This window comes from Uniformispora flossi (assembly GCF_049534875.1).
GTDB classification, from domain to species: Bacteria; Actinomycetota; Actinomycetes; order Streptomycetales; family Streptomycetaceae; genus Yinghuangia; species Yinghuangia aomiensis.
In genome coordinates, this window is sequence record NZ_JBMULZ010000033.1 from 1 (window position 1) to 57306 (window position 57306).

Annotated in this window: 49 protein-coding genes (1 of these 49 only partly in view); 23 read left to right on the top strand and 26 right to left on the bottom strand. The window is 73.2% G+C overall.

The genetic code is table 11. The features are described from left to right. Positions 1-107 precede the first annotated feature (107 nt). Entirely contained in the window at positions 108-836 is a 729-nt protein-coding gene (locus tag ACPA54_RS37625) for an NlpC/P60 family protein (protein ID WP_423536857.1), read from the top strand. A gap of 141 nt (positions 837-977) precedes the next feature. On the opposite strand, the gene ACPA54_RS37630 is transcribed toward ACPA54_RS37625, so the two are convergent. Both ACPA54_RS37630 and ACPA54_RS37635 read right to left on the bottom strand, forming a co-directional pair. Continuing rightward, positions 978-3125, bottom strand: a complete 2148-nt coding sequence (locus ACPA54_RS37630; RefSeq protein ID WP_423536859.1) for a hypothetical protein — start codon at positions 3123-3125, stop codon at positions 978-980. 90 nt (positions 3126-3215) lie between these two features. Beyond that, a complete protein-coding gene (locus ACPA54_RS37635; protein WP_423536861.1) occupies positions 3216-3605 on the bottom strand; it encodes a hypothetical protein in 390 nt (129 codons plus the stop codon). 320 nt (positions 3606-3925) lie between these two features. Between ACPA54_RS37635 and ACPA54_RS37640 the strand changes: the two genes are divergently transcribed. Then, the gene (locus tag ACPA54_RS37640) at positions 3926-4702 is read left to right on the top strand and encodes a VOC family protein (RefSeq protein WP_423536862.1); all 777 of its coding nucleotides are present in this window, start codon (positions 3926-3928) and stop codon (positions 4700-4702) included. Positions 4703-4729: 27 nt separating this feature from the next. Here the strand turns inward: ACPA54_RS37640 and ACPA54_RS37645 are convergent, their stop codons facing one another. Together ACPA54_RS37645 and ACPA54_RS37650 are read right to left on the bottom strand one after the other, a co-directional pair. After that, positions 4730-5257 carry a VOC family protein gene (locus ACPA54_RS37645; protein WP_423536864.1) on the bottom strand — a complete coding sequence of 176 codons (528 nt, stop codon included), beginning with the start codon at positions 5255-5257 and terminating at the stop codon, positions 4730-4732. Between the two features lie 57 nt (positions 5258-5314). Beyond that, the gene (locus ACPA54_RS37650; RefSeq protein ID WP_423536865.1) at positions 5315-5845 is read right to left on the bottom strand and encodes an inorganic diphosphatase; all 531 of its coding nucleotides are present in this window, start codon (positions 5843-5845) and stop codon (positions 5315-5317) included. Between the two features lie 239 nt (positions 5846-6084). Here ACPA54_RS37650 and ACPA54_RS37655 point away from each other — a divergent pair, with 239 nt between their 5' ends. Continuing rightward, the gene (locus ACPA54_RS37655; protein ID WP_423536867.1) at positions 6085-6876 is read left to right on the top strand and encodes an enoyl-CoA hydratase/isomerase family protein; all 792 of its coding nucleotides are present in this window, start codon (positions 6085-6087) and stop codon (positions 6874-6876) included. Positions 6877-6935: 59 nt separating this feature from the next. On the opposite strand, the gene ACPA54_RS37660 is transcribed toward ACPA54_RS37655, so the two are convergent. Continuing rightward, entirely contained in the window at positions 6936-7952 is a 1017-nt protein-coding gene (locus ACPA54_RS37660; protein WP_423536868.1) for a GlxA family transcriptional regulator, read from the bottom strand. 113 nt (positions 7953-8065) lie between these two features. Between ACPA54_RS37660 and ACPA54_RS37665 the strand changes: the two genes are divergently transcribed. After that, positions 8066-9004 carry an NADP-dependent oxidoreductase gene (locus tag ACPA54_RS37665; RefSeq protein WP_423536934.1) on the top strand — a complete coding sequence of 313 codons (939 nt, stop codon included), beginning with the start codon at positions 8066-8068 and terminating at the stop codon, positions 9002-9004. A 27-nt stretch (positions 9005-9031) separates the two neighbouring features. On the opposite strand, the gene ACPA54_RS37670 is transcribed toward ACPA54_RS37665, so the two are convergent. From ACPA54_RS37670 to ACPA54_RS37680, 3 genes are all read right to left on the bottom strand, one after another. Further along, positions 9032-10528: a hypothetical protein gene (locus tag ACPA54_RS37670; protein ID WP_423536870.1), complete on the bottom strand. Its 1497-nt coding sequence runs from the start codon at positions 10526-10528 to the stop codon at positions 9032-9034. A 134-nt stretch (positions 10529-10662) separates the two neighbouring features. After that, the gene (locus tag ACPA54_RS37675; protein WP_423536871.1) at positions 10663-10989 is read right to left on the bottom strand and encodes a hypothetical protein; all 327 of its coding nucleotides are present in this window, start codon (positions 10987-10989) and stop codon (positions 10663-10665) included. 20 nt (positions 10990-11009) lie between these two features. Then, positions 11010-11846: an SDR family NAD(P)-dependent oxidoreductase gene (locus ACPA54_RS37680; protein WP_423536873.1), complete on the bottom strand. Its 837-nt coding sequence runs from the start codon at positions 11844-11846 to the stop codon at positions 11010-11012. A 148-nt stretch (positions 11847-11994) separates the two neighbouring features. Between ACPA54_RS37680 and ACPA54_RS37685 the strand changes: the two genes are divergently transcribed. Next, a complete protein-coding gene (locus ACPA54_RS37685; RefSeq protein ID WP_423536875.1) occupies positions 11995-12879 on the top strand; it encodes a LysR family transcriptional regulator in 885 nt (294 codons plus the stop codon). A 38-nt stretch (positions 12880-12917) separates the two neighbouring features. On the opposite strand, the gene ACPA54_RS37690 is transcribed toward ACPA54_RS37685, so the two are convergent. The 5 genes from ACPA54_RS37690 to idi all read right to left on the bottom strand — a co-directional run bounded on the left by ACPA54_RS37690 (position 12918) and on the right by idi (position 19066). Further along, a complete protein-coding gene (locus tag ACPA54_RS37690; RefSeq protein ID WP_423536877.1) occupies positions 12918-14456 on the bottom strand; it encodes an AMP-binding protein in 1539 nt (512 codons plus the stop codon). 87 nt (positions 14457-14543) lie between these two features. Next, positions 14544-15713, bottom strand: coding sequence for an acyl-CoA dehydrogenase family protein (locus ACPA54_RS37695; protein ID WP_423536878.1), 1170 nt, complete (start codon positions 15711-15713; stop codon positions 14544-14546). Between the two features lie 139 nt (positions 15714-15852). After that, complete coding sequence (locus ACPA54_RS37700) at positions 15853-16830, bottom strand: hypothetical protein (RefSeq protein ID WP_423536880.1); 978 nt, start codon at positions 16828-16830, stop codon at positions 15853-15855. A 540-nt stretch (positions 16831-17370) separates the two neighbouring features. Further along, on the bottom strand, positions 17371-18300 hold the full coding sequence (locus tag ACPA54_RS37705; protein WP_423536882.1) for a M56 family metallopeptidase: 930 nt from the start codon (positions 18298-18300) through the stop codon (positions 17371-17373). Between the two features lie 199 nt (positions 18301-18499). Further along, on the bottom strand, positions 18500-19066 hold the full coding sequence (idi, locus tag ACPA54_RS37710) for an isopentenyl-diphosphate Delta-isomerase (RefSeq protein WP_423536884.1): 567 nt from the start codon (positions 19064-19066) through the stop codon (positions 18500-18502). Positions 19067-19296: 230 nt separating this feature from the next. Between idi and ACPA54_RS37715 the strand changes: the two genes are divergently transcribed. After that, complete coding sequence (locus tag ACPA54_RS37715; RefSeq protein WP_423536885.1) at positions 19297-21009, top strand: N-acyl-D-amino-acid deacylase family protein; 1713 nt, start codon at positions 19297-19299, stop codon at positions 21007-21009. Positions 21010-21187: 178 nt separating this feature from the next. Here the strand turns inward: ACPA54_RS37715 and ACPA54_RS37720 are convergent, their stop codons facing one another. Both ACPA54_RS37720 and ACPA54_RS37725 read right to left on the bottom strand, forming a co-directional pair. Continuing rightward, positions 21188-21718 (bottom strand): chaplin, encoded by a 531-nt coding sequence (locus tag ACPA54_RS37720; protein WP_423536887.1) that lies wholly within the window; start codon positions 21716-21718, stop codon positions 21188-21190. Positions 21719-21936: 218 nt separating this feature from the next. After that, the gene (locus tag ACPA54_RS37725) at positions 21937-22290 is read right to left on the bottom strand and encodes a chorismate mutase (protein ID WP_423536888.1); all 354 of its coding nucleotides are present in this window, start codon (positions 22288-22290) and stop codon (positions 21937-21939) included. A gap of 154 nt (positions 22291-22444) precedes the next feature. Here ACPA54_RS37725 and ACPA54_RS37730 point away from each other — a divergent pair, with 154 nt between their 5' ends. Next, complete coding sequence (locus tag ACPA54_RS37730; protein ID WP_423536890.1) at positions 22445-22852, top strand: hypothetical protein; 408 nt, start codon at positions 22445-22447, stop codon at positions 22850-22852. A gap of 44 nt (positions 22853-22896) precedes the next feature. Here the strand turns inward: ACPA54_RS37730 and ACPA54_RS37735 are convergent, their stop codons facing one another. Further along, complete coding sequence (locus ACPA54_RS37735) at positions 22897-23178, bottom strand: MrpF/PhaF family protein (protein WP_345680032.1); 282 nt, start codon at positions 23176-23178, stop codon at positions 22897-22899. A gap of 426 nt (positions 23179-23604) precedes the next feature. Continuing rightward, positions 23605-24522: an IclR family transcriptional regulator gene (locus tag ACPA54_RS37740; RefSeq protein ID WP_423536892.1), complete on the bottom strand. Its 918-nt coding sequence runs from the start codon at positions 24520-24522 to the stop codon at positions 23605-23607. 238 nt (positions 24523-24760) lie between these two features. Between ACPA54_RS37740 and ACPA54_RS37745 the strand changes: the two genes are divergently transcribed. Further along, complete coding sequence (locus ACPA54_RS37745; RefSeq protein WP_423536894.1) at positions 24761-25456, top strand: DUF4396 domain-containing protein; 696 nt, start codon at positions 24761-24763, stop codon at positions 25454-25456. Between the two features lie 84 nt (positions 25457-25540). Here the strand turns inward: ACPA54_RS37745 and ACPA54_RS37750 are convergent, their stop codons facing one another. From ACPA54_RS37750 to ACPA54_RS37765, 4 genes are all read right to left on the bottom strand, one after another. Further along, complete coding sequence (locus ACPA54_RS37750; protein ID WP_423536895.1) at positions 25541-27883, bottom strand: CaiB/BaiF CoA-transferase family protein; 2343 nt, start codon at positions 27881-27883, stop codon at positions 25541-25543. A 5-nt stretch (positions 27884-27888) separates the two neighbouring features. Next, on the bottom strand, positions 27889-28326 hold the full coding sequence (locus ACPA54_RS37755; RefSeq protein ID WP_423536897.1) for a Zn-ribbon domain-containing OB-fold protein: 438 nt from the start codon (positions 28324-28326) through the stop codon (positions 27889-27891). A gap of 2 nt (positions 28327-28328) precedes the next feature. Beyond that, positions 28329-29504: a thiolase family protein gene (locus ACPA54_RS37760; RefSeq protein ID WP_423536899.1), complete on the bottom strand. Its 1176-nt coding sequence runs from the start codon at positions 29502-29504 to the stop codon at positions 28329-28331. 187 nt (positions 29505-29691) lie between these two features. Further along, entirely contained in the window at positions 29692-31299 is a 1608-nt protein-coding gene (locus ACPA54_RS37765) for an ABC transporter substrate-binding protein (RefSeq protein WP_423536900.1), read from the bottom strand. A 178-nt stretch (positions 31300-31477) separates the two neighbouring features. Here ACPA54_RS37765 and ACPA54_RS37770 point away from each other — a divergent pair, with 178 nt between their 5' ends. After that, complete coding sequence (locus tag ACPA54_RS37770; RefSeq protein ID WP_423536902.1) at positions 31478-32413, top strand: IclR family transcriptional regulator; 936 nt, start codon at positions 31478-31480, stop codon at positions 32411-32413. Here the strand turns inward: ACPA54_RS37770 and ACPA54_RS37775 are convergent. Beyond that, positions 32397-33152: a P-loop nucleotide/nucleoside kinase family protein gene (locus tag ACPA54_RS37775; RefSeq protein ID WP_423536903.1), complete on the bottom strand. Its 756-nt coding sequence runs from the start codon at positions 33150-33152 to the stop codon at positions 32397-32399. The two genes, ACPA54_RS37770 and ACPA54_RS37775, sit on opposite strands and share 17 nt — an antisense overlap. Before the next feature lie 468 nt (positions 33153-33620). Between ACPA54_RS37775 and ACPA54_RS37780 the strand changes: the two genes are divergently transcribed. Together ACPA54_RS37780 and ACPA54_RS37785 are read left to right on the top strand one after the other, a co-directional pair. Continuing rightward, positions 33621-34229: a phosphatase PAP2 family protein gene (locus tag ACPA54_RS37780; protein ID WP_423536905.1), complete on the top strand. Its 609-nt coding sequence runs from the start codon at positions 33621-33623 to the stop codon at positions 34227-34229. 55 nt (positions 34230-34284) lie between these two features. Further along, positions 34285-35652, top strand: coding sequence for a sensor histidine kinase (locus tag ACPA54_RS37785; RefSeq protein ID WP_423536907.1), 1368 nt, complete (start codon positions 34285-34287; stop codon positions 35650-35652). Positions 35653-35669: 17 nt separating this feature from the next. On the opposite strand, the gene ACPA54_RS37790 is transcribed toward ACPA54_RS37785, so the two are convergent. Continuing rightward, a complete protein-coding gene (locus ACPA54_RS37790; protein WP_423536909.1) occupies positions 35670-36341 on the bottom strand; it encodes a response regulator transcription factor in 672 nt (223 codons plus the stop codon). A gap of 397 nt (positions 36342-36738) precedes the next feature. Between ACPA54_RS37790 and ACPA54_RS37795 the strand changes: the two genes are divergently transcribed. Continuing rightward, complete coding sequence (locus ACPA54_RS37795) at positions 36739-39717, top strand: ATP-binding protein (protein WP_423536911.1); 2979 nt, start codon at positions 36739-36741, stop codon at positions 39715-39717. Then, entirely contained in the window at positions 39714-42659 is a 2946-nt protein-coding gene (locus ACPA54_RS37800; RefSeq protein ID WP_423536913.1) for an ATP-binding protein, read from the top strand. The genes ACPA54_RS37795 and ACPA54_RS37800 overlap by 4 nt, the downstream gene beginning before the upstream one ends. On the opposite strand, the gene ACPA54_RS37805 is transcribed toward ACPA54_RS37800, so the two are convergent. Next, on the bottom strand, positions 42604-43062 hold the full coding sequence (locus ACPA54_RS37805) for a hypothetical protein (protein ID WP_423536915.1): 459 nt from the start codon (positions 43060-43062) through the stop codon (positions 42604-42606). The two genes, ACPA54_RS37800 and ACPA54_RS37805, sit on opposite strands and share 56 nt — an antisense overlap. Before the next feature lie 411 nt (positions 43063-43473). Here ACPA54_RS37805 and dapD point away from each other — a divergent pair, with 411 nt between their 5' ends. Both dapD and ACPA54_RS37815 read left to right on the top strand, forming a co-directional pair. Continuing rightward, entirely contained in the window at positions 43474-44463 is a 990-nt protein-coding gene (dapD, locus tag ACPA54_RS37810; RefSeq protein ID WP_423536916.1) for a 2,3,4,5-tetrahydropyridine-2,6-dicarboxylate N-succinyltransferase, read from the top strand. A gap of 142 nt (positions 44464-44605) precedes the next feature. Continuing rightward, entirely contained in the window at positions 44606-44833 is a 228-nt protein-coding gene (locus tag ACPA54_RS37815) for a hypothetical protein (RefSeq protein ID WP_423536918.1), read from the top strand. Between the two features lie 117 nt (positions 44834-44950). On the opposite strand, the gene casG is transcribed toward ACPA54_RS37815, so the two are convergent. Beyond that, a complete protein-coding gene (gene casG / locus ACPA54_RS37820; RefSeq protein WP_423536919.1) occupies positions 44951-46621 on the bottom strand; it encodes a steroid-24-oyl-CoA synthetase in 1671 nt (556 codons plus the stop codon). A gap of 230 nt (positions 46622-46851) precedes the next feature. On the opposite strand from casG, the gene ACPA54_RS37825 reads away from it, so the two are divergent. Both ACPA54_RS37825 and ACPA54_RS37830 read left to right on the top strand, forming a co-directional pair. Further along, positions 46852-47316: a hypothetical protein gene (locus ACPA54_RS37825; RefSeq protein WP_423536921.1), complete on the top strand. Its 465-nt coding sequence runs from the start codon at positions 46852-46854 to the stop codon at positions 47314-47316. Between the two features lie 117 nt (positions 47317-47433). After that, positions 47434-48171 carry a DUF305 domain-containing protein gene (locus tag ACPA54_RS37830; protein WP_423536922.1) on the top strand — a complete coding sequence of 246 codons (738 nt, stop codon included), beginning with the start codon at positions 47434-47436 and terminating at the stop codon, positions 48169-48171. 58 nt (positions 48172-48229) lie between these two features. Here ACPA54_RS37830 and ACPA54_RS37835 read toward each other — a convergent pair whose 3' ends face one another. Continuing rightward, entirely contained in the window at positions 48230-48910 is a 681-nt protein-coding gene (locus ACPA54_RS37835; protein WP_423536923.1) for a TetR/AcrR family transcriptional regulator, read from the bottom strand. A 139-nt stretch (positions 48911-49049) separates the two neighbouring features. On the opposite strand from ACPA54_RS37835, the gene ACPA54_RS37840 reads away from it, so the two are divergent. The 6 genes from ACPA54_RS37840 to ACPA54_RS37865 all read left to right on the top strand — a co-directional run. Continuing rightward, positions 49050-50555 carry an MFS transporter gene (locus ACPA54_RS37840; protein ID WP_423536924.1) on the top strand — a complete coding sequence of 502 codons (1506 nt, stop codon included), beginning with the start codon at positions 49050-49052 and terminating at the stop codon, positions 50553-50555. A gap of 362 nt (positions 50556-50917) precedes the next feature. Then, positions 50918-53470 carry an outer membrane protein assembly factor BamB family protein gene (locus tag ACPA54_RS37845; RefSeq protein WP_423536925.1) on the top strand — a complete coding sequence of 851 codons (2553 nt, stop codon included), beginning with the start codon at positions 50918-50920 and terminating at the stop codon, positions 53468-53470. Between the two features lie 273 nt (positions 53471-53743). Continuing rightward, the gene (locus tag ACPA54_RS37850; RefSeq protein ID WP_345680008.1) at positions 53744-54724 is read left to right on the top strand and encodes an ABC transporter permease; all 981 of its coding nucleotides are present in this window, start codon (positions 53744-53746) and stop codon (positions 54722-54724) included. Continuing rightward, positions 54721-55689 (top strand): ABC transporter permease, encoded by a 969-nt coding sequence (locus tag ACPA54_RS37855; RefSeq protein ID WP_423536927.1) that lies wholly within the window; start codon positions 54721-54723, stop codon positions 55687-55689. The genes ACPA54_RS37850 and ACPA54_RS37855 overlap by 4 nt, the downstream gene beginning before the upstream one ends. Beyond that, positions 55686-56756, top strand: a complete 1071-nt coding sequence (locus ACPA54_RS37860) for an ABC transporter ATP-binding protein (RefSeq protein ID WP_423536928.1) — start codon at positions 55686-55688, stop codon at positions 56754-56756. The genes ACPA54_RS37855 and ACPA54_RS37860 overlap by 4 nt, the downstream gene beginning before the upstream one ends. After that, positions 56746-57306, top strand: the beginning of a protein-coding gene (locus tag ACPA54_RS37865; RefSeq protein ID WP_423536930.1) for an ABC transporter ATP-binding protein. Its footprint extends 684 nt past the window's final position; the window shows 561 of its 1245 coding nt (coding positions 1-561); it begins with the start codon at positions 56746-56748; its stop codon lies off the right edge, out of view. The genes ACPA54_RS37860 and ACPA54_RS37865 overlap by 11 nt, the downstream gene beginning before the upstream one ends.

A 57306-nucleotide genomic window follows, 5' to 3' on the forward strand; every position in this document is an offset into this window, starting at 1 on the left:
GGCCGCCCCCCCCCCGCCCCCGCGGCCGGGCCCGCCGGGCGGGGGGGGGGGGCCCCCCCCCGCCCGGGGCCGCCGCCCCGACGGCCGACACCACCGCCACGTACACCGTGGTCGGCGGCGACACGCTGTCCCAGATCGCCTTCGCGCACCGCATCGACGGTGGCTGGCCGGCCCTCTACGAGCTGAACCGCGACCAGCTCGCCAAGGGCGCGGACTGGATCGACATCGGCCAGGTCCTCAAGCTCGCCGGCTCCGCCGCCGCGCCGACCAAGGCCCCGGCCGCCCCGCTCACCGAGGACGCGGCTCCGGCCACACCGAAGACCACCACCCAGAAGAGCACCGCGAAGTCGGATGCGACCGCGCAGACCAAGACGCTGTCGGCCAAGCCGCAGAGCAGCTCCGCGAAGGCGTCGACGCTGACCGAGGACACCTCGTCCTCGTCCTCGTCCTCGTCCTCGTCCTCGTCCTCGTCGTCTTCGTCGACGTCGAGCAAGGCCGCGACCGCCATCGCGTTCGCCAAGGCGCAGCTCGGCAAGCCGTACGTGTACGGCGCCGAGGGCCCGGACGCGTACGACTGCTCGGGTCTCGTCCAGGCCGCGTACAAGGCCGCGGGCGTCTCGCTGCCGCGCATCACCAACGACCAGTTCGCGGCGGGCCGCAAGGTCTCGACGTCGGACCTGCAGCCGGGCGACCTGGTGTTCTACTACTCGGGCATCAGCCACGTCGGCATCTACATCGGCAACGGCCAGATCATCCACGCGCCGAACTCGCGCACCGTGGTCAAGATCGCCTCGGTCGACTCCATGCCGATCGCCGGGGCGACCCGCCCCGCATGATCTGAGGGTTCTCCCACCGACCGCCCCGCGCGGGGTCCGACGGCTCGCACTTACTCAGCGGGCGAGCCGTCGTCCCGCGCGGGGCTTCGGCGGTTCTCGCGGTGGCGGAGCGGGGAACCGCACGCGGGCGAGGCGGTGCCGCTACCCGGCCTTCCCGCGGACCGCCTCGCCCTCCGGCGCCTTGGCGGTCAGCTCCACCACCCCGGGTGCGCCGCCTGCGGGCAGGGGCGTGGCGAGCACCGTGCCGTCCGCGGCGGCCTTGAGTGCGCCCGTCGCGTCGATGTGCGTGATCCCGCGGCTTGCCGCGGCCAGGAAATAGCGCCGGCCGGACGGGGCCTGCCACCGCCGCCCGGCCACGATGCGCTGGCCGAAGCGGCTGCACAGGGCCGTGTCGTCGGCGCGGCTCAGCGGTTCCGGCTCGGCCTCGCCCGGGCCGCGGAAGACCACGGCGGCGGAGCCGGGGCCCCGCCACGTGTCGGCGCGGACGCACTCCCACGTCGCGCGGCCCGCCGCCTCGGGGAGGGTCTGCTCGGCGAAGTCCCAGAGGTCGACCGCGCGGATCCCCCGTCCGCGCATCTCCCCCAGCCCGCACGCGTTCGCCGCCCAGCTCGTCAGCGCGGCCGGGCTCAGCGCCTCGCGGGGCGCGCGGGCCGGATTGTCGGGGCCCGGCAGCGGGTTGTACGTCAGGTGCACCGGGCTCGGATCGCCCAGGTCGCCGACCAGGAACGCGTGCCGTTCGGCGATGCGGTCCGACGAGCGGAGCTGCAGCACCGGCCAGGACCGGCACGCGGTCTGCGCGTCGGGCAGGCCTGGCGCGCCCGTGGTCGGCACGGGGACGGGTTCGGTCGCGCCGTCCGCGGCGACCCGCAGCGGCCGCGGTTCGCCGTCCGGGCGCAGCAGGTCGCGGAGTCCCGCGGAAGCGACCCAGGGCGCGAGCAGGTAGCGGACCCGGTCGGCCGACCGGGTGAGCACGAGAGCCGCGGCGGTGGTGACGTCGGCGTCGTCCACGAGGGCGAACTGCAGGGATGCGACACGGTCCGCCGTTTCGGCGTAGCGCACGACGCGTTGGCCGTCGAACAGCATCACGACGGCCTCGATGCCGGCACCGCTGTCCACGTCTCCCGCGTACAGCAGCCGCGGGTCGGCGGGAGGCAGCGCCGCGGTGGTGCCGGGCGTCAGCGCGGGGCGCGGTCCGTTCCGGGTCCCCGGGGCCGCCGCCGCGCGCCAGGCGTCGAGGGCGCGGGCGAGCAGCGGCCGATCGGCGATCCGGGTGCCGCGGGCGGACCATGCCGTGAAGTCGACCCGGGAGGTGTCGGCCCAGGCCTCGGGCGCGGCCCGGATCAGCCGCTCGGGGACCAGGTAATCGACCACCGATCCCCGGACCGCCGCGGGCGCAACGGGGTCCTCGCCGCCGCTGCCGCCTCCCCCGTCGGCCAGACCCACCGTCAGTGCCGCGATGCACGCGGCCGCGGCGGCGAGGGCGGTCACCCGCACCCGGCGCCTGCGCCGCAGCAAGTCGGTCGGATAGGCGCGCACTTGGCAGGGGTCGAACTCCGGTGAGGCGAGCAGCACTTCGGTGCCGACGTCGAAATCCGCCGCGATCCGCTCCGCCGCGGCCAGTGCCGCCGCGGTGTCGTCCGCGCCCGCGTCGTCGAGCACGTCCGCGGCGCCGTCGGCGTCCAGCCCGTCGAGGCAGCACAGCGCGAACGCCGCGCGAGTCGCGGGGTCCGCGTCGGACAGGGCGTTGAGCAACGGCAGTTCGTCTTCGTCCGCCAGTCCCGGAGTGAGCCGCAGCCCCCACACCCCGGGCAGCCCGGGGCGGCGCGGCCCCCGGCCGGGGAACGGCCGCGGCCACCACTCCGACCGCCGCGACTCGGCCAGCGCCGCGGCCACCACCCGTGCACGGACCCATCCGAACGCGAACCCGTCGGCGGGGTCCGCGGTGGCCGCCGCGCCGCCTGCTTCCCCCCGCGCGGTGCTCACCCGCCGGACGTCCCCCGCCCCGTCGCGCCGATCAGGCTGCCCCGGCCCCCGCTCCGGCAGACTTCCCGGCACTCCCCGCCCGTCCCGCACGCGAGCCCACCACGCCGCCAACCCACCGCCCGGCAAGGCCCGCTGGACAAGCCGGTGCGCGGCGACCACCCGCCCGTGCCGGCCGAGCGCGGGCGGCAGGATGACGTAGGCCAGGCGCACCAGTTGCGGATACCGGGCTATCAGGACGGCTTCGGCGTCCCGCAGATCGGCGGTCGGCCGGAGGGCCAGGACGGGCGGCGGTTTGCGGATGGGCATAGGCAGGTCGACCCCCACGGCGGACGGCGTATGCCCGGCAAACGAGTGAAACCCACCCCGGTCACTGCCCCACCGACACCGCCCGCGACGTCAGCCGACACCAACCATTTGCCGCCACCGCAACGACAGCACGCAGAGCCCCGCCACCACCGCACCGGCCGCGGCAAACACCGGGAACAGGAACGCCGACCCCACCGAGACCTGCAACAGCAGCGCCAGCGACGCCAGCAGCACGTTCATCGCGGCCGCCGCCCGCACACCCGCGGACGGCCGCGCGCCGGCACGCCGCCGGCGCAGCAGCGCCGCACAGGCCCAGAGGCAGACGCCGATTGCGACGGCCGCGGCGGCGAGCCGCACCGCGTACCAGAAATCGCTCCCGCCGGCCCCTTCCTGGAAGATGCCGTCCCGCAGCAGCGGCGCCACGAAGTAGGCGTAGGCGGCGAACAGCGCCGCCTCTGCGCCGAGCGCGACGACGGTCAACGTGCGGATGGCGCGGCTTCCCCAAGCACGCACTGCGGCCTCCCCCGATGCCGGCGCGGGGCGTGGCATCTCGCACGCAGCCCCGCACCGCGGACGCTTGACGGGTCCAGCTTACGCAGGTCGTCATCTTCGGACACCAGTTCGATATGATCCTCCAACACCCCCGCATTCGAACGAAAGTTCGTGGGCAATAAGCGACACTTCGCCCGCGATCATCCGCCTTGTCGGTTCGTGGTGCGAAACTGTGCGCGTTCAGGGCCTCACTCCGTGCCCGCACTCCGCAGGCCCGGATCGGCCCGCCGCTGCGAAGGAGTACCGCCATGCTCGGCACCGCATTCGTCAAAGGCTCGCCCTGCTGGATCGACCTCGGGAGTCCGAACATCCGCGCCGCCGCCTCGTTCTACGGGGAGGTCTTCGGCTGGACGTTCGAGGACTTCGGCCCCGAGGCCGGCGGCTACGGCTTCCTCAAGAACCACGACCGGTCCATCGGCGCGATCGGCGGCCTGGACGAGGGCGCGATGTCCGCATGGACCGCCTACTTCGCCGCACCCGACGTCGACGCCGTCACCAAGGACGTGCAGTCGCACGGCGGTTCGGTGCGCGCCGAGCCGTTCGACGTGATGGACGCCGGCCGCATGTCCCAGGTCACCGACCCGCAAGGCGCCGGGTTCGCCCTCTGGCAGGCGGGCAGCCACGCCGGGTTCGACAGCGCGAGCCAGGTCGGGGAGCTGCTCTGGGTGGAGCTGCACACGCCGGACCCCGACGCCGCGTTCGGGTTCTACCGCGACCTCTTCGGCTGGCGCTCGCAGAAGATGGACGCCCCGGGCATGACGTACACGGTCGTGTCGACCTCGCAGGGCGACATCGAGGACGCGTCGTTCGGCGGCATCGCGCCGGACGACCAGCAGGGCCCCCGCTGGGTGCCCTACTTCCATGTCGCGGACCCGGACGCCACCGCGGCCCGCGTCCAGACCTCCGGCGGCACGGTGCTGATGCCCGCCGCCGACGTGCCGGACGTGGGCCGCATCGCCTGGTTCGCGGACCCCGCGGGCGCGGTGTTCGCCGTCCTCAAGCCCGACCCGCGCCAGGGTTCCTGAGCGGTATCCGGCGCGTCGGGCGCGGCCTCACTCCCCGGCCGCGGCCGGCACCGACACCCCGATGCCGCCCCGGGTCTGCCCGCCGTAGCGCTCCTTCTCGGCGGGCAGGTCCAGCGGCCGCACCGGCGCCACGCGGGCCGCGGTCAGCACGTCCTCGGTGATCAGGTCGAGCGGCAGCAGCCAGCAGATCTCCATCTCCAGGCCGTCCGGGTCCTGCGCGTACAGCGACTTGGTGGTGCCGTGGTTGCTCGCGCCCACCAGCGCGCCCGCGTCCGCGAGGACGCGGGCGAGCCGCTCCAGCTCGTCCAGCGTGTCGACCTCCCACGCCAGGTGGTACATCCCGACGGTGCCCTGGCCCGCGCCGGACGGCCGGGCCTGGTCGCCGATCTGGAACAGCCCCAGATCGTGGTCGTTGGTGCTCCCGGGCGCCTGGAGGAACGCCGCGCCCGGGAACGCCATCACGGTGCGGAATCCGAGCAGCTCGGAGTAGAACGCGACACTGCGGTCCACGTCGCGGACGTACAGCACCGCATGATTGAGACGAGTGACCGGCATGACGTGCTCCTCGGACTCCGGCGAACCGGATGCTTTCCCGGTTCCTCTCCTCCGACCCTACGCGCCGCGCACGGTCCGGCCGCGCCCCTCGTAGGGCAGCAGCCACTCCGCGTGCTCGGCGCGCTCCAGGGCCGCGGTGACCTCCTTCTCGGCGTCGTCCCGCGCGGCCCAGTGCGAGCCGTCGACGGACTTGCCGGGCTCCAGGTCCTTGTAGACCTCGAAGAAGTGCGCGATTTCGTTGAGTTGGTACGCGGGCACGTCCGCGATGCCGCGCTTCCCCCCATGCCTGGGGTCGCCCGCGGGCACGCACAGGATCTTCTCGTCCGGCCCCTTCTCGTCCCGCATGACGTACATGCCGAGTGCCCTGCACCGCACTCGGCAGCCCGGGAACGTCGGTTCGTCCAGCATCACGAGGGCGTCGAGCGGGTCGCCGTCGCCGCCGAGCGAATCGGCGATGAAGCCGTAGTCGGTCGGATAGGCGGTGGAGGTGAACAGCATGCGGTCGAGCCTGATGCGGCCGGTGTGCGGGTCCATCTCGTACTTGTTCCGACTGCCTGCCGGAATCTCCACGACGACGTCGAACTCCACGACAGCTCCTCCCTCATACGACCGTGCGCTACAGACGGCATTACAGAGGTGCGAATCGGCGCAGTCCGGGACCTTCCCCAGTGACCACCTCGTTACGCACGTGTGAACCACCCGAATGGAGCCGGAAACGGCCCCGCACAGCCCCCTCCACGGATCACTTGACTCGGTCAAGAAAGAAAGGTTTCCTGTCCACCGACAGCCGAACGGCACGATCCCCCGACACGTGAAGAGGGCCGCGCATGATCCGCATCGAGGACACCGACCGCGTCCGCGTCCTGACCCTGGACCGACCCGACGCCCTCAACGCGTTCAACGAGGCGCTCTACGACGCCACCTGCGAAGCGCTGACCGACGCCGCCGCGGACCCGGCCGTCGCGGTCGTGGTGATCACCGGCGCGGGGCGCGCGTTCTCCGCGGGGACCGACCTGATCGAGATGGCGCAGCGCAATTCCGGCGGGTTCACCGCCGGAAAGCACGGTTTCCCCGGCATGGTCGACCAGCTGGCGGCGTTCCCGAAGCCGCTGTTCCTCGCGGTCAACGGGCTCGGGCTGGGCATCGGCGCGACGATGCTCGGGTTCGCCGACCTGGTGTTCATGTCCACCGAGGCGCGGATCAAGTGCCCGTTCACCTCGCTGGGCGTGGCCCCCGAGGCGGCGAGCAGCGTGACGTTCCCGGCGCTGCTGGGCCGTCAGCAGGCCGCGTGGGTGCTGCTCAGCTCGGAGTGGATCGGTGCCGCCGAGTGCGTCGACATGGGTCTGGCGTTCAAGGCGGTGGCGCCGGACGCGCTGCTCGACGAGACGCTCCGGCACGCGAAGGTGCTCGCGTCGAAGTCGATCGCCTCGCTCGTCGAGTCGAAGAAGGTCCTCCTGGCCGGCCTCGGCGACCGCCTCGCCCAGGCGCGGACGCGCGAGGACGAGGCGTTCCGGCTGCTGCTCGGCGGCCCCGCCAACCGCGAGGCCCTGGCGGCGTTCGCGGAGCGCCGCGACCCGGATTTCGCGGCGGTCGACGCGCGGGCGGCGGAGGGGGGCTGAGGCCGGCCGAGGCGGCGGGCCCCCGAGGGCGGCGGGCCCGGTCGGGGCCGGGTGCCCGCTCAGGCGCGGAAGGTCCGCCGGTACGCCCCCGGCGAGACGCCGACCGCGGCGTGCAGATGCTGCCGCAGTGACACGTCCGTGCCGAATCCCGCACGTTCCGCGATCCGGGCCACGGACAGGTCGCTGCTCTCCAGCAGCTCCCGTGCCAGATCGACTCGTTGACGGGCGATCCACTGGCCGGGGCTCTGCCCGACCTCGGCTCGGAACCGGCGGGTGAACGTGCGGCGGCTCATGCCCGCGTGCCGGGCGAGGTCTTCGAGCCGGAGGGGTTCGTGGAGCCGGTCCAGCGCCCACGCCCGGGTCGCGGCAGTGCCCGCGTCGGTGGCGGGCGGGACAGGGCGGTCGACGTACTGTGCCTGCCCGCCCTCGCGCTGCGGCGGCACGACGCAGCGGCGTGCCACGAGGTTGGCGACGGCGCTGCCGTGGTCGACCCGGATCAGGTGCATGATCAGGTCGATCCCGGACGCCGCGCCCGCCGACGTCAGCACCTCGCCCGCGTCCACGTACAGCACGTCCGGGGTCACGGTGACCTGCGGGAACAGCTGCCCGAGGCGTTCCGCGTGCCGCCAGTGCGTGGTGGCGGGGCGGCCGTCGAGCAGTCCGGCGGCGGCCAGCACGTAGGTGGCGATGCAGATGGACACGATGCGCGTCCCGGCCGGGATGTGCTCCAGCGCGCGGGCCAGGGGCGCGGACAGGGCGGCGCCGTCGACGATCTCCGCGAACTCCTCGGATGCCGGGATGACCACGGTGCCCGCGGTCGCGAGCACGCGCGCGTCGTGCGGGACGGTGATCGCGAAGTCGGCCGCGGTGCGCACCGGCCCCCCGTCGAGCGAACACGTCACGACGTCGTAGAGCGGCCGGTCCGCGGCGTCCGTGGCGGCGCCGAAGAGCCGCGACGCGAGGCTCAGCTCGAACGGGATCACGCCGTCGACGGCGAGGACGGCGACCCGGTGCGGAACCGGTGCGGCATCCGCGGCCGCCGGTTCCGGAACGTGCGGAGCAGTGACGAGAGCCATGGCCCGATCCTTGCACATGGTGACCTTCGGGCCACTGTTTCCCCTGGTCGCTTCCCGGACATGCTGGGCCCGTGAACGACACGACCACGACCGAGAACCAGCCGGAGGCCACCATGAAGGCGATCAGCCAGGACGCGTACGGCGGTCCGGAGGTCCTCCGCGAGACCGACCTGCCCCGTCCGGTGCCCGGCCCGTCCGAGGTCCTCGTGCGGGTGCGCGCCGCGGGCATGAACCCGACGGACTGGAAGCACCGGCAGTTCCCAGGCTTCCTCGGGCGGCTCCCGCTGGTGCTCGGCTGGGACGTGTCGGGGGTCGTCGAGGAGGTCGGCGTCGGGGTGACGCTGCACGAGCCGGGCGACGAGGTGTTCGGCATGCTGCCGTACCCGTTCGGCGTCGGCGCGTTCGCCGAGTACGTCGTCGCCCCCGCACGTGCCCTGGCCGCAAAGCCGAAGAGCCTCGACCACACGCACGCGGCGGCCGTGCCGCTGGCCGCGCTGACCGCGTGGCAGGCGCTCGTCGACACCGCCGGCATCGGCCCGGGCGACCGGGTGCTGGTGCACGCCGCCGCGGGCGGGGTCGGGCACTTCGCGGTGCAGATCGCGAAGGCACGCGGCGCGTACGTCATCGGCACCGCGAGTGCGCCGAAGCACGACGTGGTCCGCGCGCTCGGCGCGGACGAGATGATCGACTACCGCACCGACGACTTCACCGCGATCGAACCCGTCGACGTCGTGCTCGACGCACTCGGCGGCGACACCGCCGCCCGGTCCCTGCGCGTGCTCAAGCCCGGCGGGCAGCTCGTGTCGATCGCCTTGCGCCAGCTGCCGGACGACCTGGCCGAGCATGTCGCCCGGGCGGCGCCGGGCGTCCGGGTGCGGCCGATCCTCGTCGAGGCCGACCAGGAAGGCATGCGCACGCTCGGCGAGATGGTCGACGCCGGCACCCTGCGTCCGCTGGTGGAGGCCGTGTTCCCGCTCGCCGAGGCGGCCAAGGGGCACGCGCTCGGCGACACGGGCCGGGTGACCGGAAAGGTCGTCCTGACCGTCGGCTAGGGCATATCCGGCGCATGCCGCGGGGGATCACGGGTTCCGGTATTCGCGAAGCCGGGGCCGGATCCCCCGCCACGTCGCCAGGGCCAGCGCCACCGCGGCTGCCGAGGCGAGCCAACTCCAGGCGCCCAGGTCGCGTTCGCCGGTGTCCGAGGCGGCGGTCATGTGGGTGCGGTTGATGGCGACGACGGCGTCGAGGTCGCTCTGCAGCCGCTCGTAGGCCCAGTTCGAATTGCCCGCGCGGTGGCTGGTGTTGAAGTCGACGGCGCCGCGGAAGTCGGCGGACGCCATGCCGCGCATCTTGGTGTCGAAGGCCTGGTAAGTGGCGTTCGCCTCGTACGCGGTCTGTGCCGCGTCGCGTTCGCCGTCGAAGGTGATGTTGTCCAGCTCGCGCGAGAACTGCATGGTCAGCAGGCGGGTGGTGTCGGCGTACCGGTCCGCGTACTGCCGGGCGTTGGCGGGGTCGACCAGCCAGCGGCTCTCGTCGCCGTTCGCGTCCGCGACCAGCGCCTTGGTGCGGGTCAGCGCGAGGACCGAGTCGAACGCGTCGTGTTTGGCGACGTCCAGTTCGTCGCGGGCGTCGAACGCCGCGCCCGCGCCGATCGCGACCACGCACATCGCGGCCACCGTCACGGCCGCCAGGATCGGGTTGAACACACGGTGTGTGCGCCGGAACAGGAAGATCTGGCCGCCGATCAGCAGCAGGACCAGCAGGATTCCGACGGCGAGGGCCAACGCCGCGTACCACGCGGCCTCGTCGCGCCCGTCCTGGTAGCCGTGGGTCACCGAGGCGGCATCGGCGTCGAGCAACGCGTCCGCGCAAGGCAGGAGTTCGTTGTGCATCATGTCGGTCGCCCGGCGCAGATTCGGCAAGGCCGGCGAGGGGTCTTGCAGGCGCCGGGCGTCGTCTTGGGCGTCGGCGTAGGTGATCTGGCCGGCGAGGTTGTCGTAGGCGCCGAGGTCGTCGACGAGCCTGCCGACCGTGTCGCGGGCGGCGGCACCGGACGCGTTCGCGGCCGAGGCCCGCAGTGCCTCGGCGACGACGGTCCGGTCGTTCCGGTACGCCGCCTGGGCGTCCGCGCGCGTGTAGCCGAGGCCGATTTCGTCGCCGACCAGGACGATGTTGGCGAGTTCGGCGTCCATCGAGGCAAGGCCCAGGTACAGGTTGTTCGCGGCCACCACCTGCGGCCCGGCGCCCTGTCCGACGACCCGCAGCCCGTCGTCCGCCGCGACCACGGCACGCGTCAGCAACGCCGCGAACCCGGCGGCGAGCACCGCGACGGCGACACCGTAGAGCCGCAGCAGGGTGGGCGTGGCGGTGAGCCGGAGGCCCGGGTGGCGCGGTCGCGGCGCCTTGCCGTGGGAGGCCGTTGCGCCGCGGGGCTGCCACAGGCGCTCCGGGAAGTCGGCGGGCCGGTCCGGGGCTCGGCCGGGCGGACGCGGGGGTGCGCCGACCGTGCCGATGCTCAGGACAAATGTGGGAGCCGTATAACCACTGCTCCCGGAGTTCCCCGTTGATCCCCGCATGAGAGGGACGGTAGGAACCCGCCTGCGGGGGAGGCAGAGGCGCTGCGGGATCCTGACGCGGGGATCCGCTTTCCTGACGAATCCTTAACGGGGATAAGGCTGTTGGTGCCCTGCCCGGCCCGTCCGACCCCGTTTCATGGCCGCAGCCACTCCACCAGCTTCGCCCGCGTCTCCGGTTCCCCGAACAACGTGCAGTGCCAGACCGCCCGCGGTGCCGGGAAGTGCACGAAGCGGTCGGCCGGGATGGGGAATCCGGCGGCGCTGCCGGGCGTCATGTCGACCACGCCTTCGGTCGGGACCACGAGGTCGTTGGCCTCCGGAAAGACCGCGTCCATCAGCAGATCCGCGGCGCGCAGCTTGGCGAGGAGCGGACCGTCCGGTTCGAAGTCGGCGTTGACGGCGTAGAACTCGGTGTCGGGCGCCCCGGCCGCGAGTGCGGCGAGCGACCGCCGCCGGACCACACCCCGGCCCGGCTCCGGCCTTATGCCACCCGCTCCCCCGCGAACGGCACCACCGCCCCGCCCCGGATCAGTTCCCCGTGCGGCTCCCCCGCCCCAGCGGGCGGCAGCGCCGCCCGCAGAATCCTTTCCGCAGCGTGCCCCCATACCGTGTCGGCCGCCGAGGACGAGAGACCCGCGACGTCGGGCACCTCCGGGTCGACGGCGTTGACGAGCACGTCACGCCGTTCGCCGCCCACGACCTGCTCCCACGCCGCCGCGCGCACCGCCGCCACCTGCCCGACGTGCGAGGCCACTTCGATCCACGCGGGCCAGCCCTCCGCAACCGCCGTCCCGGCTTCGACCGCCGCCACGTACGCGTCCATCACCGCGTCCACTTCGGCCGACCCCGCGCCCGCGAACCGGTCGCGCAGCCGCAGCGGCAGATGCTCCAGGGAGCCGAACGCCCCGGTGACCGCCACCGCCCGCCCGCCGTCCCGCAGCACCGGCAGGAACGCGGCGAGCACGCGGGCGAGGCCGTGGTTGTTCGCCTCGACGTAGTTCCGGACCTGCGCGGCGATCGGGGCGTCGAAGCCGATCTGCGCCCCGGGGACGGCCACCAGGATGTCGATGCCGCCGTGGCGCGCGGCCAGTTCCGCGGCCAAGTGCCGCGCCTGCGCCGGGTCCCGGACGTCCAGCGGCTCCCAGCGGACCGGGCAGCCCGCGGCGCGCAGGTCGCGGGCGGCTTCGGCGCCGCGGACCGGGTCGGCGTCCGTCAGGTACACCACCGCACCCGGCCTTGTGCCCAGCGCACGGGCGACCGCGCGGGCGAGTCCTCCGGTCCCCCCGGTCACCACGGCGGTCGGTGCGGTCGTCGGCATGGCGGTCTCGATTCGTTCGCGCGGGTGGGGTGGCTCCACGATCGTCCCGTCCGGCCGCGGGAACAACGGTCAACCCGGCAATGCTTGTTAATCCACGGGTTACCGAAAGCCGCGGCCGGCCGCGGCACGAACCGAAGGGCGCACAGGCGTGGAACTGCGCGACATCGAGATCTTCCTGACGCTGGCCGACGAACTCCACTTCGGGCGTACCGCGGACAAGCTGCTCGTTTCCCGGGCCCGCGTGAGCCAGGCCATCAAGCTCCAGGAACGCCGCATCGGGGCGCCGCTGTTCGAGAGAACCAGCAGAAGCGTCACGCTGACCCCGATAGGCGCGCAGCTACGCGAGGACCTCGACGCCGGCTACCGGCGCATCCACGAGGGCCTGGAGCGGGCCGCGGCCGCCGCGCGCGGGCTGACGGGCGTTCTGCGGCTCGGCGTGATGGACGCCATGCTGCACGAAATCCACGCGGTCACCGACCTGTTCCGCGAGCGCCACCCGGAATGCGAGCTGAGCATCCGCGAGGCCGTGTTCGGCGACCCGTTCGGGCCGCTGCGGGCCGGCACCGTGGACGTGCAGGTGGTGTGGCTGCCCGTCGAGGAGCCGGATCTCACCGTGGGCCCGGTGGTGATGGTCGAGCCGATGGTGCTCGCGGTGTCGGCGAAGCACCCGCTGGCGCAGCGGGAGTCGGTGTCGTTGGAGGACATCGCGGACGGACCGGTCTTCCGCATGCTCGGGAACGCGCCCGCCTACTGGGAGGAGGCGATCAACCCGCGGGTCACTCCCGGCGGGCGGCCGATCCGGCGCGGCCCCGCGGTGACGACGGCCACCGAGACGCTCGCGCACGTGGGCGCGGGGCTGGGTATGTCGCCGGTGCCGGAGCACGCGCCGCGGTACTTCTCCCGGCCGGACATCGCGTATGTGCCGCTGACCGACGCGCCGCTGATCCGCTGGGCGCTGGTGTGGCGGACGGCGGGCGACAGTCCGCTGGTGCAGGCGTTCACGCGGGCGGCGGCGGACGCGGCCGCCGGCTGACCCGGCGGCGGGGCCGGTCCGCCCGGCCCCGCCCCGGCCTACGCGTAGCGTTCCTTGAGGTCCTTCTTCAGCACCTTCCCGGCCGGGTTCCGCGGCAGCACCTCGACGATCTCCAGGCGTTCGGGCAGCTTCTGCACCATGAGGCCCTGCTCGCGCAGGAACTGCCCGAGCGTGTCGAGGGCGGGCGGCGCGGCCGGGTCGGCGGGCACGACGATCGCGCAGGCGCGTTCGCCGGTGGCCTCGTCGGGCAGGCCGACCACCGCGACCTCGGCGACGGCCGGGTGGGCGCTGAGCAGGTCTTCGATCTCCTTGGCGCTGATCGTCTCGCCCTTGCGGATGATCACGTCCTTGAGGCGGCCGGTGATGTAGATGTTGCCCGCGTCGTCGATGCGGCCAAGGTCGCCGGTGCGGAACCAGCCGTCCTCGTCGAACGCGTCCGCGTCCAGGGCGGCGTCGAGGTAGCCGAGCATGAGCTGCGGGCCCTTGGCGCGCAGTTCGCCTTCGCCGCCGGGGGCGGCGTCCGTGCCGTCCGGGCCGACGACGCGCACGCGCACCCCGGTGTTGGGGCGGCCTTCGGCGGCGCCCAGCGCCTCGTCCGGGTCGTGGACGCCCGCCATGCTGAGGATCGGGGCCTCGGTCAGCCCCCATCCGGCGACGATGCCCGCACCGCCGATCTCGTTCTTCACCTGGAGGTGCAGGCCCGGCGGCTTCGGCGCGGCACCGCCCGGGAAGCAGCGCACGTCGGGGAAGAGCTTGCGGCTCGGGTCCCGGCGCTGCGCGGCCAGGTAGGTCTGGTGGAAGACGGTGCCCGCACCCGCCAGGGTGACGCCTTCGCGACGCAGCAGTTCGACGGTCTCGACCGGGTCGAAGGCTTCGGTGAGGATCATCGTGACGCCGAACACGACGGACGAGGTCAGCCACGTCGTGCAGCCGCCGATGTGCGCGAAGGGGAACACCAGGCCGACCCGGTCGCCGGGCACGCACTCGATGCGCTCGGACATCCCGACCCCGGCGGCCATCACGGTCGCGTCGGTGTGCCGGGCGCCCTTCGGGTCGGCGGTGGTGCCGGAGGTGTAGAAGTACCAGCGCACGGGTGCGTCTTCGGGCTTCGCGGGCACCGGCGGGGGCGGCGGCAGCTTCGCCGGGTCGCCCGCCGGCAGCTCGCCGTCCACGACGAGCACGTCGAGGCCGCCGGGTGCCTTCGCGGCCACCGCGGCGGCCATCGCCGGGTAGTCGAAGCCGCGCCACACCGGCGGCACGATCAGCAGGCGGCTGCCCGCCTGGCCGGTGACGAAGGAGAGTTCGCGCTCCCGGTAGATCGGCATCACCGGGTTCTGCACCGCGCCCAGCCGGGCCAGCGCGCCGACCACGACGACCGACTCGACCCAGGTCGGGAGCTGCCAGGTCACCACCGTGCCCGCGGCGACGCCGCGGTCGGCCAGGTAGGCCGCGAACGACTCGGCGGCGTCGCGGTACTGGCCGTACGTCAGACGGCGGCCGCGTTCGTCGACCATCATCTCGGCGTCCGGGGTCGCTTCGGCACGCGCGGCGATCTCGGCCCAGAACCCGGTGTGCATACTGCCTCGCTCTCGACGGGACGACGGCGGATGCCCGTTTCTACCGCGTCCGGCGGCAACCCGCCACGGTGGGGCGGGGATGGTCGGCTACGGCTTGCCGTCGCGGGCGAGGGCCTGCTTGGCGACGACGACCTGCTGGATCTGGCTGGTGCCCTCGTAGATGCGGAACAGCCGGGCGTCGCGGTAGAAGCGCTCGACCGCGACGCCGCGCACGTAGCCGACGCCGCCGTGCACCTGCACCGCGCGGTCGGCGACCCGGCCGACCATCTCGCTGCAGAAGTACTTGGCGGCGGACGGGGCCATGCGGACGTCCTCGCGCCGGTCGTACTGTCCGGCGGCGGTTTCGATCGTGGCGCGGCCCGCGTACACGTCGGTCTGCGAGTCCGCGATCAGGCCCTGCACGAGCTGGAACTCGGCGATGGGACGCCCGGACTGGGTCCGCGACTTCGCATATGCGACGGTCTCCTCCAGCAGCCGCTGCGCCATGCCCACGCACAGCGCGGCGATGTGCAGGCGGCCGTGCGCGAGGCAGCGCATGGCGGTGCGGTAGCCCTGGCCGAGCCCCGCGTCCCCGCCGATCAGCGCGCTGTCCGCGACCCGGACGCCGTCGAACACGACCTCGGCCGTCCACGCGCCGGCCTGGCCCATCTTGTGGTCGCGCGGCCCGACCGTGACGCCGGGGGTGCCCGCTTCGACCAGGAAGGCGGAGATGCCGTCGGCGCCGCGCCCGGGATGGTCGGCGTCGCGGGCGAAGACCATGAACACGTCGGCGATCGGCGCGTTGGTGATGAAGCGCTTGGTGCCGTCGATCACCCAGCCGCCGCCGTCGCCGTCCGCACGGCGGGCGGTGGTGCGCAGGTCGCCGGGGTCGGATCCGGCCTCGGCCTCGGTGAGCGCGAACGACGCGGTCCATTCGCCGCTCGCCAGGCGCGGCAGATAGCGCTTCTTCTGCTCGCCGGTCGCGCCTTCCATGAGGACGTGCCCGGCGATGCCGTTGTTCGTGCCGAACAGCGACCGGAACGCGGGCGTCGTCCAGCCCAACTCCTGCACGAGCGCCACTTCCTGGCGCATCGTCAGGCCGAGGCCGCCGTACTCCTCGGGGATGGCGAAGCCGTACAAGCCCATCGCGGCGGCGGCATCGCGCAGCTCGGCGGGGACTTCGTCGGTCTCGTCGATGTGCGCTTCGAGGGGCACGACCTTGTCGCGGACGAAGCGGCGTACCGAGGCCACGATTTCTGCCACGTCGGAGTCGTCCACGCACTGCCTCCCGGTCGCCGACGGCTTCTCGCCGTTCCCGCACTCACACACTCCCGCAATCTCTCAAACTTTATAAGGAAAGAGTGCGGCGGTGGCTAGGCCGTGTCCGGTGGATATTCCAGGCACGGCCTAGGGGTGTCTAGCGCCAAGCGGTGATGTTCCCGGCCACGTGTTCCAGGTCGGCGAGTTGGGTGGGGTCGTAGCCGACCACGACGACGTGGGACTCGCCGGCGGCGACCGCGCGGCGGACGTCCTCGAGGTGGTCTTCGATGCCGACCTGGGGTCCGTCCGGTGTCCAGCACACCACCGGCACCGAAATGCCGCGGGAGGCGGCTTCGGCGACCGCCTCGCGGGTCGCGTCGTCCGGGGCGCCGCCGTCGACGAGCGCGACCGCGGGTAGTCCGGGCTCCGCGGCGCGCCGCGCGAACACCGCCCGCGCGGCGAACCCGGGCTGCGGCTCGGACGGCAGCTCGACGCTGTGCGGGCGCAGCGTGGGGAAGGTACGGGCGAGGAAGAAGCCCGCGGTGCCGGCGTCGGCGGCGACCATGCCGCGTTCGCCGAGCAGGAGGGCGTACTGGCGGGTGATGAGCGTGGGCGCCAACGGCGGCTTAGCACCGCCCCACGCTTTCTGCACGACGGCCGCGAGGCGGTCGCGCAGCGGGGCCTCGGTGGTCTCCGGGCCCTCGCGTTCGGCGCAGCGCACCGCGAGGATCTCCAGATCGGCGACCGGGCAGTCGGCCAGCGGCAACCCGTCGGGGAGCACGGGCTGCTCGCCGTCGGCGAGGCCGGTGGTGACGATCAGGTCGTAGGACTCCAGCTCGCACAGTTCCAGGTCGCGGGCCTGCAAGCCGATCGTGCCCAGGTGGTAGTCGCTGTCCCACGGCAGCACGCCCTTGGCGCGCCACGTGTTGTAGACGCCGATCCGCGCCTCCGCGGCCAACGCCCGCAGCCCGGGATCCGCCCTCGCCGCCACCACCCCGGACCCGGCCACGATGAGCGGCCGCCGCGCCCCGAGCACCTTGTCGGCGAGATCCGCCAGGGTCAGCGCCTCCGGCGCGATGTCCCGCGGCGTCCGCCAATGCCGCACCCGCGCCCGCCACGGATGTTCCCGCACCATGCCCAACCACCTCCGCGCATCCGCCCCGACCCCAAGACCTACCGGAAGGAGCGGTAATGCACCACCGAGACAGCCGAACGCGACCGACGTGGCCGCGTCGTCCGCCGGCCGGCGGGGACAGCCGCCGGCCGGAACGTTCGGCTGCGGCGTCACCGGGGCCGGATCCGCCGTCCCCCTGTGCGCGTTCGGCGGGCCACAGCTCGGGTCCGCCCCGCGACAGCGATACGCCGCCGTCCTCCCCGCAGGCTTCCGGGTACTCCGGGCGGGCCTGCGCCGGACTCGGCGAGCCGGTGGGCCCGCCCCGGACCCCGTGCGCGTCCGCGTCGTCCCGGCGGACAACAGGGCCGGGTGCGGCGTTCGTCGGCGCTGACGAGCGTCCTGCCATTGCGCGGCAAGGGGCAACGGATTCCCGGCCTGTCGCCGCCTCGGCGCTCGCGTCCGCGGCGTGCGGCCGCCGGGCCGCGGCGGCCCCCTGCCGCGCCCGGCGCGAACGAACCGCGGCCTCCGTGTCGGCTTCGGTTCCCGGCTCCCGCGCCCGGCCTACATGTACAAGAAGTGCGGCGACACCACGACCAGCGTCGGCACCACCACTGCCGCGGCCGTCAGCGCGCGGAGGCCGGCGACGGCGACCGGGGGCCTGGGGAGGCGCGGCTGGGGCGGGGCGAGTTCGAGGTCGGCCTGGCGTTGCAGCGGCCAGGCGAAGCACGGGCAGAACGGCCCGTTGGCCTGGCCGGGGCCCGACAGCTTGGCGAGTGCGCGGCGCAGGTTGGCGCGGGCGATCGGGCCGTGCACATCGGCGTCGGCGCCCTTCTCGGCCAACGCGGCGCTGTGGTCGGCCCAGCGGGCGAAGAACGGGATGCGCGGGAAGGCCTCGGCCAGCGTCTCGGACGCCGTCATCCACAGCGCGTCCCGGCGGCGCAGGTGGCCGGACATGTGGGTGAGGACCGCGTTGAGTTCCTCGGGCTTGAGCAGGTCGAGCGCGCGGGTGGTGACCTCGACGCGCGGCGGGCGCGACGGGAGCAGGACCAGGCGCGGCTGGGCGTCCTCGACGATCACCAGCCGCGGGTGGCCGCGCTCCACCTCGTCGAGGACCGGGCTGGTGCTGTCCAGCCGGTCGAGCTGTACGCGCAGGGCGCGGCGGTAGTCGCGGACCACCGCGCCGCCGCGCCGCCAGCCGGCCGCGAGTCCGGCGAGGACGCCGCCGGCGACCGCGAGTTGCACGGACAGCGGCACCTTGACGAGGCCGATGTCCGGTGTGACGCCGATCGCGCGGGCGGGCGCGGTCCACAGGTCGGGCGTGAACACGGGGACGGCGAGCGCGAGGGACGCGACGGCGCCGACCACGGCGGCGCGCCAGCCCTGCTGGACGAGGCGGGGGCTGAATCCGGCCGCTTCGGCGCGGTCCAGGACGAACGGCGCGGTGAGGAGGATTGCCGCCGCGAAAAGCGCCAGCACGTAACCGTGCATCACGTCGCCAGCCGCCTTCCGCCGTGGGGCCGATCCGGTCCGGTTCGGGCGCGGTACTGCGGGCATCCGGTGCGGACGCCGCCGTGGGGCCGTTCCCCAGGCGCCCTTTCTACCAAGGTTCGGGGCGTGAAGCCCAGGCCTTGAGTGCGTGTCCGGGCCCGCGAATTGGTCACATCGCGGGCCCGGTGCGGCGTGGCCGGAGTCAGCCGCGCCGCAGGCCTTCGAGGGTGGGACGGGCCGAGGCGAGGACGGTGCTCAGCCACGCGGTGTGGTCGTGCTCGGCGAGCCAGGCTTCCAGGCCGTCGAGGGGGACGTACACGACCTCGTGGACTTCGTCCGGGTTGAGGTCGGGAGCGCTGCCGACGCGGCCAACGAACAGGTGGTTGTACTCCTTCTCGACGAGGCCGGAGACCTCGTCGGTGACGTCGTACGTCACCGTGCCGGCCGGGGTCAACCCGGCGGCCTTGACACCGAGTTCCTCGTCGACCCGGCGGGCCACCGCGTCCACCGGCGGCTCTCCCGGGTACGGGTGGCTGCAGCAGGTGTTCGACCAGCGGCCCGGCGAGTGGTACTTGGTGAGCGCACGGCGCTGCATGAGCACCGACCCGGCGTCCGGCCCGTCGGACGGGCCCAGCAGGAAGACGGAGAACGCGCGGTGGAGTTGCCCCGGCGGCTGGTGTGCCGCCAGCTTCTCCGCGAGGCCGATGGTGTTGCCGTCGGCATCCACCAGCTCGACCATGACCTGGTCGGGCGAGGTTGCCTGCGTCATGCGTGCTCCCTAGCGTGCCGCTACCGTGCGTGCTCTCTTTGGTACTGCTCAGGGAACCCTACCCGGGCGACGTGGACACCGGGCGAATACCGGGCGAGGACCACTCGTGCGGGGACGGTTCGGGGACGGTTCGGGGACTGTTCGGGGACGCAGGCGCCATCGACTTCCCACCCTTGCGCTGCTTCACTGCCCCCAACGGTTAATGAACTCGCATCACACCGGGAGGCCCCATGCACGACCTGGTGATCCGCGGCGGCACGGTGGTGGACGGCACCGGCGCGCCCGCCGGTACCGCCGACGTCGCCGTCGACGACGGCCGCATCACCGCCGTCGCCCCCGCCCTCGGCCCGGCGCGCCGGGACATCGATGCCGACGGCGCCCTCGTCACCCCCGGCTGGGTCGACATCCACACCCACTTCGACGGCCAGGTGACCTGGGACGACCTGCTCACCCCCGCCTGCTGGCACGGCGTCACCACCGTCGTCACGGGCAATTGCGGGGTCGGCTTCGCGCCCTGCCGCCCCGACGAGCGGCGCCGCCTGATCGAGCTGATGGAAGGCGTCGAGGACATCCCGGGCACGGCGCTGCACGAAGGCATGCGCTGGGGCTGGGAGTCGTTCCCCGAGTACCTCGACTTCCTCGCCGACCGCCGCCTCGTCATGGACGTCGGCACGCAGATCTCGCACGGCCCCGTCCGCACCTATGTGATGGGCGAGCGCGGTGCCCGCAACGAGCCCGCGACGCCCGACGACATCGCCGCCATGGCCGCGATCGTCCGCGAGGCGATGGACGCGGGCGCGCTGGGCTTCACGACGTCGCGCACGATCATGCACCGGGCGATCGACGGCGAACCCGTCCCGGGGACCTACGCCGCCGAGGACGAACTCTTCGGCATCGGCGCCGCCCTCAAGGCCGCCGGCCACGGCGTCTTCGAGGTCGCCCCGGCGGGCGTGGCCGGCGAGGACGATCTGGCACCGTCCCGCGAGGTCGCCTGGATGCGCCGCCTGGCCGGAGCGATCGGCCGGCCGGTCGCGTACGGCATGACCCAGTCCAACGCCTCCCCCGACCTCTACCGCGACCTCCTCGCCGAGACGCAGGCCGCCGCCGACGCGGGCGCCGAGGTGTGGATGCAGGTCGCCGGGCGCGCCACGGGCCTGCTGTTCAGCCTGGAGACGACGTTCCACCCGCTACGGGGCCGCCCCACCTTCGACGCGCTGGCCGCGCTGCCGCTCACCGAACGCGTCGCGAAGCTCCGCCAAGCGGACGTCCGCGCGGCGATCCTCGCCGAACCCACCCCGCCGCGGTCGCTGCTGTCGTCGTTCGGCGACCGCATCGTGCCGATCGGCGACGAAGTGGACTACGAGCCGTCGTACGAGGACAGCCTCGTCGCCCGCGCCGACCGCGAAGGCCGCGCCCCCGACGCGGTGCTCTACGACCTCATGCTCGAGCGCGACGGCCGCCGCATGTTCATGATCCCGATCCTCAACTACGCGTCCGGCGACCTCGAACCCGTCCGCGAGATGCTCCTGCACCCGCGCTCGGTCTTCGGCCTCGGCGACGCCGGCGCGCACTGCGCGACCATCTGCGACGCCAGCATGACCACCACGATGCTCACCCACTGGGCGCGCGACCGCAGCCGCGGCGCCAAGCTCCCGCTGGAGCTGGCGGTGAAGAAGATGACCGCGGACACCGCCGCGCTGTACGGCCTCCGCGACCGCGGCGTGCTCCGCCCCGGGCTGCGCGCCGACCTCAACGTGATCGACCTCGACCGGCTGCGCGCCCACCCGCCGGAGGTGCTGTACGACCTGCCCGGCGACTGCCCGCGGCTGATCCAGCGCGCCGACGGCTACACCGCCACGGTGGTCGCGGGCGAGGTGACCTTCCGGGACGGCGAGCACACCGGCGCCCTGCCGGGCCGCCTGGTCCGCGGCGGCCGCGGCTAGGCACCGAGCGACTCCGGAGCTGCTCCGGAACCGCTCCGGAACTGCTCCGGAACCGCTCCGGAACGACCACGAGGGCCCTTCCCGGCCGGCGCCGGGAAAGGCCCTCGTTCGCGTTCCACTGCCTGTGCCTGCCTGGGCGGTCGGCCCCTGAGCATGGGCCGACCGGAATCTCCGGGCGTCAGACGCGGGCGCCGTCGACCGCCACGCGGTCAAGCTCGATCTCGGGGCCGCAGGGGCACTCGTCTTCCTTCGGCGCACAGTCGTGCTTCGGCGACTCGTGGTGCGGCGGCGTCACCGGCGGGGTGGTGTGGTGCGGGGGCTCGTGGTGCGGCGGGGTGCTGGGGGGGCACGCCGGCGGCTCGTGCTTCGGCGGCTCGTGGTGCGGCGGCGTCACCGGCGGGCACGCCTCCGGCGGGTTGTGGTGCGGGGGCTCGTGGTGCGGCGGCGTCATCGGCGGCGCCACCGGGCCCTCGGCGTTGATGCAGGTGTTGCCGAAGGCGGGGTTGAGCGCGCCGATGACGTTCACGCTGTTGCCGCAGACGTTGACCGGGACGTGCACCGGAACCTGGATCAGGTTGCCCGAAAGCACACCGGGCGAGTCCACAGCGGCGCCGTTCGCCCCGGCGGACGCGTACGCCGTCCCGCCCATGGCGAAGATGCCGCCGACCATGGCGGCAGCCACCACGGTCTTCTTGGCCAGCTCGTTCACTGATTGTTTCCCATCGTTCGAATGACGGTGGAGCCTCGGCTCCACCGCCATCAACGCGCGAACATGCGGCCAGGCAACGGGAAGATCACCAATTCGCCCGTATGCGCGACATCGCCCGTGGTGACCGTTTATGACGTGTCGTCAGTTGATCGGACGACAGCGGCGGCCGCCCTCGGGAAGACCGGGGACGACCGCCGTCGGGGCGTTCGGAAGCGCGCTCAGTCGCGCGGAATCGACGTGTGGTGGTGGATGACCTCGGCGATGAGGAAGTTCAGGAACTTCTCCGCGAAGTCCGGGTCGAGCTTGGCGTTGATGGCCAGCGCGCGCAGGCGCTGGATCTGCACGGCTTCGCGCCCGGGGTCGGCGGGGGGCAGGTCGTGCGTCGCCTTGAGGATGCCGACCCGCTTGGTGCACTTGAAGCGCTCGGCGAGGAGGTGGACCAGGGCGGCGTCGATGTTGTCGATGCTGTCCCGGAGGTCCTGCAGTTCGGCGGGGATCGCGGCGGGCGCGGCCTGCGCCGCGGCGTCGCGGGGCGCGTCCCCGGGCTGCTGTGCGGTGGTTCGGTCGGCCATGGCGCGCCACCCTACCGGGGGACGGACCGGCGCCGACGCGGAGGTGTCGGCGCGTCCGTCCGGGGGAACGTCAAGGTACGGCCGATTCACCGCCGGCGCACGCCGGTGCGTGGTCGGCGGACTGCATGCGACGAGGCACGAGGGGGCGCTCGGCATGGATGACGTCCGCCTGACACCCGCCGAACGGCGGGCGCTCGAAGAGATCGAAGCGGAACTGCGCAAAGACCGTGATCTCGACCGCGCGCTGCGGCGCATGCGCGCCCCCAAACAGGGCCGCCACCTGACGCGCCGCCAACGCCCCGAGCGCCCGGCCGGCGCGGCGGCGGGCGACGACGCCGCCCCGGGAGAGCATCCGGGCGAGACGGCGGTTTCCGGCCACGGCGATGCGGCGCACCGCTGGCTGCTGGGGGTCTTGTTCACCATCGCGCTGTTCGCCGCGATGCTGAGCCTGGGGACGGTGTACTTCCTGGTCCTGGCTCTGGTCGCGATCACGCTGGCGGCGACGGCGGGCGTGGTGTGGATGTGCGTGACGCTGTATATGCGGGGCCCGAATACGGGGTGAGTGGGCCGGTGCCGGTGCCGCCTCGTCGCGTGCCTGACGGCGCGTCAACGAGCGTGCCGCCGCCGCCCGGCAGGGCCCAGGCCACGCCCGCGCGCCGCCACCAGCACCGTGCCCATCGGCCCGAGGGCGCCGACCACCAGCGCCACGTCGAGCGCGCCGAGCCGGCCTTGCCCGATCGAGAGGAACACCAGGGCGAGGCACGCGACGATCGAGGCGAGCACGCACGCGGTCATGCGGTTCTGCCGCGGGCCGTAGAAAAAGGCCCACCCGCATGCCGCCATTCCCAAGACGGCGGTGGCGAGCGCGGCGATCGAGGTCGTCGTCATCGCGGGAACCTCCGCATCCGTACTCGGGCCGGTCGCGGCCCGGAATCCGAGTGTTACCCGGATTGACCGCAATGATGCCCCAGCCTCCGCCGCGAACCCCGCCCCCACCCCGGGCGACGCACCTCACATCACACGCAGGTGATTCCCGGCGACAAAGGGTGCCGACGACCGGATCACGAGCCGGACCACACGAGCGTCCGACGGCACACGGGAACACCCGAGGGCGTCCGGGCCAACGCGCTCCGCACACGGGAACGCTCCCGAGTCGGCCGGTCGCATTTCCGTCGTATGCGGCCACACCTCGCCGCGACCGCTCGCCGTCGGCCGCAGACCGGAACCGTCGCACGCCGCGCGCCCGGCCGACGTCGGTCGGACGCCGTGCTCGGGTCCGGGCTTCGGACAAACGCCCTACCGTCCGGCCCCGCCTCATGCCCCCTTCGGGGCACGTCCGCCGATCGACTGGGTGATCCGCATGCAGGCCTTCAGCAGGCGCTTGCCGGCGCGGTCGATTTCTCGCGGAGTCAGAGCGCGCTGGGGCTGGATCGACAGGTTCATCTGGGTTGTGCCGTCGTGGCCGAAGACCGGGGCGCTGAGGGAGCTGACCGGGTGGCGGGCGGTGTCGGTGAGGTCGCCGGGCAGGTACTCGGCCTGGTGGAGTTCGGCCAGCAGGGTCATGACCATCGGCTGGAGGCCCTCGGCCAACGGGTCGTCGCTGAGTTCGGCGAGGGCCTGGCGGAGGCGGACGCCGGCCGGGGTCAGTCGTTCGACGCTGTAGCCGCGCTCGCGGATCGCCGCCAGTGAGGCGAGCAACGGGTCGTGCGGGGCCGGGCGTTCGGTGCGCGAGGCCCATTCCTCGGCGACCGCGTCGCCGGCCCACGCCACGAAGACGCCGCCGAACGGCGGGGCGAGCGGAATCCGGCGGCCGATGCGGACCGCACCGGTATCCGCGCCGCCCGCGTACGCCACGATCACCAAGTGGCCCTCGCTGCGGATGGCCGCGGTCGTCTCGTAGCCGAGGTCCTCGGCCAGCGCCGCGGCCTCCGCTTGGGCCAGCCGCACCGCCGGGTAGGCAAGTTCGGCGGAGCGCCCGGCGGCCACCAGCGCGGGCCCCAGCGTGAACGTCTTGTCCGACGGGTTGCGGATCAGGTAGTCCGCGTTGGCCAGGCTCGCGGTCACCGCGTGGCACGTCGCCTTGCTCATACCGAGCGCCCGCGCGATGTCGCTGAGGCTGAACGCGTGGTCCGGGCGGCTCGCGAGCAGTTCCAGGACCCCCACGACGCGGTCGGTGGGCGGGGACGGGCTCGCCCCCGCGGTATCCGTTCCGGTGCCTTCGACCTCCGCCATCGTCCCTCTCCGCCTCGGCGCCGCCCCGGCCGGTCCGGCGCCGTCCGCAGGGCGCGGACACGCTACCAAGACCGCGGTCCTCATAGCGCGGCCATGACCCGGGCACCAGCCGGAACACGCAGACCACCAAACCCCCTGGGGGTACTTGACCGCCATCAACGAAGCCCGGTAGCTTCATCCTCGACGGAGATACCCCATGGGGGTATCAGGCAGGCTGTCGGACCAGGGGCGGGAAACGATGAGCGGCAACACGACGCAACACCACGACGCGCACCGGAACCACGGCGGCCACGAAGGACATGACGGGCACCAAGGCCACGAAGGCCACGAAGGCCACGAGGCGCACACGGCACACGAAGGACACCAAGGACACCAAGGGCAGGAAGGACACCGCGGGCACGTGGGGCACGAGGGACACGCCACCCACGAAGCCCACGGCGGCCACGAGGCCCACGCGGGACACCACGGCGACACCCACGCCCACGCCCACGCCCACGGCCCCGTCTCCTGGCGCATGGCCGCCCTCGCGACCCTCCACTGCCTCACCGGCTGCGCCATCGGCGAGATTCTCGGGCTGGCGATCGGGACCGCGTTCGGGTGGGGCAACGGCGCGACGATCGTCATAGCCGTCGTCCTGGCGTTCGTGTTCGGCTACGGCCTGACCATGTTCGGCCTCCGCCAGGCCGGCCTGTCCTTCACCGCGCTGGTCAAGACCGCGCTCGCCGCCGACACCGTGTCGATCGTCGTCATGGAGATCATCGACAACGGCTTCATGATGTTCTACCCCGGCGCGATGGACGCCGGACTCGGCGACCTGCTCTTCTGGGGCACGCTCGCGGCCGCCCTGGCGCTGGCGTTCGTGGTGACGACCCCGGTCAACAAGTGGCTCATCGCCCAGGGCAAGGGCCACGCCGTCGTGCACGGCATGCACTGACCCGCGCTCACCCCGAGAAGCGCCGGACGGCGGCACCCAACTCCTGGGTGCCGCCGTCCGGCGTGCGCCGCACAAGCGGCAGGACTACCCCGGCACCGTCCCGGTCACGCCCTTCTCCGCCAGCTCCGCCAATTCCTCATCGGACAATCCGAGTTCCCCGCCCAGCACCGCGGCGTTGTGCTCGCCCAGTGTCGGCGCCGCCGTGTCGATCCACGGCTCGGGGACCGAGGCCAGCCGGAACGGCAGTCCGGGGACCCGGTGTTCACCCGCGACGGGATGGACGACCCGGTTGAGGAAGCCGCGGTGTTCGAGCTGCGGGTCCGACTCGATCGCGGCCGGCGGCACCACCACGGCCGCCGGGATGCCCGCCTGCCGCAACTGGTCCGCCACGTCGCCCGCGACGCGCGAGGCGCACCAGGCGCCGACCGCCTCGTCGATCGCGTCGTGTGCCGCGCGCCGTTCCGCGAGGTCCTCGTCCCCCCGCCACGGCAGCGACGCGTCGAGGAGTTCGACCAGCGCCGCCCAGTGCGCGGTGGATTCCACCGCCACCGCCACCCACGCGTCGTCGCCCGCGCACCGGTAGACGCCCTGCGGCGCCGCGCCCAGGCCGCGGTTGCCGTCCCGCCGCATCTCGCGCCCGTCCGCCGTCCAGGCGATGAGCGATTCGGCGGCGACGTTCAGCGTGGCTTCCACCATGGTGGACTCGATCATCGTGCCGGCGCCGGTGCGGTCGCGTTCCGCAAGCGCGGCGAGCAGCGCGAAGACCGCGTGCGTGCCCGCGTTGGGGTCGCACGGGCCGCGCGGGATGAGCGGCGGGCCGTCGGCGCGTCCGGTCATCCAGGCCATGCCGGACACCTGTTCCATCGTCTGCGCGAAGCCCGTGCGGTCGCGCCACGGGCCGTCGAGGCCGAACGCGGGCATGCGCAGCAGGATCAGCCGCGGGTTGCGTGCGTGCAGGGTGGCCCAGGTCAGGCCGAGGTTGTCCATGACGCGCGGGGAGAAGTTCTCGATGACGACGTCGGCGGTCTCGGCGAGGCGCAGCACGAGGTCGTGGCCTTCGGGCGTGCCGAGGTCGAGGGTGATGCCGCGTTTCCCCGGGTTGGCGCCGAAGTAGACCATGCCCCATTCCCACCACCGGTCGTCGCCGGCGCGGCGGGCGGAGGCGAAGCGCATGCCGTCGGGGCGGCGGTGCGATTCGACCTTGACGACGTCGGCGCCGAGGGCGGCCAGGGTGAGTGTGGCGCTGGGTCCGGCCCAGAAGGCGGTGAGGTCGAGGACGCGGAGTCCGGCGAGGGGTCGCGCCGAAGGGTCGGCTGTGCCCGCCGGGGCACGCGTACCGGCGGCGACGTCCCCCTCCCCTACGTCCGGTGCGGGAGCGAAGGCTTCCCCGCGGAACTCTCCGATGCGGTAGGGCACTCGCGGCTGCGCGAATCCGCCGCGCGGGTTGGCGACGAACACGCCTCGTTCGACGAAGTGGTCGACGGAGGTGAGCGTCGTCGGTGTCCCCACGTCCGCGACCGGGATCCGCAGGGCTCCGGCGAAGGCGACGATGTCGGCGGTGCGCTGCTTGGTCGTCCAGGTCCGCACGATGTCGAGGAACTCGTCGCGGTGCCGGGCGCGTTCGCCCATGGTGGCGAAGCGGGGGTCGTCGATGAGGTCGGGGCGTTCGATCATCAGGAGGAAGTCCTGGAGTTGCTGCCCGGTGCCGAGGCAGAACCCGACCCAGCCGTCGGCGGTGGGTTCGATCGACGGGATTTCCACGGTGCGGCCGCTGGTGAGCGGGTTTCCGGCGGCGCGGAACAGCGAGGCGGCGACGGAGCCGTAGGTCTGCATGGTCGACGCCATGCTCTCCAGCATGGACACGTCGGCGTGGTCGCCGTGTCCGGTGCGGCGGGCGCGGAGCAGCGCGGCCAGGGCGGCGACGGAGGCGTAGCCGCCGCTGACCCATTCGCCGATGTGCCCGCCGGCCTGCAGCGGGGATTCGGTGGCGAGGCCGCGGCCGCCGGTGGAGCCGCATTCGGCTTGCAGGGTGAATTCGGTGGCGGGGCGTCCGGCGTGCGGGCCGGTGCGGCCGTACGGGGTGATCGAGACGACGACCAAGGCGGGGTGCGCGGCGCGGAGTCCGGCGATCTCGTCGTCGGTCAGGCGGCCGTCCTCGACGAGGATGTCGGCGGTTTCCGCGAGGCCGCGCAGGGTTTCGGCGGCGAAGACGCGGGAGGCTTTGCCGGCCGCGAGGTAGCGGAAGAGCGCGGAGTCGGTGCCGGGCGCGGCGTCGCCGTCGCGTCCGCGGCGCAGCGGGTCGCCGCCGGCGGGTTCGAGTTTGACCACGGTCGCGCCCGCGTCGCGGAGCAGCTTGGTGCAGTAGCCGCCGGGGACGCCGCAGGAGGCCTCGACCACGGTGACACCGGCAAGGGGGACGGGTGCCATCGTGCTCACTTCCCTTCGGCGATTTCGGCGGTGGGGGACTCCGGGCGGAAGTACGGCAGGACGCGTTCGCCGCCGACGCCGTGGTGGTCGACGCGGACCCGGAGCCCTTCGCGGACGGCGGCGGCGTCGATGCCGATGAGGTTGGTGAGCATGCGGTAGCCGTCGTCGAGGTCGACGATGGCGACGGCGTACGGCGCGGTGAAGGCCGGGGTGACGGGGCGGTGCACGACGGTCCAGCTGTAGACGGTGCCGAGTCCGGTGCTGACCCGCCATTCGAGGGCGCGGGAGGTGCAGCCCCGGCACAGGTCGGTCGGGGTGAAGTTGGCGGTGCCGCACTCCGTACACCGCTGATAGCGCAGCTCGCCCCCGGCGCAGCCGTCCCAGAAAGGTGCGGTGAGGGGGGTGACCGGGTTCAGGGGTATGCCTGTCTGGGGCTGGAGCACGGTCAGGGCCTTTCCTTTCCGAAGAGGGCGACCTGGTTGAACAGCGCGCCGGATCCGCCCGCGCTGGCCAGGGCGATCTCCGCTCCGGGGATCTGCGTCGAGACGCAGGTGCCGCGGACTTGCTGGACCGCGCGGATGGCCCGCTGGAGCATCTGCGGATTGGAGCCGGCGTGGCTGTACGACATGAGTCCGCCGTCGGTGGTGACGGGGTACTTGCCGTCGGGTGCGAGGTGGCCTTCGGCGGCGAACGGGCCGCCTTCGCCGGGTTCGCAGAAGCCGAATGCCTCCAGTTGGCGGATGACTTCGAAGGAGAAGGGGTCGTACAGCTCCAGCACGTCGACGTCGGTGCGGCCGATGCCGGCGGTGCGGAACGCGCGGTCGGCGGCGCGGCGGCCGACGGTGACGACGCCGGTGTCGTCGGGGCGGCGGCCGGTGAGGTCGTAGCCGGGCGGGTGCTGGTAGGCGGGGCCGTAGGAGTCGGCGGCCATGCCGAGCAGCCACGCGGGGGTGGCGGCGAGGTCGGGGACGCGGTCGGCGGTGGTGAGGACGAGCGCGCAGCCGCCTTCCGACGTGGTGGCGCAGTCGAGCAGGTGGAACGGCTCGGCGATGGGCCGCGAGGCGCGGATGTCGGCCGGGGTGAAGGGCCCGCGGCCGTAGTAGACGGCTTCCGGGTTGACGTGCCCGTTGTTGCGGATCGTGGCCGCGACGGTGGCGAGCTGGTCTTCCGTGGTGCCGTATTCGATCATGTGGCGGCGGGCGATGAGCGCGAATTCCGCGGTGGTGAACAGGCCCCAGGGGATCACGAATTCGTTTTCGGGGCGGGTCCAGGGCGCGGTGGCGGCGTGGTCGGTGTAGATGCCGGCCTCGCCGGAGGCCACGACCGCGACGTCGCACATTCCGGCGGCGACCGCGGACGCCGCTTCGGCGATCATGCCGAGGCCGTACTGGGCGCCGCGCCAGGCGGGGCCGAGGCGCAGGTCGTAGATGAGCCGGGCGGACAGGTCGGCGGCGCTGATCCCGTCGACGTCGTCGAGGGTGAGCCCCGCGTCGGCGAGTGCGCCGTGGATGGCTTCGACGGTGATGGATGCCGATGTGTGGCCTTCCAACCGTCTCGCCTGGACGGTGTTGTGCACGCCCGCGATCACCACATCGCGGTACGGATGCCCCGAGACCGCCATACCCGCGCCTCCTCTCGCCCGCCCCGTTGCGTGAGCGCGATCACCCCCGCATGACCGCCCCATTGGATGCGCGACGTGTTGCAGAGTCAAGGGGAACCGGTGTGGCGGACGGCCGCACCCCGCCCGCGAGGCCGCGCGTTTGCGCAGGTCACGGACGGGGCAAGGCGGCCGGTCGAAGTGCGGTCGGTCAGCGTCGGCCGATGCGGTCCATGAGGACGGCGCCGTCGTTGTAGACCGCGACGCCGGTGATGCCGCCTCCCGCGAGCACCGCGGTACTCGGGGTGAGCGTCACGAAGAACGGTAGGTCGGTGTCGAGGGCCTGCTGTACGGACGCGAACGCGGCGGTGCGCGCGGCCGGGTCGGTGGTGGCGCGGGCGGCGGCGAACGCCTGGTCGACGGCCGGGTTGGCGTAGCCGAGCCAGTTCTGCTTGCTCGCCGAGGTGAGGAGTTGGGCGAGGGCCGGTTCCGGGTCGTCGATCCACTGCTGGGTCAGCGTCGCCTGGTAGTCCCGCTGGATCTGCTGGCGGGGCACGAACTGGGCGGCGGCCACGGCGTCGACGCGCATGTGGACGTTGCGGAACGCGCCGAGGCGGCTCTGCAGGTACTCGGCGACCTTCGCGGTGGTCGGGTTCTGCGTGACGAGCAGGCCGAAGTCCAGCGGCTTTCCCGCGGCGGCGAGTTCGTCGAACAGCCGCTGCGCCTCGGCCTTGTCGGTGCCCGGCTGCGGGGCGAGCTGCGCGCCGCCGAGGCGGGCGCTGCTGAGGACGCCGTGCGCGACGGTGGCCTTGCCGTCGTAGATCAGCTTGTTGAGTTCGGCGGGGTCGATCGCGAGGGAAACCGCGCGGCGCGCCCGCGGGTCGTCGAACGGCGGCTTGGCGTTGTTGAACGCCAGCATCTGCCCGCCGTGCAGGTCGAGCGAAGTCGCCGCGAGGCCGTGGTCCTTGGCTTGGGCGATGATGCCCGGGTCGACGGACACGGTCAGGTCGGCCTGGCCGCCCGCGACGGCGTTCATGCCCTGCAGCAGGTCGGGCGTCGTCTTGAAGACGACCTGGTCGAGGTACGGCTTGTCCGGCCCCTGCCAGTACTTCGGGTTCCGCTTGAGCGTCTGGTGGTCGCCGCGCACCCATTCGGTGAGCATGAAGGGCCCCGCACCGACGGGCTTCGACGCGAATCCGGCCGGGTCGGCGCGCAGCGCGGTCGGGGACGCGATGTAGGTGAGGGCGGACGCGACGACGTGGTCGAAGGTGGCGTTCGGCGTCGGCGGCACGATCTTCAGCGTCAGCGGGTCGGCGACGGTCAGCGCGAGCCCGGTGGCGGCCGCGGCCTGGAGCGAGCGCACGGCCGGGTCGGCGTGCCGTTCCCACGTGTACTTGACCGCTTCGGCGTCGAACGGCGTGCCGTCGCTGAAGGCCACGTTCGGACGCAGCTTGAGGATCCAGGTCGCGCCGTTGTCCGCGCTGGTCAGGGATTCGGCGAGGTGCGGGCGGACGGCTCCGGTGGCGGCATCCGTGAGGAGCAGAGGGTCGTAGATCGCGGCGAGCCGGGACGCGTCGGCGACGTTCACCGGCGCGGCGCTGAACGGGTCGAGGGCGCGCGAGTCGACGGGCAGCAGGAAGGTGAGCGAACCGCCGCGGGCGGGTGTGCCGGACGCGCCGTCGGCGGGCGGGTGCTTGGCGGACTTGCCGCCGCCGCACGCGGTGGCCGCGAGCAGCACGGCGGCGACGGCCGCTGCGCGGCGCAGGGCGCGCGCCCGGGCCGGCCGGGTGTTCGGCCGGCCTTGCGCCCGGGCCCTCATCGCCGTGCCTCGGCGACGAGGCCGCTGTCGATGAGCATGTCACCCGCGCTGCGTATGTCGTCGCAGAAGCGGGCCCAGATGGCGCGTTCGTCGGTCATGACGCTCCTGGGTGTTCATATTTGGACACTCAATGAGTAATATGTGAATGACGTCGTGAAGCTAGGAGTGCCCTGCCGCGATGTCAATGGCCGTATCCGAGGGGGACTCCGCCGTGGAACGCTCGTCGCCGCCCACCCGCCGCGTCGCGGAACTGCTCGACGTGCTCACCGATGCGGGCGACCGGCCCTTGTCCCTGGCCGAGTTGGTGCGGCGCACGGGTATCGCGCGGGCTACCTGCCTGGGCATCGTCAACGAGCTGACGGCGTCCGGATATCTGGTGCGGAACGCGGCGGACCGGACCTACTGCCTCGGCCCCGCGCTCATCGCGGTCGGCCGCGCCGCCGAACGCACGTTCCCCGCGCTCGCCGGGCTGCGCCCGCACCTCGCGGAACTCGCCCGCGAGTTCGACGCGGTGTGCACGGTGATGGCGACGGTGGACGAGCAGTACATCGCGGTCCTCGCCGCCGTCGACCCGGTGCGCCGCTTCGACCCGGCCGTCCGCGACGGCCAGCGCTGGGACTACGCGCCGCCCGCCGGAATCGTGCACGCCGCGTGGGACACCGACGACGCCGTGGAACGCTGGCTCGCCCGGCCCGGCCTCCCCGGCATCGGCTTCGACCCCGCCCACCTGCGCGCCGCCGTCGCCGCGTGCCGGGCCCGCGGCTACTTCATCGAACGACTCACCCGCGTCTACACCCTGCTCGACGGCCTCAGCGGCGAGGAGATGTCGCCGCGCGCCCGCGGCGTCGTCGAGAGCGTCGCCGCCACGATGGGCGAACGCGACTTCCTCGTCGACGGACTGCGGGACGGCGAGACCTACGACATCGGCGTCGTCTCGGTACCCGTCTACGGCCCGGACGGCCGCCCGCGCCTGGAGATCAGCCTGCGGCTCATGCGAACCGGCATGACCCCCGCCGCGATCGAGGCCTGTGCCGACCGGCTGCGCGGCGTCGCCGCCCAGGCCACCGCCGCGACCGGCGGCCGCGACCCGTGGTCCGCTACCCGTCCGCGGTGAACCGGATCTCGCGCAGCGCCCCGGCCGCGGGACGGTCGATCACCACGGCCGACCGCCAGCCCGCGGGCGGCGCGTCGGAAGCCGACAGGCCGTCCAACGCCCGCGCGGCGACCGCCCGGTGCCGGGCGAACTCGCGTGCGGACACCGCCCGGCCCCGGGCCTGCTGCCCGGCCCGCGCGGTCGCCGGATCCACGTCGAGGATCAGCAAGTGCACGGCCCTCCCCTGCCGGTGCGCGGCCCGGGTCAGCCAGCCGCGCACGAACGGCACCGTCCCGCAGTCGTGCACGACCACCGGCCCGCCGCGGCGCAGGGCGGCGCCGAGCCGCCAGTAGTGGGTGAGCCGCACGAACGGCCTGAACAATCGATACGGCACGCTCTCCGGCAGCCGTGCCTGGTACGACTCCCGCACGTGCTGCGAATCGATCAACCGCGCGTGCGCCGCACACCGGGCCATGAGCGTGCTCTTGCCGGCCCCGGGCAACCCGGACACGACGAGCAGGTCGGCGGGACCGTAGTGGAGGGCGTCGGGCCGAGGGCCGCGACGCAGGTCGTGCAGACCCCCGGGCCGGAGCGCGGGCGCGAGGGCGGGTTGGTCGAACCTCGGTGCGGCGGACGGGGGGCCGGGCGGGACCGGCACCGGCGGGAGGCCCGCGGCGCCCGGCGCGGACTGCCCCGGTGCGGTCTGCTCGGCGGGCCTGCCGCGCCGCTCGCCCGCCGCTTTCGGCGGCACTTCGGCCACGGACGCCAAATGTCTTGGCACAGAGCCGTCTTCGGGCATGGCGCGTACGCCGACCGCCCCCGGGCCGGTTCTCGGAGCCGCCGCTCCCACCCCCTCGTTCCTCGTCGCCGCCGCCCGGTCCACGCGGCGCCCCCGTACGTCCCTTCGAAATCATCTCCAGCCCGACGGGACGGCACACGGGCGGGTCGTGGTGTGCAACGACACCCCTGCGGAAAACGGACGCTTCCGGGGCGGAGGCGGTTTCCCAGGACGGCCGCGACACGACCGGCAAGGCCGGCGCCGCAAAGCCACGACGCGCGGCGGACTGCCCCCCCCTGCGCTCCCCGAACCCCCGCCGCCTCTCTTCCTCTCTCAGCAAATCCTCAGCACCCCTCCGCCACGCTTCCTACGAGCCGGGCCCGTGTCCTCCGACCGCGTGCCCCGGCGGACGGCCGTCGCCGGGAGGCGACCCGAATCGTTGGAGGGGTCGTGACCGATCTCGCATTCTCCGGTGCCGACGTGGACGGCGGTCTCTACACCCGCGTCACCGACCTCGCCGCGCACGCCCCCGGGTTCCTCGACAGACTCGTCGCCGACTGGACCGACTACGGCCTCGCCGTCTTCGCCGTCCTCATGCTCGGCGCCTGGTGGTACGCCCGCGGCCAGAGCACCAACCGCATGGCGCAGGCCCTCCTCGCCCCCGTCGTCGTCGTGCTGGTCTACGTCGTCAACGACGTGATCAAGGGCCTCGTCCAGGAGCAGCGCCCCTGCCAGACCCTCCCCGGCTCCTACACGATCGAGGCCTGCCCGGGCGCCGGCGACTGGTCGTTCCCCAGCAACCACTCCGTCATCGCGGCCGCGGCGGCAACCGCGGTCTTCCTGGTCCACCGCGCGCTCGGCTGGGTGGCCGCCGTCGCCGCGCTGGCGATGGCCGCGTCGCGGGTGTGGGTCGGCGTCCACTACCCGCACGACGTACTGGTCGCCCTGCTCCTCGGCGTCGCCGTCGCGTGGCCGCTGACCGTCGCCGCCGGGCACGCCGCCCCCGCCGTCGAACGCCTGCGGGCGTCGCGCTGGCGGGTCGCGGTGGCGCGCCGCTAGCGGCCGGGCCCGCGCTTCCGGCACGGCGGTGATCATGCGTCCTAGGCTGGCCCGCATGCGGGCTTGGGTGCGGCAGCGGGCCGGGGCGCGGGTGCGGGCCGCTTTGGCCGCCGCCCTCGTGGTCGCCGTCGTGCTCGGCGTCGGCGCGGTGGGGTTCGTGTTCCTCTACCACCGCCAGCTCGTCCGCACCGTCGACGGCGCCGCGACCCAGCGCGCGCAGGCGGTCGCCCGGGAGATCGACAAGACGGGCGTGCCCACCGGCGTCCTGCCGACCGAGCGCGGCGAGCCGATGGCCGTCCAGGTGGTCGACCCCGCGGGCGACGTCGTCGCCTGGTCCGCCTCGCTCGCGGGGCTGCCGCCGATCTCGCCGGACCGCCCCGGCGACGGCCGCATCCGGCACGAGGACCGGCACCCGGCCGGCGCCGGCGGCGTGGAGTACCGGATCGCCGCCCTCGGCGTCGACACGCCGCAGGGCACCTACACGGTCCTCGCCGCGGAATCCCTGGACCCGATCGACGACAGCGTCGAGGACGCCGCCGCCCTGCTGGTCATCGGCTACCCGGTGCTCGTCCTGCTGGTCGCCGGTGCCACCTACGTCTTCGTCGGCCGCGCCCTCGCCCCCGTCGAGGCGATCCGCCGCAAGGTCTCCGGCATCACCGCGTCACGGCTCGGCGAACGCGTCCCGGTGCCCGAAGCCCGCGACGAGATCGCCCGCCTCGCCGAGACCATGAACACCATGCTCGACCGGGTGGAAACCCAAGTCGACGCCCAGCACCGGTTCGTCGCGGACGCCGGACACGAACTCCGCAGCCCCCTGGCCACCCTCCGGTCGGGCCTGGAGATCCTCGGCTCCCGGCCGCTCCCCGACCGGGACCGCGACATGGTCGCCATGCTGCACGCGGAAAGCCTCCGCCTCGGCGGACTCGTCGACGAACTCCTCCTCCTCGCCCGCGCCGACGAGCACGAACTGCGGCTCGCCGACACCGACGTCGACCTCGACGACCTCGCCGCCGCGGAACGCGACCGGCTCACCGCCCAGCACCCGGAACTCGCCGTCGACGTCGTCCTCACCCCGCTGCGGGTCCGCGGCGACCCCGGCGCCCTCACCCGCGTGCTGCGCAATCTGGCCGACAACGCCGCCGCGCACGCCGCCTCCCGGGTCCGCATCGCCCTGTCCGCCGCGGGCGGCCGCGCGGTCGTCGAGGTCGGCGACGACGGCCCGGGCATCCCGGAAGCCGAACGCGACCGGGTGTTCGACCGGTTCGTCCGCCTCGACGCCAGCCGGGGGCGCACCACCGGCGGGTCCGGCCTCGGCCTGGCGATCGTCCGCGAACTCGTCGCCGCGCACGGCGGCACCGTGCGCGCCGAAGCCGCGCCGTCGGGCGGCGCGCTGTTCCGGGTCGAACTCCCGCTCGCGGACTGAGGGAGCCTGCGCCGGACTCAGCCGTCGACCAGCCGGTACCCCGCCCCGCGCACCGTCTCGATCGTCGTGCGGCCGTACGGCTGGTCGATTTTGCGCCGCAGGTAGCCGACGTAGACCTCGACCACGTTCGCGGGGCCGTCGTAGTGCGCGTCCCACACGTTCTCGAGGATCTCGGTCTTCGACACCACGTCCCCCGCATGCCGCATCAGGAACTCCAGCAGCGCGAACTCGCGCGGCGTCAGCGCGATCTCGGTGCTCCCGCGCGCGACCTTGCGGCGTGCCGGGTCCAGCGTCAGGTCGCCGACCGCGAGCACCGGGGGCCGCACCGCACCGCCGCGCCGGATCAGGGCGCGCAGCCGGGCGAGCAGGACCACGAAGGAGAACGGCTTGGTCAGGTAGTCGTCGGCGCCCAGGTCGAGCGCGTCGGCGAGGTCGTACTCGCCGTCCTTGGCCGTCAGCATGAGCACGGGAGTCCACACGCCGGCCTCGCGGAGCTTCGCGCAGACCCGGTAGCCGTCCATGCCGGGCAGCATGATGTCCAGCACGACGACGTCGTATGTGCGTTCGGTGGCGGCCCACAGCCCCTCCGGGCCGGTGTGCTCGACGTCGACGTTGAAGCCCGCGTCGACGAGGCCCTGGCGGACCATTTCGGCCAACCGGACTTCGTCCTCGACCAGCAGCACCCGCACCGTGCCCTCTTTTCCGCCGTGGTTCCTCGTACTGTCACACCGCGAGCGGCCGTGCCGCACCGTGTTCTCCCAGGATGCTCGACCGCGCTCGTTTTCGGTCGCAGGGGGCGCCGATGCAGGGAAACCCGGTCGCGCATCCCACGAGGTCGACCGGATCCTTTCGGTCCGCGTCGACGATTGCCCGCCGCGTGTCCGTTCCCGGCCGGGGCCGCGACCGGAAGGCGGCGTCCGCACATGCCCATCCGACCGGTGCGTCGTGCAATCCTCACAATCAATGAGGACTTCTGTGTTAAGGCGGGCACATCGGGTGACCTTCATAGGCCAGGATGGGAACTGCAAACGCGCCCGGCCGGCCGCCATCGACCGGCGCGTGCACCCTCGTGGGGAAGGTGCCGTCATGGCAGAAGCGAACGGAGCACGGGGATCGGGAGCCCCGCGGCCGCCGGAACCACCGGCGGACGGACCACCCGAGTCACGCCCGGAAGGGGCGCTCGTCCGGCACGCCGGGAGCGCGCACCGGCTGGACGTGCGCGGCGTGGCGCCCGTCGACGTGTCCGGCTGGGATGGCTCGGAACCACTCCTGACCCGGCCGCCGTTACTCGAGCGCGAAGGCGAACGCGCTCTCGTGCGCACGCTGGTCGAGGAACTGTGCCGGCACGCCCGGCCCCGGCCGCGCGCCCCGTCCCGGGCGGCCGCGGCCGCCGCTGCCGCAGCCGTGGAGGCGGCCGTGCCGCGGCAGCACCCCGGCGAGGACGCACAGTCCGGCGAGCGGTGCGGGCAGCTCCTGATCGTCGAAGGCCTGGCCGGCTACGGCAAAACCGTGCTGCTGAACGAGGTCCGCCGCATATCGGTCGAGAACAACTGCATGGTGCTCTCCGCCATCGGCGCCGAGCGCGAAATGACCCGGTCGTTCTCCGTCGTCCGCCAGTTGTTCTACAACCTGCTGCGCACCTACGCCCCCGAAGCACGCGCCGAACTCCTCGGCGGCTGGTTCGACATCATCGCCCCCGCGATCGGCCTCACCCCCGCCGGCGACGGCCAGAACCCGAACCCGCTCGGCGTCCGCGACTCGCTCGACTACCTGATGGGCGGCCTCACCCAGGAACGCGGCCCGATCGTCCTCATCATCGACGACGTGCAGTGGGCGGACCTGCAATCGCTCGGCTGGCTGGTCGAATTCGCCCGCAACAACCTCGCCGACCTCCCGGTGCTCGTCGTGGTCGCCCGCCGGACCGAGGAGCAGACCGACGCCGACGAACTGCTCAGCGACCTGGGCGCGGTGGAAGAGGTCCTGCGTCTGACCGTCGGCACGCTGTCGCCGGACGCGGTCGGCCAGATCGTCGAGCAGGCGCTCGGCCGCGCCGACCCGCAGTTCAAGGCGCGCTGCCACGAAGTCACCGCGGGCAGCCCGTACGTGCTGTGGGCGATGCTCGGCGAGGTCAAACGCCGCGGACTCGCGCCGACGACCGCCAACATGGCGCCGCTGTCCAACATCGCCGCCGGGCAGATCGGCCCCAAGCTCGCGCGCCGCCTGGAGAGCATGGGCGACTCCACGATGCCGGTGGCCCGCGCGATCGCCGTGCTCGGCACCGACGCCACGATCGCCCGGGTCAGCCAGCTGGCCGAGGTCGACGGCGACAAGGTCAGCCTGATCGCCGACCGGCTGCGGCACCGCGCCATCCTGGCCGACCAGGACACCCTGGCCTTCGTGCACCCGCTGGTCGCCAAAGCCGTCTACGACTGGATCGACCACGGCGCACGCGGCACCCTGCACGCCCGCGCCGCCCGGCTCCTCGTCCAGGACGGCCTCGACGCCCGGTTCGCCGCCCTCCACCTGCTCATGACGGAACGCTGCGGCGACCCGTGGGTCGTCGACCAACTGCGCAACGCCGCCGAGCAGGAGAAGCGCGCCGGTGCCCCGGACGCGGCCGTGCGCTGCCTCAAGCGCGCCCTCGCCGAACCCCCGTCGGCCGAACACCGCGCCGCGGTGCGCTTCGAGCTGGGCCGGGCCGCGTTCGTGAAGGGCGACCTGCCGGACTCGATAGAGCACCTGCGCGGCGCCCTCGCCGACGACGCGGGCGACCGGGTGCTCCGCGAGCAGATCGTGTTGCTGCTGTCCCGCGCGCTCGGCTACACCGACCAGATCGAAGAGGCCGTCGAACTCCTCGACAGCGAGGCCTCCGCCGCGCACGCGTCCAGCACCAAACTGCGGCTGCAGGCCGAGCACTTCCTGTGGGCGGTGTTCTGGACCGGCGACCCCGACTACTCCAAGCGCGCCCGCCGCCTGCGCAACCTGGTCGTGCGCATGAACGGCGCCAACCGCACCGAACGCAGCCTGCTGGCCTTGCGCGCCTGGTACGGCGTCGTGCGCGGCGACCCGATGGTGCAGGTGCTGGCCAGCGCCGACCAGGCCTACGGGCCCGGCCTGACCTGGACCGACGAGGACTGGGGCTTCGAAATCCCGAGCCTCCTCGCGCTGGTCTACATGTACTGCGACCGCAACGACCGCGCCGAACAGCTCTTCAGCGACGGCATCGACGAACTGCGCGCGCACGGCTGGCAGGGCCACCACATGGCCTACGCCTATTCGATGCGCGGGTTCGTCCGCTACCGCCAAGGCAAGCTCCAGCTCGCCGAGGAAGACTGCCGGCACGGCCTGCGCCTCGCCCTCCGCCTGGGCCCGGACGCGCCCGCACGCTGGTACTCGCTCGGTCCGCTGATCGAAGTCCTCATCGCGCAAGGCCGCGCCCGCGAAGCCCAGATACTCGCCGAGCAGTTCGCCTTCCGCGAGCCGTTCCCGAGCGCGGTCGTGTTCCCCGACCCGCAGGCCGTGCACGGCGAACTCCGCCTCGCGCTCGGCCGCGAGCACGACGCCGCCGCGGACTTCACCGAGGCCGGGTACAAGCTCGAGAGGCGCGGCGTGGACAACCCGGCGTGGTGCGCTTGGCGGGTCAACCTGGCCAAGGCGCTGACCAGCACCGACCCGGAAAAGGCGTACGAGCACGCATGCGAGGCGCTGCGCCGCGCGTACCGGTTCGGCGCGCCGTCGGCGATGGGCCAGGCACTGCGGGTCGCCGGACGGCTGGAAGGCGGTCCGAACGGGCTGGCGAAGATCGAGGACGCCGCGATGTGGCTCGAACACTCGGATTCCCGCTACGAGTACGCGGTCTCGCTGATCGAGTACGGCATGGCGCTGCGCCGCGAGCTGGGCGACCGGGACGCCGCCGACGCGTTGTTCGAAGGGCTGACCGTAGCCGTGGAATGCGGCGCCGACCGGTTGGCGAACGCGGCCCGGGAGGTGCTCGTCGACATGGGCGAACTGGTGCCCGCGTCGCACGCCGGGCTGGAAGGCGGGGGCGCGGAGGGGATGCGGTGACGGCCGCGGCAGCCGCCGCGTACGATCCCGCCGCCGAGCCTCTGCTGGAACGCGTACGCGAACTCGCGGTCGTGCACGGCCTGATCCACGACCTTCGTGGTGCCGGGGCGGATGGCGCGGCTTTCGGACCGGGCGCGGCGCACGGCGGTCTTCTGCTCTTCGAGGGGACCGCGGGTATAGGCAAGACGTCGCTGGTGGATGCGACGCGCCGGATGGCGGCCGCGTGCGGCTGCCCGGTGCTGTACGCGAAGGGCGGGGAACGCGAGCAGGGCCGGGCGTTCCATGTGGTGCGGCAGTTGTTCCGCCCGCTGCTCGTCGCGGCGGACGACCGTGAGCGGCACGAACTCCTCGGCGCCTGGTGGGACATGGTCTCCCCCGCGCTGGGTCTGGCGCCGGTGGTCCCGGCGGTGCCCGCGGTTCCGGAGCCGCAGGGGGTGCGGGACGCGCTCGACTGGCTGATGGCCGGTCTCGGTCAGCGGCACGGGCCGATGGCGGTGCTGGTGGACGACGCGCACTGGGCCGACCGCGAGTCGCTGGCGTGGCTGGAGTCGTACGCGCGCACGTCGGACGCCGCGCCGGTGCTGATCGTGGTCACCCGGCGGCCCGAGGAGCCGACGCCCAACGCCGATCTGCTCGACGACCTCGCGAGCCTTCCTGCGGCGCGGCGGCTGGACTTGTCGCCGCTGTCGCCGGACGCGGTGGCCGCGCTGGTGCGCGACCGGCTGGGGGCGGGCGCGGACGACGAGTTCTGCCGGGCCTGCCACGCGGTGACGGACGGGATCCCCTACGTCGTCGGCCAACTGGTGGGCGAGGTCGCCGACCTCGACCTGCGGCCGACCGCGGCGAACGCCCGCAAGCTGGCCGGGCTGGCCGCGGCCATCGTCGGCCGCGGCATGATCGCCCGGCTGGAACGCGCGGGCATCGAAGCGGTCCGCCTGGCGCGTGCGGTCGCGGTGCTCGGCACGGACGCCACCCTCGGCCGCGCCGCCGCCCTCGCCGGGCTGGACACGGACGCGGCCGTGGCGCCGGCCGACAAGCTGCGCGCCGTCCGGGTGTTCGGGGAGACCGATCACCTCGACTTCGCGCATCCGACAATCGCCACCGAGGTCTACCGGCGGATCCCGGCGCAGGCCCGCGGCGCGCTGCACGCGCGTGCGGCGCGGCTGCTGATCGCGGACGGGCACGAGGAAGCCCAGGCGTCCACACACCTGCGCGCCACCTATCCGTCGGGCGATCCGTGGCTGGTCGCGCGGCTGCGGGCCGCGGCAGGGCAGGACCTGCGGGCGGGCGCGCCGGATGCCGCATACCGGAACCTGCTGCGGGCACTGAACGAGCCGCCGTTCGGCGAGGAACGCACGGCGGTGCTGTACGAATTGGGGCTGGCCGCGTTCCTGCACGACCCGCGTGCGGCGATCGAGCACCTTTATTCGGCGCTCGCCGTCGCCCACCCGGACCAGGAACTGCGGCAGCCGATAGTGATCCGGTTGGCGAAGGCCCTGGCGCACGACGACCGGATGCCCGAAGCGGTGCAGCTGGTGGATGCCGAGGCGCGGGCGACGAAGCTGTCCCGGTCGCGGCTGCGGCTGCAGGCCGAGCATTTCCTGTGGGCGTTGTTCTGGGTCGACGACAACGACGGGCACATGCGGGCCCGGCGGCTGCGGTCGCTCGCGGGGCGGCTGGCGGGCGCGGACACGACGGAGCGGTGCCTGCTGGGGCTGCGGTCCTACTACGGGGTGGTGCGCGGCGATCCCGCGGTGCAGGTGCGGGCGTATGCGGAACGCGCGATGGTGCCGCCGCTGAGCTGGGTCGACGAGGACTGGGGCTTCGAGATCCCGATCCTGACCGCGCTCACGTTCATGTACTGCGACCAGCCGGACCGTGCCGAAGCGCTGTTCCTCGACGGGATCGCCGCGTTGGAGGCGCGCGGCTGGCGCGGCACCCATCTGGCGTTCGCCCACGCCCTGCTCGGCCACATCCACTACCGGCAGGGGCGGCTCACGGAGGCCGAGACCGCGGTACGGCTCGGCCTGGAGTACGCGGAACGGCTGGGGCCCGACGCCCCGGCCCGCTGGTACGCCATCGGCACCCTCATCCAGGTCCTCATCGCCCGCGGGCGTCTCGACGAGGCCGAGGAACTCGCCGAGCGCCACCGGTTCGGCGAGCCGTTCCCGCAGGCCGTGGTCTTCCCGGTACCGCAGACGGTGCGCGGCGAACTGCGGCTCGCCCGGCGGCAGTACGCGGCCGCGGCGGCGGACTTCGCGGAGGCCGGGCAGCGCCTGGACGCGCGCGGCGTCGGCAACCCGGGGTGGTGCCCGTGGCGGCCCAACCTGGCGCTCGCCCTGGCCGCGGACGATCCGAGCGGTGCCCGGCGGGCGGCGAACCGCGCGGTGGGGCAGGCCTACGTGTTCGGCGCACCCGCCACGCTCGGCACCACCCTGCGGGTCGCCGGCCAGATCGTCGGCGGCGCGGAGGGCCTGGCCAAGCTCGGCGAGTCGGTGCGCTGGCTGTCGGAGTCGCCGTCCCGCTACGAGTTCGCGCTGTCGCTCGTCGAGTACGGCGCCGCGCTGCGCCGCGCCAAGCACATCGCGGAGGCACGGATCCGGCTCGCCGAAGGCCTCGACGTGGCCACCCGCTGCGGCGCCGACGCGCTGGCCGCCCGGGCCCGCGCCGAACTCGTCGCGGCGGGCGGGCGGCCGCGGCGCGCGTACCGGACCGGCGTCGAAGCCCTGACGGCGCGCGAACGCCAGACCGCGGAACTCGTCGTCCGCGGCCTGTCCAACACGGCGATCGCCGGGGAACTCGCGGTCCGGCTCGGCACCGTGCAGAAGCACCTGACGGCGATCTACGCCAAGCTCGGCACCGACCGGGACGGGCTTGCCGCGTACTTCAGGGAGTCCTGGGCTCCGGGTCCTGGCGCAGGAGAACCGCCCGCGTATACATGACCGGGCAGTACGTGATCACCGAGTCGCGCAGCCGCAGGACGAGGGCGCCCGCGGCGTTGTGCACGGTGAGCCGGCTGTGGCCGTAGCCCTCGACGGTGACGACGCCGGTGCCGCGGGCGAAGTCCAGGCGGCCGTAGGCGTAGCCGAGGAGGACGTGGGAGCGGCGGTAGCGGAACCGGGTGACGTCCGACGGATCGTCGTCGGGCTTCGCGTCGATCATGTAGGTGGTGTGCGAGCCGCGGAACCGGCCGTCGGAGGCGAGCTGCACGTCGAGGAAGAAGTCGCGCAGGTCGAACCCGTCGTGGCCGGCGAGCCCGGGCACCACCGAGTCCTCGGAGGCCCACCGGGCGCCCGCTCCGCGGGGCAGGGCGCCGAGCCGCGGCGGGGTGCGGGAGGTGAGCATCGGGGGACGCTCCTTCGTCTGGTCGATCGGCCGGTCGGGGGACGTGCGTGCCGGTGGCCTCGCGGGGCTGCCCTGCCGGGAAGCCCGCGCGGCGGCGCGGGCAGCCCGGGCGGCCGCCGCCACGAGCCGCCGACCGCGCCGCGCCACCGCGCGATCCGGGGCGCCACGGCCCTTGCGGACCTGCCGATCGGCCCCGCCACCCCGGCGGAGCCGACCGACCCACCCCCCGCGCGGCCGCCCGGCCTCCCCCAGAAGCCGAGCCGCCGACGCCGAGCGTGCGGGCGCTCGTGCTACTCAGCGTGCCGGAGGGGTGGACGCAGCGCAGTGGAGGACCCCCTCTACTCTTTGGGGCGTCCTGTTGGGGGCGTTCCGCGACGTGGCCGCGGCGGGCTCCCCGGTAACGTAGGCCGCGTGATCGAGACCTCTGCTTCCCCCACTTCCGGCGCCGTTGCGGCGGGCCTGGCGACGCTGTCCGCCGACGGCACCGTGCTGGACACCTGGTACCCCGCCCCCGAGCTGACGGCGGGCGGCGACAAGGCCGAGACCGTGCGCCTGAGCGCCGACGAGGCCGTGGCCGCGCTCGGCGCGGACGCCGCCGCCGGGCTCGGCCCCGACGAGGTGCGCGGCGTCGAGGTCGTCGCCGTGCGCACCGTCATCGGCTCGCTGGCCGACGCGCCGGTCGACGCGCACGACGTGTACCTGCGCCTGCACCTGCTCAGCCACCGCCTGGTCCGCCCGCACGGCGCGAACCTGGACGGCCAGTTCGGCCTGCTCGCGAACGTCGCGTGGACGAACCTCGGCCCGGTCGCGGTCGACGCGGTCCCCGCGGCCCGGCTGCGGGCGCGCGCGGCGCGCGTGTCGTTCGAGGTCGCGGGCGTGGACAAGTTCCCGCGCATGACCGAGTACGTGGTGCCGTCCGGCGTGCGCATCGCCGACACGACGCGGGTGCGCCTCGGCGCGCACCTCGCCTCCGGCACGACCGTCATGCACGAGGGCTTCTGCAACTTCAACGCGGGCACCCTCGGCGCGTCGATGGTGGAAGGCCGCATCAGCGCGGGCGTCGTGGTGGGCGACCACAGCGACATCGGCGGCGGCTCGTCGATCATGGGCACCCTGTCGGGCGGCGGCAAGCAGGTCATCTCGATCGGCGAACGCTGCCTCCTCGGCGCCAACGCCGGCATCGGCATCTCCCTCGGCGACGACTGCGTCGTCGAAGCGGGCCTCTACGTCACCGCCGGCACCCGCGTCACCCTCCCGGACGGCACTGTCGTCAAGGCCGCCGAACTCTCCGGCCGCAGCGGCCTCCTCCTCCGCCGCAACTCCCAGACGGGTGCCGTCGAAGCCATCTGGCGCACCGAGTCCTGGGGCAGCCTCAACGCCGACCTCCACAAGAACGACTGACCCCGAACACTCCCGCAGGGCGGCTCCCCACAGGGGGCCGCCCTGCGGCATTTCACCCACGCGAACGAACCACCGCCAAACCGACCCCGGTTCCCTAGCGTGACGCCGTGACGAACACGCGACACGACAAGCCGGAGGCAAGATGAACCACTCCCGCTGGCGCACCGCACGTGAGCGTGCCCTCCGTGGTGAGGTCGAGCCGCCGCGGATCGCCGCCCAGCGCGAGCAGATCCGCCTGGCGATGGATCTCGGGCAACTCGGCTACGACCGCCGCAAAGCGCTGGGGCTGTCGGAAGAGGACCTCGCGGTCTGCTCGGCACCGACGCCGACGAGGTCGAGGCGATCGAGGTCGGCGGCGTGCTTCCGCTGACGTCCGAACTCCTGTCGCGGATTGCCGCCGCGTTGCGGGTCGACGTCGATGTCCGGTGGAACGCCGACGGCGCGGTCGTCAGGTTCGACGACCGCGCCGCTTGAGGCCGGATCTCGCTTACTCCTCGACCAGGTCCGCCGCCTTCGCGCCCGTGGCGACGGCGCGGATGACCTTGCCGGTGGGGGTGCGGGGCAGGGGCTCGGTGCGGATTTCCCAGTGGGCGGGGATCTTGTAGTAGGCGAGGCGGTCGCGGAGGTACTCGGTGAGGGTTTCCGGGGCCAGGGTGCCGCCCGGCTTGGGGACGACGATGGCCTTGACCTCTTCGCCGAGTTCGGGGTGCGGGACGCTGACGACGACGGACTCGGCGATGTCCGGGTGAGCGTCGAGGCAGTGTTCGATCTCCGCGGGGTAGACGTTCTCGCCGCCGCGCAGGATCAGGTCGGAGCGGCGCGTCGCCATGAAGAACTGGCCGTCGCGGGCGAGGCCGAGGTCGCCGGTGCGGAGCCAGCGGTCCGGGGTGAGCGACTTCTCGGTGGCCTCGGGGTTGCGCCAGTACTCCAGCATGACGAGGGGACTGCGGATCCAGATCTCGCCCTCCTCGCCGTCCGGCAGCCGCTCGCCGTCCGGGCCGTGGATCTCCACCTGGACGGTCGGCACCGCGGCGCCGATCGCGCCGCGTGTGGCGGTGAGTTGGGCCGCGCCCGCGGAGGTCGCGACGCCGCCGCTCTCGGTCAGGCCGTAGCCGACGCCCATGGCGCCCTTGGCGTTGGGGAAGACCTGCTGGAGCCGCTCGACGAGTTCCGGCGCGAAGGCCGCGCTGCCGCCGCCGAGCCGGGTGACCGACGTGAGGTCGTACGACGACACGTCCGGGTGGTTGACGACGCGCCAGCCCACGGTCGGCACGACGGACCAGTTCGTGCACTTCTCACGCGCGATCAGCGACAGCACCGCGGGCACCTCGAAGCGTCCGCTGAACAGCACCATCGTGTGCCCGTCGGCCAGCGCCGCGACGGCGCCCGCGAGCAGGCCCGAGACGTGGAAGAACGGGCTGTTGACCAGCCAGCGCCCGGGCGGCGGCACGAAGCCGGCGGGCATCTGCGCGAACGCGCGGGCGGCGAGCAGCGCCTGCACGTTCTGCATCGCGATGACGTTGCGGTGGGTGAGCACGGCGCCCTTGGGGCGGCCGGTGGTGCCCGACGTGTAGAGGATCAGCGCGGCGTCGTCCTCGCTCGCCGGCCCGGTCGGGAGTTCCGCGTCGGGGGCGTGGTCGACGAGTTCGGCGAACCCGGACTCCATCTCCACCACGGGGACGCCCGGGTCGGTGCCGCCGAGGCGTTCGAGGCGGCGGCGGTCCGCGACCAGGACGGCGGGCTCGCAGTCGGCGAGGCCGTAGCGGATCTCCTCGCCCGCCCACCAGCCGTTCATGCCGACGGCGACCGCGCCGAGGCTGACCGTGGCCCAGAACGTGATCAGCCATTCGGGGCGGTTGGCGGCGAGGATCGCGACCCGGTCGCCGGGGCGGACGCCGTACTTGTCGCGCAGCGCGGCGGCGACCGAGGCCACGGCGCGTGCGTGGGCGGCATACGTCCAGCGTGTGCCGTCGTCGTGGACCATGTACTCGCGCTCGCCGAACCGCGCCGACGCCGCCACGAATTCGGAGAGCGAGCGCTGCCGACCGGCCAGCACGCGCATCGTCACGCCCAGGACCTCCTCGTCCACGAGGTCGAGGCGTGAGCCGGACGCGGGAGCCGCGGCCGCGGGTTCTGGGGTTCGGGAGGTCGTCGCCATGCTCCGGACCCTAAGAATGCTTGACCAAGTCAGTCAAGTGTCGCACCCTGCGAACGGGCGTGTCCCCCGCCACGGCATCCCCGCAGCGTGACACGTGTCGCACATCCTCGACCCCGGGAAACACTTGTAAGGGTCAACCTTCCCCTCTAGGGTGCGGACGGCCGCCGATACCCGATACCCCCAACCGGTAAGCTCTCCCCCACAGGGCCCCGGCGGCGGAAGGACGGCGCATGCGCAACGCGACCGCGCTCGTCCGCCTGTTCCTCTTCGTCATCCTCGCCGTCGGCACCGCGGGCATGCACACCATCGGCCATCCGCCCGAGGCGCGCGCCGAAGCCGCGATGGCCGCCGACGCGATGTCCGCCGATCCCATGGCCGCACCTGACGCGCCCGACGGGCCCGACGCGCCCTGCCCCGACGGCCACTGCGCCGCGCAAGGCCCCGCAGCCGCCGAGCACCGGGAAAACACCGCCGACCACAACTCCCCCGCCCGGCACCCCGGCATGGACCCCGCGTCCGTCTGCCTGGCGATCGCGCTGGCCGGGTTCGTGCTGGCCGTGACGCTCCTGGCGCTCCGCCGCGGCGCGGCCCGGCGCACCGCGCTGTTCGTGCGCGGGCTGTGGGGCCGAGTCGCCTCCGTCCTGCCCCCGCCGCAACCCCCCGACCTCTCCCAGCTCGCGATCCTGCGGATCTAGGCCGACCCGTGTCGGCAGGCTCCGGCCTGCCCGCGACCAGGTCCCGGCCGCGCCACCGCGCGGCCCAGCCATCCGCAGCGCCTCCCCGAGGCGTTCGACACGGGAGTACCTCTCACCATGAAGCGCCGTATGCCGCGCGTTCTCGCGCTGTCCGCCGTCGCCCTGTCCGCCGCACTCGTCCTCGCCGCCTGCGGCAGCGACGGCGGCAACGACGGCATGAACACGGGCGACCAGCCCAAGCCGCCTGCCGCCTCGTCCGCCGCGCCGCAGAGCGCCGCCGGGTTCAACGACACCGACGTGATGTTCGCGCAGATGATGATCCCCCACCACGAGCAAGCCGTGGACATGGCGAAGATCGTCCTCGCCAAGTCGGCGAATGCCGACGTCAGGAAGCTCGCCACCGCCATCGAGGCCGCGCAGGCCCCGGAGATCGCCCGGATGAAGGGCTGGCTGACGGCTTGGGGCAAGCCCGCCGCCATGCCGACCACGGGCGGAACGGGCGGAACGGGCGGAACGGGCGGGATGAGCGGCATGGACCACGGCACGGGCACCGACGGCATGATGTCCGACGCCGACATGCAGAAGTTCCGCGCCGCCACCGGCACCGAACTGGACACCCGGTTCCTGCGGATGATGATCGTGCACCACAACGGGGCGATCACCATGGCGGACGACGAACTGGCCAAGGGCGTCAACGCGGACGCCCGCAAGCTCGCCGAGGCGGTGAAGACCTCGCAGTCCGCGGAGGTTCAGCAGATGCGGCAGCTTCTCGGCAGCGCCCCGGGCGCCCAGCCGACCACGTCCGCCAAGCCCTCGATGCCGGGCATGACCGGCATGCCCGGCCACGGCATGTAACGCACCGCGGGCGGCCGGCACCCCGCCGGCCGCCCGCACTCGAACTCGGGCGAGCCGCCTACCCCGCCACCGGCTCCCGCGCCTCCAGCATCGGGATCATCACGTTGTCCACGATCCGCTCGATCGTCTCCCGGCTCGGTGCGGCCGATTCCCGCATGTACGTGGTCCCGACCAGCGCCGGCCCCGCCGTCACGCACTCGTCCGCGAGCGCGCCCGGCCGGGCCTCGCCGCGGTCGACCGCCTCCCGGATCAGGCGGCGGATCAGGTCCAGGCGCGGCGCGACGGCGCGTTCCTGCCACAGCTCCTTGAGTTCCGCGGAGACCGCGGCCTCGCCGCACACCACCCGCAGCGCGACGCCCAGCGAGCCGTCGCAGCTGTTGCCGTACGTCGACAGCACGGCGATCAGGTCGTCGCGGAGGCTGCCGCTGGAGCGGTATTCGGCCAGATCGGGCAGCGAAGCGGAGAGGCCGTCGATGACGATGGCCGGTTTGTCGGCCCACCGCCGGTAGAGTGTGGACTTCCCGGTTCCCGCCCGCGAGGCGACGCCTTCGAAGGTGAATCCGGCGTAGCCGCGCTCGGCCAGCTCTTCCACCACGGCGTCGTTGATCGCTTTGGCGAGCACCGCACCGCGGCGCCGCGGGAACCGGCGGTGGTCATAGTCGCCGACCTCGACGACGAGGCCGTGCGGCGGCGCGACGCGGGCTTCGTCCCGCACCGCGGCGTCCTGGGCATCGCTCACATCGGTCACCTCCGCCATGGGGTCGGCCTCCGCAAACCATCGTACAGAAAACGTTTGCGTTCTCTAACGGGCTTTGCTTACTGTGACCAGAGTACGGAACCGTCCTCTATTTTCCGTCTTCTCAGAACGAGGTACCTCTATGTCCACGGCACCCCCCGAGGTCGCCGCCTCCACGGGATCGCCCGGCGCGCCGGGCAAGAGCGTGCACCCGGGCCTGGCGCTGGCCGTGCTGGCGGGTGCGCAGCTCATGATCGTCCTCGACGCCACGATCGTGAACATCGCCCTCAAGCACATCAAGACCGCGCTCGACTTCAACGACGCGTCGCTTACCTGGGTGATGAACGCCTACACGCTGACCTTCGGCGGCCTGCTGCTGCTCGGGGGGCGCCTCGGCGACCTGCTCGGCCGCCGCCGGATGTTCATCCTGGGTCTGGCCATTTTCACGCTGGCCAGCCTGCTCGGCGGTTTCGCGCAGAACGAGGCCATGCTGCTGGCCGCCCGTGCCCTGCAGGGCGTCGGCGGAGCGATCACCGCCCCCGCGGTGCTGTCGCTGGTCACCACGACCTTCAAGGAGGGCGCGGAGCGCAACAAGGCGCTCGGCGTCTATGCCGCGGTGTCCGGTATGGGTGCGGCCGTGGGCCTGCTCGCCGGCGGTCTCCTGACCGAGTACGCGAACTGGCGCTGGGTCATGTTCGTGAACGTCCCGATCGGCCTCGCGCTGGGCCTGGCCATTCCGCGGATCTTCCCGAACGACAAGGCGACCGGGGCGGGCGGCGGCCTGGCCCGGTTCGACCTGCCCGGCGCGATCACCTCGACGGTGGGTGTGTCCGCACTGGTCTACGGCTTCATCCGGGTGTCGGAGCAGAGCCAGAACCAGAAGGACCACACCTGGACCGACGGCATGGCGATCGCCAGCTTCGTGGTGGGCGTGGTGTTCCTGGCGCTGTTCGTGTTCGGCGAGCTGAAGACCCGTCAGCCGCTGCTGCCGCTGCGCCTGTTCCTCAACCGGACGCGGACCGGCGGCTATCTGGTCATGATGCTGGCCGGTGCGGGGATGATGAGCACGTTCTTCTTCCTCACCCTGTTCATGCAGAACCAGCTGCTGCTCGACCTGTCGCCGATCCTGGCGGGCGTGGCGTATCTGCCGTTGACCGCGGGCGTCATCACGTCGGCGCAGGTCACCTCGCGGATCATCACGCGGACCGGTCCGCGGCCGTTCCTGGTCGTCGGTCCGCTGCTGGCCGGCACCGGCCTGCTGTGGCTGTCGTTCCTCGACGCCGGTTCGAACTACTGGACGGGTGTGCTGCCGGGCGTGGTCCTCATGGGCCTCGGCATGGGCGGCGTGTTCGTCTCGATCATGGCGACCGCGACCGCGGGCATCGACCCGAAGGACATGGGCGTCGGTTCGGCGGTGCTCAACGTCACGCAGCAGATCGGCGGCACCATCGGGCTGGCGGTGCTGGCCACGATCGCGACGTCGGCGGTCAAGTCGGCGGACACCCCGGCGGAGGCGGCCAGCGTCTTCTCGACCGGGCCGATCTTCGCCGCGTCGCTCATGCTGTTCGCCTCGTCGGTGATCGCGTTCGTGCTCGTGCGCGTCCGCCGCGAGGACATCAAGGTCGACCCGGCCGCGGTCAGCCACTGACTCAACCGGAATTCCGTCAAACGTTTGGCCGAGCGGCCGGTTTCCCTGCGGGGCCGGCCGCTCGGCATATGTGCACCCGGGACGAACTCGATCGGTCGGGAACCCCGATCCGCCGTCCCGCGTCTCAACGCAGTGAAAGAAGCACCGAAGCATCCGCGACACCCGCCTCCGACGGAGGCACACCGTGGGCGGCGGCGCTCGCGGGCCGGTACTCTGCCTCAGGCAGCAGGGGGATTCCGGACGCGGCGCTCCGCGTCCCTGGTGGCTGCACACGCACCGGTCGACCGGATCGGCGCGGACTCTGTCGCAGCGAGGAACCGGCGGGGATGATGGGCGGTGGTGGGGGAGAAATCGGGGGGATTGTGACCGAACACGAGTGGCCGGGTGAGCCCCTCGCCAAGGGTGATCCGAACCGGATCGGGCCGTACACCGTCCTGGGCCGGCTCGGCGCGGGCGGGATGGGCCGTATCTACCTCGGGCGTTCGCCGTTCGGCCGGTTGGTCGCCATCAAGACCATCCGCTCCGAACTCGGCGGCGACCCGGGCTTCCGCGCGCGCTTCGCGCAGGAAGTCGCCGCGGCCCGCCGGGTGAGCGGTGTGTTCACCGCCGCCGTGGTCAACGCCGACCCCGATGCCGCCGTGCCGTGGCTGGCCACCGCCTACGTGCCCGCCCCCTCGCTGGAAACCCTCGTGCGCGCCTGCGGTCCGCTGCCCGCCGGTGCGATCCGCTGGCTCGCCGCCGGCATCGCGGAAGCCCTGGAGTCGGTGCACGCGGCCGGACTGGTGCACCGCGACCTCAAGCCGTCCAACGTGCTGGTCGCCAGCGACGGCCCGAAGGTGATCGACTTCGGCATTTCCCGGGCTGCGGACTTCGGTTCGCTGACCATGACCGGTGTCGCGGTCGGCACCCCCGCCTACATGTCGCCGGAACAGGCACAGGGCGTGCGGGACATCACCCCGGCGAGTGACATGTTCTCGCTCGGCGCCACGCTCGTGTACGCGGCGACGGCGCATTCGCCGTATCCGGACCGGAAGCCGGCCGAGGCGCTGCTGCGCCTGGTGACCGGCTCGGCGGACCTGGCGGGCCTGCCCGACGAGCTCCACGATCTGATCAACTCGTGCATGCAGCGCGCGCCGGAGCACCGCCCGTCGCCGACCGCGCTGCTGACCCGGCTGGCGCCGCTGCTGGACGCGGAGAGCAGCTACTCGGACTCGGACAGCCGGCTGCCCGAGGCGGCTGCCGCGATGGTCGAGCGGTTCGAGCGGCAGTACCGCCCGGCGGGCCAGCGCACTCCCCCGGTGCCCGAGCCGCAGGCCGAGCCCGAGGAGACCGACGACGACATCGGCAAGCTGAGCGACGACGACTGGGGCAAGCTGCCCGCCCAGCTCCAGGCCGAGTCGCCCGCTCGGCCCGCGCCGACCGGTCCCGACGCCGTAGCGCGGGTTCCGGGTCCGTCCCCGCAGCCGCCGGTGTCGCAGCCCGGCGGCCCGGGCGGGGCCGGTGGTCCGTTCGGCGGTCCGGGTTCCCAGCCGCACGGCGCCCCGCCGCGCCCGGTGATGCCGCCCGGCGGCCCCGGGTCCGCGCCCCCGCATCCGCAGCCGGTCGGCGGGCAGCCGATGGGCGCCTACCCGATGACGGCCCCGCCGCGTCCGGCCTCGCAGCCCGGCTCGGGTATGCCCGGCGGCGGCGTGCAGCAGCGTCCGATGCCGGCCCCGCAGCCGACCGCGCCGGGCCCGTACGGTCCCCCGCCGGGGTCGCATCCGCCCGGTCAGGCCCCCGGTCAGGCGCACGGCGCGCAGCCGGGCGCCGCGGAGACGATGCTGCGCAAGGGCGGTCCGCCGCCCGGGGCGACTCCGACGTACATCGCCGGTGCCGACGACGCGCCGCGTCCGCATCCGCCGACGCCGCGCACCCCGACCGGGCCGATGTCCGCGCCGACGACACGCCCGTGGCGGTTCGCGGCGAGTGCGGAGATCCTGTCGCCGCCGGTGCGTGCGGGCGGTGTCCGCACGTCGCGGATCCACGTGCACAGCAAGGACAACGGCCTGCACACGCTGCATCTGTCGACCCGCGAATGGCGGTTCGACAGCAGCGGCTGGTCGCATCCGCCCGCGGTCGAGGGCGAGATGATGTACCTGAGCAGCCAGGACAACCACCTGTACGCGCTGGAGTTGGCGAGCCGCCAGTGGCGGTGGAGCTTCCCGACCGGCGGCGAGGTGGTGGCCGCGCCGGTGGTCGCCAACGGCACGGTGTACTTCGGCAGCAGCGACAACGCGGTCTACGCGGTGGACACCGCGACGGGCCTGTGCCGCTGGCGGTTCCCCACGCAGGGCTGGGCGACGACGCCGACGGTCGTGGACAACGTCGTGTACTTCGGCAGCAGCGACCGGTGCGTGTACGCGCTGGACGCGGTCACCGGCTACGCGCGTTGGCGCTACCAGACCGGCGGCTGGGTGTCCGCGCCGACGGTGTCCGGCGGTGTGGTGCACGTGGGCAGCACCGACCAGTACCTGTACCTGCTGGACGCGCAGGGCGGCCAGCTGCGCGGCTGGTACAAGGCGCAGGGCCCGGTGGCGCAGCCCGCCGCGGCGAACGGCGTCTCGTACTTCGGCAGCGGCGACGGCGGCCTCTACGCGGTCGACGTCAACTCGACGAGCTGCCTGTGGCGGTACAAGACGGACGGCTGGGTCACGTCGCCGGTCGTGGAGAACGGCATGGTGTTCGCCGGCAGCAGCGACCATTCGGTGGTCGCGGTCGCGGCGACGGGCGAGCCGCGGTGGCGGTACGTCACCGATGGCCGGGTGACGTCGCCGGTGGTCGCGGACGGCATGGTGTTCGTCGGCAGCACCGACCGGCATCTGTATGTGATCGACGCGGCGACCGGCGGAGCACCGCCCGGAGCCGCAACCAACTGAGCGTTCCTGCAAGGGAGTTCAGGCGGCTTTCCGGCCGCCTTCCCGGCACTCGAAAGCCCCGGCGGACCCGTTCCGCCGGGGCTTTGCCGCATCCGTGGACCACCGTCCGGTTTTGATCACGGTCGCATCACATACCTACCGATCGCTCAGTCGGGGTCGTACAGTCTGGCGCACGCGGCACCGTCCCGCCCGCGCGTTCCCCGTGTTCCACCCGCTCGTGCCTTGCTCTGCCTCGCTCTGCCCGCCAGGCCCGCTCGAAGTCGGTGGTGATAGGTGCGTTTCCTCATCCGGCGTATCGCTTTCTACGTGGTGACCGCGTGGGCGGCGATCACCATGAACTTCCTCATCCCCCGGCTCATGCCGGGCAGCCCGGAGAACACGATGCTGTCCCGTTTCCAGGGGCAGATCTCGAAAGAACAGATCGACGCCATCAAGGCCCAGATCGGCGTCAGCAACGCGAGTCTGCTGTCGCAGTACGGCACGTACTGGAAAGACCTGCTGCACGGCGATCTCGGGACCTCGGTCGCCTATTTCCCGGGGCGCGTGTCCGAGGTGATCGGCCAAGGCCTCTGGTGGACCGTCGTGTTGGTCGGCGTCGCCACCGCGATCGGGTTCGTGCTCGGCACGCTGCTGGGCGTGGCGGCCGCGTGGAAGCGCGGCTCGTTCCTCGACCACCTGCTGCCGGTGACCACGTTCTTCGCGGCGGTGCCGTACTTCTGGATCGCGCTGGTCGCGCTGTCCGTGTTCGGTGCCGAACTGGGCTGGTTCCCGCTGTCCGGCGGCTACCGCCCGGAGCTGGAAGTCGGCTGGTCCGGCGAGTTCATCGCGAGCGCGTTCAGCCACTCGGTGCTGCCCGCGGCGACCATCGTCGTCGGGTCGATCGCCGGGTGGCTGCTCGGTATGCGCAACATGATGCTGACCACGCTGTCCGAGGACTATGTGCTGGTCGCGGAGGCGAAAGGTCTCCGCACGCGCCGCGTCATGCTCGGCTATGCCGCGCGCAACGCGCTGCTGCCCAACATCTCCGGGTTCGCGATGTCGCTCGGCTTCATCGTCAGCGGATCGATCGTCACCGAGACGGTTTTCTCGTACCCCGGCATCGGATTCATGCTCTACAACGCGGTGCTGAACAACGATTACCCGCTCATGCAGGGCCTGTTCCTCATCATCACGCTGATGGTGCTGCTCGCCAACTTCGTCGTGGACCTGTGCTACGTGCTCCTCGACCCGCGCATCCGCCAGGAGGCACGATGACCGCGGCCACCGCACTCGCCGCGCCCGAATCCCCGTCCGCGGAGCCCGCCGCCGCCCCGCCCGCCCGGAAGCGCCGCTTCCCGCTGCTGCGTTCCGGCAAGGCGCTGACCGGCGCGGTGGTCTTCGGGTGCTTCGTCCTTCTCGCCGTCATCGGGCCGTGGATCGCCCCGGAAGACCCGTCGAAGACCGGCGGCCCCGTGCTGCAATCCCCCAGCGCGCAGCACCTGTTGGGGACCACGCAGTCCGGGCAGGACATCCTGTCGCAGATCCTCGTCGGCGCCCGCACCTCGATGCTCGTCGGCCTGGTCGCGGCCACGTTCGCCACCGCGCTCGGCGTCCTCATCGGCGTGACCGCCGGCTACGCGGGCGGCTGGACGGACGACATCCTGTCCATGCTCACCAACATCTTCCTGGTGATCCCGGCCCTGCCGCTGACCATCGTGCTCACCGGCTACCTGCACGGCGGCGGCTGGTTCCCGATTGCGGTGGTCATCAGCGTCACCGGCTGGGCGTTCGGCGCGCGGCTCCTGCGCGCGCAAACCCTGTCGCTGCGCAATCGCGACTACATCAAAGCCGCCCGTGCGATCGGCGAACGCCCGTGGCGCATCGTCACTGTGGAACTCGTGCCCAACCTCGGGGCGATCATCGTCTCCGGGTTCCTCTTCACCTTCATCTTCGCGATCCTCACCGAAACCGGGCTGTCGTTCCTCGGCCTGGGCTCACTGAGCACGTGGAGCTGGGGCGTGACCCTGTACTGGGCGCAGAACTCCAGCGCGTTCACCACCGGCGCGTGGTGGTGGTACGTCCCGCCCGGTCTGTGCATCGCCCTGGTCGGCGCGAGCCTGTCCCTCATCAACTTCGGCGCCGACGAGCTGATGAACCCGCGCCTGGCCTCCGCCGAGAAGAAGCGCCGGGCCCGCCGCACGCCGCAGCCGTCCCCGACCGCCCAGGAGGCCGGCGCATGACCGCCCCCGCCACCGTCCCCGCGCCGATCCCGGCACCCGGCCGCGAACCGCTGCTGGAAATCCGCGGGTTGACCGTCGACTACGGCGAAGGCCCGGGCGCCGTGCACGCGGTCGACGCCGTCGACCTCACCCTGCACCGGTCGGAGACCTTGGGCCTGGCCGGCGAGTCCGGCTCCGGGAAGTCCACGCTGGCGCACGCCGTCACCCGGCTGCTGCGCCCGCCGGGCCGGATCGCCGCCGGGCACGTGCTCTACCACCGCAAGCCCTCCGCCGACGGAGCCGCGAGCCCACCCGTCGACGTGATGGCGATGGCACGCAGCGACCTGCGTGCGTTCCGGTGGGAAGAGATCGCCATCGTGTTCCAGAGCGCGATGAACGCGCTCAACCCCGTGCACACGGTGGCCGTGCAGATCGCCGACACGCTGCGCGCGCATCGGCCGGGCATCAGCCGCGCCGAATGCCGGGACCGGGCCGCGCACTTGCTCACCACGGTCGGCGTGCCCGGCGCCCGGCTCAGCGCCTATCCGCACGAGCTGTCCGGCGGCATGCGGCAGCGCGTCATGATCGCAATGGCGCTCGCGCTCGACCCGGAGATCCTCGTCCTCGACGAGCCCACGACCGCGCTCGACGTCGTCGTCCAGCGCGACGTTCTTGCCGAACTCGTGCGGCTGCGCCAAGAGTTCGGCTTCTCGGTGCTGTTCATCACGCACGACCTGTCGCTGCTCCTCGAAGTCGCCGACCGGGTCGCGATCATGTACGCGGGCCGCATCGTCGAATCGGCCCCCGCCCAGGACGTGTACCGCACCCCGACCCACCCGTACACGCGCGGCCTCGTCGGCTCCTTCCCGCCCCTGCGCGGCCCCCGGCGCGCCCTCGCCGGCATCCCCGGCCCGCCGCCCGACCTGCGTGCCCTCCCGCCCGGCTGCGCCTTCAACCCGCGCTGCCCCGAGGCGTTCGGCCGCTGCACCCAGGACATCCCCCTGCTGCGCACTCCGCCGGCGTCGCCGGACCGCTTGGTGGCGTGCCACCTGGACGACCCGAAGGAGGGGGCCGGCCATGACGACTGAACCACCGGCGAACGCCGCCGCCGACTCCACCGCCGACACCACCGCATCCGCGACCGAATCCGCCACCGGATCACCCGCCGAATCCGCCGAGGGGCCCGCCGCGGATCTCCCGGCACCGCGGCACGCCCGGCGGCCCGCCGAACCGCCGGCCCCGCCCCGCGCCGCCGATCCGTCCCGCACACCCGCGCTCGAAGCCCGCGGCATCTCCCGGCACTACCCGGCCAGCCGCCGCGGCCTCTGGGGCTCTCCCGTCGCCGTCCGGGCCGCCGACGACGTCGAACTGGCGCTCTACCGCGGCGAGATCACCGCGGTCGTCGGCGAGTCCGGATCAGGCAAGTCGACGGTGGCCCGCGTGCTGGCACGCCTGGAGCCGCCGACGCGCGGGCAGTTGCTGCTCGACGGCGAACCGGTCGGGAAGCCGCGCGGACGGGCGTTCCAAAGCTATCTGCGGCGCGTACAGATGATCTTTCAGGACCCGTTCGCGTCGCTGAACCCCATCCACACCGTGGCGCACCACCTGGCCCGCCCGCTGCGCCTGCACGGTCCGCGC

Excerpts from the sequence above, each read along its gene's own strand:
- ACPA54_RS37665 (WP_423536934.1), top strand. The coding sequence starts at position 8,066 with ATGAAGGCGATCAGCCAGGACGCGTACGGCGGTCCGGAGGTCCTCCGC.
- idi (WP_423536884.1), bottom strand. The coding sequence starts at position 19,066 with ATGACGCAGGCAACCTCGCCCGACCAGGTCATGGTCGAGCTGGTGGAT.
- ACPA54_RS37830 (WP_423536922.1), top strand. The coding sequence starts at position 47,434 with ATGAAGCGCCGTATGCCGCGCGTTCTCGCGCTGTCCGCCGTCGCCCTG.
- ACPA54_RS37760 (WP_423536899.1), bottom strand. The coding sequence starts at position 29,504 with ATGGCGGTCTCGGGGCATCCGTACCGCGATGTGGTGATCGCGGGCGTG.
- ACPA54_RS37725 (WP_423536888.1), bottom strand. The coding sequence starts at position 22,290 with ATGGCCGACCGAACCACCGCACAGCAGCCCGGGGACGCGCCCCGCGAC.
- ACPA54_RS37745 (WP_423536894.1), top strand. The coding sequence starts at position 24,761 with ATGAGCGGCAACACGACGCAACACCACGACGCGCACCGGAACCACGGC.
- ACPA54_RS37730 (WP_423536890.1), top strand. The coding sequence starts at position 22,445 with ATGGATGACGTCCGCCTGACACCCGCCGAACGGCGGGCGCTCGAAGAG.
- ACPA54_RS37750 (WP_423536895.1), bottom strand. The coding sequence starts at position 27,883 with ATGGCACCCGTCCCCCTTGCCGGTGTCACCGTGGTCGAGGCCTCCTGC.
- ACPA54_RS37785 (WP_423536907.1), top strand. The coding sequence starts at position 34,285 with ATGCGGGCTTGGGTGCGGCAGCGGGCCGGGGCGCGGGTGCGGGCCGCT.
- ACPA54_RS37795 (WP_423536911.1), top strand. The coding sequence starts at position 36,739 with ATGGCAGAAGCGAACGGAGCACGGGGATCGGGAGCCCCGCGGCCGCCG.
- ACPA54_RS37690 (WP_423536877.1), bottom strand. The coding sequence starts at position 14,456 with ATGCACACCGGGTTCTGGGCCGAGATCGCCGCGCGTGCCGAAGCGACC.
- ACPA54_RS37840 (WP_423536924.1), top strand. The coding sequence starts at position 49,050 with ATGTCCACGGCACCCCCCGAGGTCGCCGCCTCCACGGGATCGCCCGGC.
- ACPA54_RS37640 (WP_423536862.1), top strand. The coding sequence starts at position 3,926 with ATGCTCGGCACCGCATTCGTCAAAGGCTCGCCCTGCTGGATCGACCTC.
- ACPA54_RS37660 (WP_423536868.1), bottom strand. The coding sequence starts at position 7,952 with ATGGCTCTCGTCACTGCTCCGCACGTTCCGGAACCGGCGGCCGCGGAT.
- ACPA54_RS37655 (WP_423536867.1), top strand. The coding sequence starts at position 6,085 with ATGATCCGCATCGAGGACACCGACCGCGTCCGCGTCCTGACCCTGGAC.
- ACPA54_RS37715 (WP_423536885.1), top strand. The coding sequence starts at position 19,297 with ATGCACGACCTGGTGATCCGCGGCGGCACGGTGGTGGACGGCACCGGC.
- ACPA54_RS37645 (WP_423536864.1), bottom strand. The coding sequence starts at position 5,257 with ATGCCGGTCACTCGTCTCAATCATGCGGTGCTGTACGTCCGCGACGTG.
- ACPA54_RS37815 (WP_423536918.1), top strand. The coding sequence starts at position 44,606 with ATGAACCACTCCCGCTGGCGCACCGCACGTGAGCGTGCCCTCCGTGGT.
- ACPA54_RS37630 (WP_423536859.1), bottom strand. The coding sequence starts at position 3,125 with ATGCCCATCCGCAAACCGCCGCCCGTCCTGGCCCTCCGGCCGACCGCC.
- ACPA54_RS37765 (WP_423536900.1), bottom strand. The coding sequence starts at position 31,299 with ATGAGGGCCCGGGCGCAAGGCCGGCCGAACACCCGGCCGGCCCGGGCG.
- ACPA54_RS37680 (WP_423536873.1), bottom strand. The coding sequence starts at position 11,846 with ATGCCGACGACCGCACCGACCGCCGTGGTGACCGGGGGGACCGGAGGA.
- casG (WP_423536919.1), bottom strand. The coding sequence starts at position 46,621 with ATGGCGACGACCTCCCGAACCCCAGAACCCGCGGCCGCGGCTCCCGCG.
- ACPA54_RS37805 (WP_423536915.1), bottom strand. The coding sequence starts at position 43,062 with ATGCTCACCTCCCGCACCCCGCCGCGGCTCGGCGCCCTGCCCCGCGGA.
- ACPA54_RS37670 (WP_423536870.1), bottom strand. The coding sequence starts at position 10,528 with ATGCGGGGATCAACGGGGAACTCCGGGAGCAGTGGTTATACGGCTCCC.
- ACPA54_RS37700 (WP_423536880.1), bottom strand. The coding sequence starts at position 16,830 with ATGGTGCGGGAACATCCGTGGCGGGCGCGGGTGCGGCATTGGCGGACG.
- ACPA54_RS37825 (WP_423536921.1), top strand. The coding sequence starts at position 46,852 with ATGCGCAACGCGACCGCGCTCGTCCGCCTGTTCCTCTTCGTCATCCTC.
- ACPA54_RS37740 (WP_423536892.1), bottom strand. The coding sequence starts at position 24,522 with ATGGCGGAGGTCGAAGGCACCGGAACGGATACCGCGGGGGCGAGCCCG.
- ACPA54_RS37735 (WP_345680032.1), bottom strand. The coding sequence starts at position 23,178 with ATGACGACGACCTCGATCGCCGCGCTCGCCACCGCCGTCTTGGGAATG.
- ACPA54_RS37855 (WP_423536927.1), top strand. The coding sequence starts at position 54,721 with ATGACCGCGGCCACCGCACTCGCCGCGCCCGAATCCCCGTCCGCGGAG.
- ACPA54_RS37860 (WP_423536928.1), top strand. The coding sequence starts at position 55,686 with ATGACCGCCCCCGCCACCGTCCCCGCGCCGATCCCGGCACCCGGCCGC.
- ACPA54_RS37770 (WP_423536902.1), top strand. The coding sequence starts at position 31,478 with ATGTCAATGGCCGTATCCGAGGGGGACTCCGCCGTGGAACGCTCGTCG.